Here is a 56,770-nt window from a genome sequence, read left to right as displayed (position 1 = left end):
CTGCGTGACGTAGTCGAGCTCGGCGAGCTGAATGCGCGCGCCGATGGTGCCGGTGTCGGGGAATTTGTGCAGCATCGAGGTCATCCACCAGGAGAAGCGCACCGCCTTCCAGACCCGCGCCAGCGCCGTGGTGGAATAGGCGTCGATCCCGGCGCTGGATTTCTCGTCGTAGAATTCGCGCAGCGCGCTAGACAGGTAGTGCGCATCGCTGGCGGCGAGGTTCAGTCCCTTGGCGCCGGTCGGCGGCACGATATGGGCGGCGTCGCCGCACAGGAACAGCCGGCCGAAGCGCATCGGCTCGGCGACGAAGCTGCGCAGGGGCGCGATGCTTTTCTCGATCGAGGGGCCGGTGACGAGGCTGTCGGCCGCCTCCTGGTCGAGCCGGCGCTTCAATTCGTCCCAGAAGCGGTCGTCCGGCCATTGGTCGACATGGTCGTCGAGCGAACACTGCACATAGTAGCGGCTGCGTTTGGTCGAGCGCATGGTGCAAAGCGCAAAGCCGCGGGCGTGGTTGGAGTAGATGAGCTCATGGCTGACCGGCGGCGTCTCCGACAGGATGCCAAGCCAGCCGAACGGATAGACCCGCTCGAACTCCTCGATCGCCCCGGCCGGGACGCTGGCGCGGCTGACGCCGTGAAAGCCGTCGCAGCCGGCGATGAAGTCGCAATCGAGCGCGTGGGTGACGCCGTCCTTCTCCCAGGTTACGCGCGGGTGACTACCGTCGAAATCATGCGGCTGAACGTCCCTGGCCTCGTAGACCGAGATGAGACCGGCGGCTTTTCGCGCGTTCATGAGATCGAGCGTGACCTCGGTCTGGCCGTAGATCATGACCATCTTGCCGGTCGCCGCCTTCATGTCGATGCGGTGACGGCGGCCGGAAAAGGCCAGCTCGATGCCTTCATGGACCAGGCCCTCGGCATGCGCCCGCGCCCCGGCGCCGATCTGGTCGAGCAGCGCGACGGTTCCCTCCTCGAGCAGACCGGCGCGGATGCGACCGAGCACGTAATCCGGGCTCTGGCGCTCCAGAATGACATTGTCGATGCCGTAAGCGTGCAGCAGTTGCCCAAGCAACAATCCGGCCGGTCCGGCCCCGATGATTGCGACTTTTGTCCGCAATACTTGCTCCTTCCGATCCTGTAGGCTTTGCGCGCGGCTCGCTTGTCGCGTTGCTCCGCGCACGATAATTATATCATATAACGGTTGGGCAAAAGGGGAGGGCCGTCGCCGGGCAGCGACAAATCCATGCAGCATGGCTGACGCAGACGGCGCGGCGAGGTGCGCGCCAGTTCCGGCTTGAACGCGCCGGCCGATTAGATAACATGTTAATTAACGAGACCGGGCCATCGAAGCCCGCCGTCGAAAACAGGGAGAGACGTGTGATGAGGAAAGCCTGTCTGGCGTTGCTGCTGGCCGCAAGCGTGACGCCTGCGTTTGCGCAGGACAAGACCTTCGATTTGAAGATCTCGCACTGGGTGCCGGCTTCGCATCCGCTGCAGAAGTCGCTGGAAGACTGGGCTGCCGCGGTCGAGAAGGATTCCGGCGGCACCATCAAGGGCAAGGTGTTTCCGGCCCAGCAGCTCGGCAAAGCATTCGACCACTACGACATGGCGCGCGACGGCATCGCCGACGTCACCTATGTCAATCCCGGCTACCAACCCGGCCGCTTCCCGATCGTCGGCGCCGGCGAGCTGCCGTTCCTGATCTCGGACGCCAAGGGCGGCTCGATGGGGCTGGACGCCTGGTATCGCAAATTTGCCGAGAAGGAGATGAAGGACGTCAAATACTGCCTCGCCTTCGTCCACTCGCCCTCCTCCTTCCATTCCAAGTCCAAGAAGATCGTGCTGCCCGAGGACGTCAAGGGCATGAAGATCCGCCCGGCGCACGCCACCATGGCGAACTTCGTGACGTCGCTCGGCGGCACCAATGTGCAGTCCTCGGCGCCTGAGGTCCGCGACATCATCGAGCGCGGCGTCGCCGACGGCGTCACCTTCCCCTGGGGCTCCCTGGTGCTGTTCGGCATCGACAAGGTGACCAAGTACGACATGGAGGCGCCGCTCTACACCACGACCTTCGTGTTCGTGATCAACAAGGACAAGTACAACGCGATGTCCGACAAGCAGAAGGCCGCGATCGACAAGAACTGCTCGGTCGAAATGGCGGGCATGGTCGGTGAGCACTGGGGCAAGTTCGAGGATGCCGGCATCGACAAGGTGAAGGCGGAATCCGGTCACGAGGTCTACAAGCTGACATCCGAGCAGACCGCTGCCTGGAAGAAGGCCGCCGAGCCACTGGTGAAGACCTGGTCCGAGGGCGCCAAGAAGGCCGGAGCCGATCCGGACGCCGCACTCGCGGATCTCAAGGCCTCGCTGAAGAAGTACAACGCGCTAGCGGAGTGAGGCCCACACTCGCTCGACCTCTCCCGCTTGCGGGAGAGGTCGGCGCGTCCGGGCGATGCGAAGCATCGTCCCGCGCGGGTGAGGGCTCTCTCCCCTTGGGGAGTCTCTCTGTGGAGACACCCCCACCCCTCCCCCGCAAGCGGGAGAGGGAGCCCAGCACCGTCGTGGATGCAACGCACTCATCTTGAACAGGACCACCCCATGAAGCGCTCCTGGATGGACCGCATCATCGACACGATCGAATGGATCGCGGCCGGCTTCGTCGGCATCGTCGCGCTCGACATCTTCCTGTCGGTGCTGCTGCGCAACACGCTGAATTATTCGATCCCCGATTCGTTCGACATCGGCCGCATGCTGCTCGGCATCCTCATCTTCTGGGGCATCGCCGCGACCTCCTATCGCGGCACCCATATCACCGTGGACCTCGTCTGGGGCAATGTCGGACCGCGCCATCAGCGCTGGATCGACGTGTTCGCAACCCTCGTGCTGCTGTTCGTCGTGACGGTGCAGACCTGGACGCTGTTCGACAAGGTACGCGGCACCTACAACGACAATGTCCTGACCTTCGACATGCACATGCCGACATGGCCGTTCTTCGCGATCGCCTGGGTCGGTGACGTCTGCGCCGTGCTGCTGATCGCGATCCGCACCTACCGCCTGATCTTCCACCCCGAAGACATGCACGATCCCAAATTGAAGGCGACGGAGTAATCATGAGCACCGATGCCGTCGCCGTAATCGGCTTCGTCTCCCTGTTTGTCCTGATGCTGCTGCGCGTGCCCGTCGGCATGGCCATGGGCCTCGTCGGCGTCTCCGGCTTCGCCTATCTCGTCAACGGGACGGCGGCCCTGAAGCTGGTCGGCCAGACCTCGATGCGCACGGTGACCGACTACACCTTCGGCGTCATCCCGATGTTCCTGCTGATGGGCTCGTTCGTGTCCAATTCCGGCATGAGCCGCGAGCTGTTCCGCGCCGCCAACGGGTTCGTCGGACATTTGCGCGGCGGCCTCGGCATCGCCACCGTCGGGGCCTGCGGCGGCTTTGCCGCGATCTGCGGCTCCTCGGTCGCGACCGCCGCGACGTTCTCCGCCGTCGCTTACCCGGAGATGCGCCGTTTCGGCTATCCGCAATCGTTCGCCACCGGCGTGATCGCCGCCGGCGGCACGCTAGGCGCGATGCTGCCGCCCTCCACGGTGCTCGCGGTCTACGGCATCATCACCGAGCAGGACATCGGAAAGCTCTTCATCGCCGGCATCATCCCGGGCCTGCTGGCGATGAGCATGTACATGATCACGATCTTCCTGATCGGCTATTTCCGCCCCGACTTCCTGCCCAAGGGCAAGGTGACACCGTGGCGCGAGCGCTTTGCGGGCCTGAAGGAGATCTGGGCGCCGGTGCTGCTGTTCGTGTTCGTGATCGGCGGCCTCTACGGCCTGCCCTATTTGCCGCGCTTCACGCCGACGGAAGCCGGCGGCGTCGGCGCCGCCGGTGCGTTCATCATCGGCGTGCTGACGGGCCGGCTCGACCGCGAGAAGATCCTGGCCTCGCTGCTGCAGGCGACGCGCACCGCGGCCGCCGTCTTCACCGTGCTGATCGGCGCGCTGATCTTCGGCTATTTCCTCACGGTGACGCAGACGCCGCAGAAAGTGACCGAGTTCCTCACCGGCCTCGGCCTCGGCAGTTACGGCGTGCTGGCGCTGATCATGGTGATGTATCTCGTGCTCGGCTGCCTGATGGACGCCATGGCGATGATCATCCTCACCGTGCCGATCATCTTCCCCGTGATCACGCATCTCGGCTTCGACCCGATCTGGTTCGGCGTCATCATCGTCATGACCGTCGAGCTCGGCCTGATTCACCCGCCGGTCGGGATGAACGTCTTCGTCATCAAGAGCGTGGTGAAGGACGTCTCCTTCTCCACGATCTTCAAGGGCGTGATTCCGTTCGTGGTCACGGACCTGATCCGCCTCGTGATCCTGATCGCCTTCCCGCTGCTCGCGACCTGGCTGCCGACGCGGATGATGGCGCATTGACAGGGTGAAGCATGACGACACCGACGCTCGAGACGAAATACGTCTTCACCATCACCGCGCGCATCGGCGACGTCGTCCTCGCCGGCGAGACCGGCATCGGTGTCCGCCGCATCATCCCGATCATCGGCGGTGAGGTCACGGGCGCGATATCAGGCAAGGTGCTGCCGTTCGGCGCCGACTTCCAGACCATCCGACCCAACGAGCTGATCGACCTGGAGGCGAAATACGCCTTCGAGACCGACGACGGCGCCATTGTCTATGTCGAGAACAAGGGCATGCGTTTCGGACCGGTCGAGCTGCTGCAGAAGCTCAAGCGCGGCGAACCGGTCGATCCCAAGCTGATCTATTTCCGCACCGTGCCGCGGTTCGAGACCGGGCACGACAAGTATCGCTGGCTGATGGAGCACATTTTCGTCGGCTCAGCGGCGCGGCACGCCGACCGCGTCGTGATCGACGTCCATCAGGTGATGTGACCCATACGCTCTGCTGTCGTCCCTGCGAACGCAGGGACCCATACCGCGGAATCTATCGATTGCGGGCGGTGGGAGTACCGAACGGCAAGTCTTCGCCAAATTTCTCCCTGGGGTTATGGGTCCCTGCGTTCGCAGGGACGACATCGAATTTGGGGAAGGATTTTGCCCCTAACCGGTTAACTCCACGCGTCAGCCCAAGCTTGACTCCCCCGAAATTCGTTATACAACATAACTATTCTGACAAGGACGCAAATGACACAGGGAAACGCCGAGACCGCTGACGCGGGTGCCTCCGGGCTACTCCGGATCGAGAGGGCGGACCGGGTTCTGACCGTGGGTCTGAACCGGCCGGCCAAGCGCAATGCGCTCAACGATGGCATCATCCTGGAAATCGGCGAGTGTTTTGCGTCCCTGCCCGAGGATATCGGCGCGGTCGTCATTCACGGCATTGGCGATCATTTCTCCAGCGGCCTCGACCTCTCCGAGCTGACCGAGCATGACGCGACCGGCGGCCTGCTCCATTCCCAGATGTGGCACCGCGTGTTCGACCGCATCCAGTACAGCCGCGTGCCCGTGATCGCGGCGCTGAAGGGCGCCGTGATCGGCGGCGGGCTGGAGCTTGCCTGCTCGGCGCATATCCGCGTCGCCGAGCCCTCGACCTATTTCGCGCTTCCGGAGGGCCAGCGCGGCATCTTCGTCGGCGGCGGCGGCTCGGTGCGTCTGCCGCGATTGATCGGCGTCGCCCGGATGATGGACATGATGCTGACGGGCCGCGTCTACAGCGCCACCGAAGGCGCGTCCTACGGCTTCGCGCAATATGTCACGGAGGCCGGCAACGGGCTCGGCAAGGCGATGGAGCTTGCGACCAAGGTCGCCTCCAACGCTCCGCTGACGAATTTCGCCGTGCTCCAGGCGCTGCCGATGATCGCGGAGGCCAATCCGCAGACCGGCCTGCTGATGGAATCGCTGATGGCGACCGTCGCGCAGAGCGACAAAGAGGCAAAGCGCCGGATCCGCGAATTCCTCGAACACAAGACCGCAAAGGTAAAGCCCAAGTCATGAGCGCGCAGCCGTCCTCTTCCAGCATGGAGCGCGGCGCGAGCACTTTCCCGCTGCGGCCCATTTCGTTCGGCGATCCCGTCGTCGACATCGAACGCCGCGACGACGGCACGATCTACCTCAGGCCGAAGCAGCCGCTCGGCGACTATCCGGTTCGCCTCACCGACCGCCTGCATCACTGGGCCAGCACCACGCCGGACCGCGTCTTCATGGCCGAGCGCGAAGGCGGCCGCGGCTGGCGCAAGATCACTTACGCCGAGCTGCTCGTCGCGAGCCGGCACATCGCATCGGGCCTGATCGCGCGCGGCCTGTCGGCGGAGCGGCCGGTTGTCATCCTCTCCGGCAATTCGATCGACCACGCCTTGCTCGCGTTCGGCGCGTTCTATGCCGGCATTCCGTTCTGCCCGGTGTCGCCGGCCTATTCGCTGGTGTCGAAAGATTACGGCAAGCTTTCTTACCTGATGAAGCTGCTGACGCCCGGCCTCGTCTTCGCCGAGGACGCCGACAAGTTCGCCGATGCGCTTGCCGCCAACGTCTCGCTCGGCACCGAGATCGCCGCGTCCTACGGCCAGGTGCCAGGCCGCGACGTCACCACACTCGCCGACCTCATGGCGACGCCGATCCGCGGCGATCTCGACGAGGTCCATGGCAAGATCGGCCCCGACACGATCGCGAAATTCCTGCTGACGTCGGGCTCGACCGGCAACCCCAAGGCCGTCATCAACACCCAGCGCATGATCTGCGCCAACCAGGTGATGTTGCGCGAGACGCTCGCCTTCCTCAAGGACGAGCCGCCGGTCATCATCGACTGGCTGCCCTGGAATCACACCTTCGGCGGCAACCACAATATCGGCCTGACGCTCTACAATGGCGGCTCGATGTATCTGGACGCCGGCAAGCCGATGCCCGGCGGCATCGAGGAGACCGTGCGCAATCTCCAGGAGATCTCGCCGACGGTCTATTTCAACGTGCCGAAGGGCTATGAATCGCTGCTGCCCTATTTGCGCGACGACCAGGGCCTGCGCGCAAAGTTCTTCGACCGGCTGCATGCGATGTTCTTCTCCGGCGCCGCGCTGTCGCCATTCATCTGGGACAGCCTCGACGAGCTCGCGGTGAAGGAAAAAGGTTATCGGGTGCCGATGCTGACCGGGCTCGGTGCGACCGAGACCGCGCCGTTCTTCATGTCGGTCAATCCGCGCACCAGCCGCTCCGGCCATGTCGGTCTGCCCGTGTCAGGCAACGACGCCAAGCTGGTGCCCAACAACGGCAAGCTGGAAGTGCGCGCCAAGGGGCCGAACGTGATGCCCGGCTATTGGCGCCAACCCGACATCAGCGCGAAATCCTTCGACGAGGAAGGATTTTACAAGATGGGGGATGCGCTCAAGCCCGCCGACCCCGATGATCTCAACGCCGGCTTCGATTTCGACGGCCGTGTCGGTGAAGACTTCAAGCTCGCCAGTGGCACCTGGGTCAGCGTCGGCCCGCTGCGCGCGCGCCTCACTGCGGCCTGCGCCCCGCTGGTGCGCGACGTCGTTATTGCCGGCATCAACCGTGACGAGGTCTCGGCGCTGGTCGTGCTCGACCTCGACGGTTGCCGGCTGATCAATCCGACGCTGCCGACCGACGATCTCGTCGTCGCGACACGCGACCGGCTGGTGCGCGAGGCGTTTCGCGAGCGCCTGGCCGGTTTCCTCAGCCAAGCCACGGGTTCCTCGACCCGGATCACGCGCGCGATCCTGATGGACGCGCCGCTCTCGATCGACAAGGGCGAAGTCACCGACAAGGGCTCGATCAACCAGCGCGCCGTGCTCGAGCACCGCACCGAATTGATCGAGGAGCTCTACGCTGCCAATCCGTCGGACCGTGTGATATCGGTCGGCTAACCCGGACATAAGCTACAGGAGAACGCCATGTTGTTGAAAGATCAGGCAGCCATCGTCACCGGCGGCGCATCGGGACTGGGCGCTGCCACCGCGCGAAAACTGGCGGCGCAGGGCGCCAAGGTCGCAGTGTGCGATCTCAACGCCAAGCTCGCGGAGACTGTCGCCGCCGAGATCAAGGGCGTGGCAATCACTTGCGACGTCTCCGATGCCGCTTCCGCTGAGGCTGCGATCGCGCAGGCGACCAAGGCTCTTGGCGCGCCGCGCGTGCTGGTCAATTGCGCCGGCATCGGCGTGGCCAAGCGCGTGGTCGGCCGCGACGGCCCGATGGCGCTCGCCGATTTCGACAAGGTGATCAAGGTCAATCTGATCGGCACCTTCAACATGCTGCGCCTGGCCGCGACCGAGATGTCCAAGCTGGAGCCGCAGGCGACCGGCGAGCGCGGCGTCATCATCAACACCGCCTCCGTTGCCGCTTATGACGGCCAGATCGGGCAATCAGCCTATTCGGCTTCCAAGGGCGGCATCGTCGGCATGACGCTGCCGATCGCGCGTGAGCTGGCGCAATTCGGCATCCGCGTGCTGACCATCGCGCCCGGCCTGTTCCTGACCCCGCTGCTCGCGAACCTGCCGCAGGAAGCCCAGGACTCGCTCGCGGCCGCGATCCCCTTCCCGCGCCGGCTCGGCCACGCCGACGAATTCGCCGCGCTCGCGCTGCATATGGTCGAGAACTCCTACCTGAACGGCGAAGTGGTGCGCCTCGACGGCTCGCTGCGCATGGCGCCGAAATAGGGCGCGCGACACATGTTCGTGAACCGGCGCGACGTACAGATCCAGTGGGGCGATTGCGACCCCGCCAACATCGTCTACTACCCGCGCTATTTCGCGATGTTCGACGATTCGACCTCGACCCTGTTCGAGGTCGCCGGATTCTCCAAGCAGGATCTGGTCCGCAAATACGGCCTGGTGGGCATCCCCATGGTCGACACGCGATCCAAGTTCTACATCCCCTCGACCTATGGCGACTGGATCACCATCGAGACGAAGATCGAGAGCATCAGGCGCTCGAGCTTCGAGGTGAAGCACAACGTCTACAAGGGTGACGCGCTGGCGATCGAGGGTTTTGAGACCCGCGTCCTCGTCGGTCGCGATCCCGTTAACCCCGACAAGCTGAAATCGGCACCGTTCCCGGCGGAAATGGTAGCCAAATTCACGGGGAGTTAAGTCCGGAGCTAATCGCCGCATCGCCAAAAGAGGGGGCTGAATTACCCCCCGATTTCTGCTTTCAAAGAAACACGTAAAGGGAGGAATAGATGAAACGCTTTTACCTGACCGCCGCCATCACCGCGGCGACGCTTGCCTTGCCGGCGCTGCCCGCGCTGGCCCAGACCAGCGAAATCACCATCGGCATCACCACCACCACGACCGGCCCCGGCGCCGCGCTGGGCATTCCCGAGCGCAACGCGCTGGAATTCGTGCCGAAGGAAATCGGCGGCGTGCCGCTGAAGGTGATCGTGCTCGACGACGGCGGCGATCCCACCACCGCAACCACCAACGCCCGCCGCTTCGTGACCGAATCCAAGGCCGACATCATCATGGGCTCGGCGCTGACGCCGCCGACGATCGCGGTCTCCAACGTCGCCAATGAAGCCGGCATTCCGCATTTCGGCCTGGCACCGTTCCCGATCACGCCCGAGCGCATGAAGTGGTCGGTGGCGATGCCGCAGCCGATCCCGATCGTGGGCAAGGTGCTGTACGAGCACATGAAGAGCAAGGGCGTGAAGACGCTCGGCTATATCGGCTATTCCGACTCCTATGGCGACCTCTGGTTCAACGATTTGAAAGCCCAGGCCGTGCCGATGGGCATGACCATCGTCGACGAGGAGCGCTTCGCCCGTCCCGATACGTCGGTGACCGGACAGGTCCTGAAGCTCGTTGCCGCCAATCCCGACGCGATCCTGGTCGGCGCGTCAGGCACCGCGGCCGCGCTGCCGCAGACCGAGCTGCGCGAACGCGGCTATCAGGGCCTGATCTACCAGACCCACGGCGCGGCCAGCATGGATTTCATCCGCATCGCCGGCAAGGCGGCGGAGGGCGTGCTGATGGCCTCCGGTCCCGTCATGGATCCCGAGGACCAGCCGGACAGCGCGCTCACCAAGAAGCCGGGCCTGGCGCTCAATTCGGCCTATGAAGCCAAATACGGCCCGAACAGCCGCAGCCAGTTCGCCGGCCATTCCTACGACGCGTTCGAGATCCTCAAGCGCATCATTCCCGCGGCGCTGAAAACCGCAAAACCCGGCACGCCGGAATTTCGCGAAGCGATCCGCCAGGCGTTGCTGTCGGAGAAGGAGCTGGCGGCGAGCCAGGGCGTCTACAACTTCACCGAAAAGGACCGCTACGGCCTCGACGACCGCTCGCGCATCCTGCTGACGGTGAAGAACGGCAAGTACTCGCTGGTGAAATAGACGCGGCGAAAGTTGAGAGACGACGAGAGCCGGCCCAATGGGCCGGCTCTTTTTGTTTTGGCCTGTAGAAACGAACTGTTTCCACCGTGTCGCTGCGCTCCCTCTCCCGCTTGCGGGGGAGGGTTGGGGTGGGGGTGCCTCCGCGTTGGGACTGTCTCCGAATTTCCAAGGAAATCCCCAGAGGAGAGAGCCCCCACCCGGCGCTTCGCGCCGACCTCCCCCGCAAGCGGGAGAGGTTGCACCGAGCCCGCGGATACGCCGCGGCCCTAAGCCGCCTGCCGCAGCGGGGTCCAGGCGAACTCCGGATAGTAATTGTCCATCATGCGATCAACATAGGCGGTGAGGTTCGGAAAACCCTCGGCGCGCTCGCGCAGGGCCGATTCGAAGAACGGCGAGAGGATGCCGGCGAGCATACCGAAGGCGGTGGCGTCGACGCCGCAGGGCTTGTTGCCCATCAGATAGGACTTGTCGCCGAGCTGCACCGAGAGCGCGAACAGCGAGCGCACGGCGAGCTCGACATCGTCATCCGGCCCATGGCGGCCGAGCCCAGAGAGCAGATAGTTCTCGGCGACGCGGAATTGCGCATCCTCGCGCAGTTTCTCGCGGTTGTGCTCCGGCGCGCCGTCGAAGAAATGCGCGGGACCCTTGGCGAAATTCACCGGATCGACCCAGCGCGCCCCGACCAGCCCCCAGTAGATGTGGTGCTCGATCATGCGCTCGAACGCCCAGGCCTGCGCACGCTCGGTGAGCGACAGCCCGGCATCGAAATCGAAGCCGTAGCGGCGCTCGATATGGGCGCGAATGAAGGTGGAATCGGCCACCGCCTCGCCGCCGTCGTCGATGAAGGGCAACTGCCCCTTCGGCGAGGCCGGCGGCATCGCCCGCTCCTTCCGGTAGGGCAGTCCCGCCATCTTGAGCTGCACTTCCGTCTTGGTGACGAAGGGGCTGATTTCCGGCAGGCCGAAGCCGGTGCCAAATCCGTAGAGCGTGATCATGAAAGCTTCTCCTGAACCACCGAAAAAGTTGACGGAACCTAGTGCCGGGCTGCTGCCACCATGGTGGCAGCAGCCGTGATATCTTCTGCGAAACGGGCCCCCCGCCAGGCACGGCCCATCACATGGCGGACCAGCGCGTCCGCGGCCTGGATCAGCGGGCGTGCCACCACGCTTGCGAGGGCAAACCGGAGGTCGACGGCCATGAGATCGAGCGAAACGAGGCGACCGAACGCCGACGCGGACCACGCCTGTGCCCGCAACATCGGAATAGCCGGGCCGAAATGGGTCGGAATGATCATGGACAAATCCTCTTCAGTCGATGTGTTGTCCCGGTATAGAACCCCCCTGCTGCCAACATCCTGTCAGCAGCCGCGCGCCGCTTTCTGAAAAGACCACAACAAGAGACCCGTCATGAGACGCGCCGACCGGCTGTTTCAAATCATCCAGGTGCTGAGGCGCACGCGTAAGCCGCTGACGGCGGACGCCATCGCGGCCGAGCTCGAGACCTCGAAGCGCACGATCTATCGCGACATCGCGACGCTGATCGGCCAGCGCGTGCCGATCCGCGGTGAAGCCGGCATGGGCTACATCCTGGAAAAGGGATTTGACCTTCCGCCGCTGATGCTGACGCCCGACGAGATCGAGGCGGCGGTGCTGGGCGCACAGTGGGTCGCCGGCCATGCCGATTCGGCACTGGCGCGCGCGGCCGAGGATCTGATGGCCAAGATCGCGGACACCGTGCCCGAGCGGCTGCGTCCGTTCGTGCTGGAGCCCGCGAGCCGGGCACGGCCGAGCTGGAACAGGGAGCCGGACCGCCTGGACATGGTGCGCACGCGCACCCAGATCCATGAAGGCAAGAAGATCATGCTGCGCTATCGCGACGAGCAGGGCCGCGCCAGCGAGCGCATGATCTGGCCGATCTCGGTCGGCTATCTCGAAGCCGTGCGCCTGCTGGCAGCCTGGTGCGAGCTACGCGGCGACTTCCGCAGCTTCCGCACCGACCGCGTGGTCGACGCCAACTATCTCGACGAGAGATATCCGGAGCGGCGCGACGTGCTGCGCGCGAGATGGCGGCAGAGCCTGGTCTGGGGCCCGCCCAAAGACACCTGACAAGGACATTTGAGGACGATGGAAGAGAGTTCCCCCGTCGATCTGTCGAGCTGTTGCCAGAGTTGCGGCGCCTGCTGCGGCTATTCGGCCAACTGGCCGCGCTTCTCGATCGAGAGCGACGAAGAGCTTGCCGCGATTCCGGAGGCGCTGGTCAACGACCGCCAATCCGGCATGCGTTGCCAGGGCGACCGCTGCTCAGCCTTGCAGGGGGATATTGGAAGAGCGACCGCGTGCGGCATCTATGCGGTACGGCCGGAGGTGTGTCGTACCTGCATGCCGGGCGACGCCGAATGCGCGATGGCGCGGCGGAAGTTCGGGCTTCCGGCTATCGAAGCTAGTTAGGCCGGAACGGCTTCGCCGATTTCGTCGTCGATCTCGTCGTCCAGCGGTGCGAGCACCGAGAGCGGCTTGGTCGAGAGCGTGATCGGCTTGCGCCCGCCCGACAGCGACGGCGAGGATTTCGCCGTGCCTTCGCGCGACAGCGCATAGAGCGTCGAGCCGACGCGGCCGCCGTTTTCGATCAGGTCGCGCTCGTTACAGCTCGCTGCGATCGCGACCGCCAGCGAGTGCAGATGGCTGCGGCGATAGCAGAACAGCGCCAGCCTGGCGCGCGCGTCAGGGGAAACACTCTCAACCAGCCTCGGCAGGCCACTCTCGCTGGCGCGATACATCTCGCCAAGGAGCTCGTCGCGAACCGGGCAGAAATCGCTTTCAAAAGTATCGCGGCTTGAAAACATTGCAGTTCTCCCTCGTGTGCGGAAGATGCAGCGCAATTCTCTAATGAAAGGTTAACCACGCTGCCCGGTAGTCACCCGGGGTGCTTGCGCGCTCGCGGCGAATCGGAAGGCGGCGGTGGGACCGGGAATTACCACGCAGTTTGGAGAACGGGCGCCAGCGCCTCCACGGCGTCATGGCCGGGCTAAACACTTGTCCCGGCCATCCACGAACGGCCAAGACGCAGGAAGAACGTGGATGCCCGGGACAAGCCGGGGCATGACGACCTTTAGTGCCGATGAAGGCTTGCCCACTCAGAGGGCCGCCAGCCCTCAGTTCGCCGCCATGAAGATGGACAGGCCGAAGCCGGTGAGATGGTGCAGCGCCTGGTCGACGCCGATCAGGGTCCAGAACCAGGGATGTGCAAGGTCGACGCCGAAATTGGCCGAGACGAACCCCTTGGCGCGGTCGATGGTGATGTGGATCACGAAGTCGATGAAGGCGACGAACCAGAATTTCGGCGCGACGATCATTATCAACGGTAGCGCAACCGCAAGGTGAATCAGGCAATGCACCAGCAGCGGCAGGGCCCAGCCGTGCTTCTGGTCCTTGCCGTGCGCCATCCAAGCGGTCTGAAGAACGAAATCGGCGATGATGTGCTTGAAGGTGAGCAGCAGCATCCAGCCAATGAGCGCTTCGACCGGAACCGCCGATGACATGGGTGGAAACGACAAAGCCGACGCCCTCATTGAGGTGACAAGAAAAATTGGAGCGTTCAGCGCAACTTCTTCTTGGACCGGTCAAATCGCCGGGACCTTCGATTTATGACATCTCCCGCGGCGGAATGCAGCCGGGGGGAACCGGAAAATCGCCAAGTGTGGCTAACTGGTGATAGGATGACCTTTCGCCGCGGCCACGTCGAGTAAGGTTACCCTCGGCTCGAAATTTGCTTTCCGGTCCCGGCGCGTTATCATTGCCGGCACAGAATATCATTCTTTTTTCAGATGTTTAGGAATTGCAGGGCGCCCGCCGCGATCACGTCCGCGAGCCGCCCATGACCCGGGAATAAGGCCAGAGTGCTGCCATGAGTACTGAAGGCCCCACCACATCCCCGATCGAGCCGCCGCCGCGGCGCCCGAAGGTGATCAAGACCAATCAGCAACAGGTCTTCCTCTACGTCGTGCTGACCCTGCTGCTGTCGCTCGCCACCGTCTGGGGCGGCCGTGCCATGCTGCACAATTCGGAGACGCTGACCTTTGCCGTCGGCGCTCCCAACAGCGACGAGGCGCTGTTCGCGGCCAAGCTTGCTGCCGTTCTGAAGACCAACGCCTCGCGCTTCCGGATCAAGATCGTCAACAACGCAGACAATGCCAAGGCGCTCGCGCAGTTCGACCGCAAGCAGGCCGATCTGGCCGTGCTGCGCACCGACGCCAAGGTGCCACTGCGGGCGCGCACGCTCGCGATCCTCGAGCACGATCTCGTGCTTCTGCTCGGTCCCGGCAACAAGAAGATCAAGTCGATCGCCGAGCTGAGGAAAAAGAAGGTCGCCGTTCTCGCCGAGAACGAATCCTCCCTCGCCTTCGTCCGCAGCATCCTCGATATCCCCGACGGTCCGGACGCGGCCAAGATCCAGATGGCGCCGCAGGGCACGACGCTCGACAAGCTGTTCGCGCCGTCAAACGGCTTTGGCGCGGTGATCGCCATCGTTCATGCCTCCAGGGCAGTGCGCGACAAGGCCTATGAGCAGGTCGCGAAGCGCGGCGGCTTCACGCTCAACGCGATCGACGAGGCCAAGGCGCTGTCGCGCAAGCTCCCGGGCATTTCCAGCGAGACGCTGACGGCGGGCACGCTGTCGACGTCGCCGCAAATCCCCGATGACGATCTCGACACGATCGGGCTCGAATGGTTGCTGGTCGCGCAATCCAGGATGTCGCCATCCACGGCGGGCGAGCTGGCGCGCACCATCTACGAGAACAAGTCCGCGCTCGGGCTCGACAACGGCTTCGCCAGCAGGATCGAGCCGGCCTCCGTCGAGAAGGACGCCTTTGTGATGGCGCACCAGGGGGCGGCCGATTACATCAATGACGACACCAAGTCGTTCATGGATAAGTACAGCGACTTGATGTATCTGGGCGCCGCCGCGCTCAGCGTCATCGGCTCGATCTTCGCGGCGATCTACGCCAAGATCACCCGGATCGCGCCGGAGAAGGCCAGCGAGCTCTCCACCGCCATCCTCGACATCGGCGAGCGGATCGAGCACGCCCACTCTCTGGATCAGCTCGAATGTCTCCAGGACGAACTGGAGGGCATTTTACGCGGGGCGGTCATCGGGCTCAGAGACGGCACGATCAGCACCGACGGCCTCGACACCTTCAAGCTCGGCTACGAATTCGTCCGCGACGAGATCGGCATGCGTCGCGACTATCTGAAACGCCATGCCGGCGAAACCGAGAAGACGGTGCAGGACGGCGGCCCTGCCCAGCACGACGACAGCAATGTCGTGGTGGTGAAGACCGCCCAGAGTGCCTGACGGCCGCCCGATTGGGCCGCCCATCAATCTCTTGTCCCGGACAAGCCGCAATGCCGAAGGCGTTGCGGCGCCGAGCCGGGACCCAGGAACCGCAGCTTGCGCTGCTGGATGGGCCCCGCCTCTGCAGCGCATCACTCGGTGCTGCGCTGCGTCCGGGGCACAAGGGGGAGATCGTGACGGCCGGCCGTCTGGAACCCAGCCCACCTGCAACCGTTGGTTCGCGACTACAACCGGAGACCGCAGCATGCGTGCACTCCTCATCATCCTCCTTCTGGGAATGCTGGCGGCGGCCGGCTACTTCGCCTATTCCGCAATGGCGGTCGAAGGTGAGCCGATCCCGACGGAAGGCTATGTGGCGCTGGCACTGGGCGCAGGGTTTTCCGTCATTGTCGGCGTCGGGTTGATGGTGCTGCTGTTCTTCAGCAGCCGCCGTGGCTACGACGAGCCGCCGCATTTCAGGTAAGGCATTCCGCCAACGATGGCGGCACGGACCGGCCGCCCGGCGCAGCAGCGCCGATCACGCCGCCTGCCTGTCGTTGACGGCCCCCGCCCAGGCGGGCACTTTGACGCCGGCGTCCCGCCGGGACCCGAGGACTTGTCTCAAGACCGAGCCGCCTGCCCGCATGTCCAAGCCGCTGATTTCCGCTCTGGCCCAGTTCGCGGCCGCCACGGCCGGCCGCAACATGACCAAGGCGGCCTATGTGGCTGTGACCGTCGGCGTGCTCAGCATGGTCCTGCTGTCGGACAAGCGCGCCCAGGAGGCGCATGGCTGGATCAACACCCTGCTATGGACCTGCCTCGCCTATTTCGTGTTCGAATGGCTGGTGCGGCTGCGCCACATGACGCAGCAGGGGCGGCTCTCGCTGTACATGTCCTCCTCCGCCGGGCTGGTCGACGCGATCGGGGCGCTGGCGGTGCCGGTCGCGCTTCTCCTCGGTGCCGAGCCGAAGACGGCCTGGCTGCTCAGCGTGCTCTGGGTGTTGAAGGTGGTCCCCGGCATCCCCGGCCTTCGGCAGCTTCGCCGCGTGCTGGTGCTGGAATCGGGCCCGCTGCTCAGCGTGCTCGTGATCTTCCTGATGGTGGTCTTCCTCGCCTCCGTCGCCGAATATTTCCTGGAGCGGGACGTGCAGCCGCAGACTTTTGGCAGCGTCCCCGCTGCGCTGTGGTGGGCCGTCGTCACACTCACGACCACCGGCTACGGCGACGTCGTGCCGGTTACGCCGCTCGGCCGCATCGTGGCGGCCGCGGTGATGATCTCCGGCCTCGGCGTGTTCGGCCTCTGGACCGGTATTTTGGCGACCGGATTTGCCGCCGAGACGCGGCGCGACAATTTCCTCAAGACCTGGGAATCCGTCAGCAAGGTACCGTTCTTCGCGGCGCTCGGCCCCGCCGCGATTGCCGACGTCACCCACATGCTGCGGACCATGGAGCTGCCGGCGCGCACCATGATCATCCGCAAGGGCGCGCAGGGCGACTGCATGTATTTCATCGCCGCCGGCGAGGTCGAGGTCGAGCTGCCCGGCAAGAAGGTGCAGCTCGGCGAAGGCGCCTTCTTCGGCGAGATGGCGCTGCTCGGCAACAACATGCGCGGCGCCAACGTCTCGACCACGAAAGTGTCGCGGCTTCTGGTGCTCGACCTCGTCGACTTCCGCGTGCTGATGGCACGACATCCAGATCTCGCCGAGACCATTGACGCCGAGGCGAAACGGCGCGCACTCGAAAACAGATAAAAGGAGACAAGATGTCGGACATCACCGACGCAGCCACCGGCCCCGTGCTCGAAGGCGACGGCGCCCGCGCCACCATCCGCCTCAATCGGCCGAAGCATCTCAACCGGCTCCAGGCCGAAGACCTCGACGAGCTCGTCAGACTGTTCGATCTGGTCGAAGCCGATCCAGCCATCCGTGTGCTGGTGCTGACCGGCACCGGACGCGCCTTCTCGGCAGGCTATGACCTCAATTCGGTCGCCGAGCGCGCCGTCAGCGCCAACGAGCAGCAGAGCGCGGGCTCTGCATTTGAGGTGGTCGTCAACCGGCTGGAGGATCTGGGCGTGCCGACGATCTGCCGGCTCAACGGCGGCGTCTATGGCGGCTCGACCGACCTCGCGCTCGCCTGCGATTTCCGCATCGGCGTCGACACCGCCGAGATGTTCATGCCGGCAGCGCGGCTCGGGCTGCATTATTACAGGAGTGGCATCAAACGCTACGTCACCCGGCTTGGCGTCGACAACGCGAAGAAGCTGTTCCTGACGGCGCAGAAGATCAGCGCGCCGGAGATGCTGCGCATCGGCTATCTCACCGCGATGGTACCGGTGGAATTCCTCGACGAGGAGGTCGACAAGCTCGCCGGAATCCTCGCCGGCAACGCGCCGGAGGCGATGCGCGGCATGAAGCGCGCGATCAACGAATTCGCCCGCGGTGAGCTCGATGACCGCGCCGCCGACCAGCGCCACCGCGACAGCATGCGCGGCGACGAGATCAAGGAAGGCATCAAGGCGTTCGCGGAGAAGCGAGCGCCGAGGTTTTGAGGGGATTGGTCAGGGAGTACGAGCGCGCGGCAAGCGCAACTGTCGTCCCGGACAAGCGAAGCGCAGATCCGGGAGCCATAACCACAGGGAGTGGTTATGGAGCAAAGCTGATCACTCCGGGTCTTCGCAAAATATCTCCCTGTGGTTATGGGTCCCGGGTTCGCGCTACGCGCGCCCCGGGACGACAGTGGAGATTGAGGCGCCTGCTCAGCCTCCAACCGCCTTCGCATGCAGCGCCGCCATCTCGTCGTCCGCCGCATTGATGCGCTGGAACGCAGGCCGCGCGGTCATGCGCTCGGCATAGCGGACGAAGACGTCCTTCTTCGGCACGATGCCGAACATCATGGTCCAGCTGAACGCCACGCCCCACAACACGTCGGCAGCCGTCATCCGCTCGCCGAGCAGATAAGGTCCCTTCGACAGTTGCGCTTCGAGCGCACCTAACATGGTGTCGTAGTCGGCATAGGGCGACTGCGTGATCGGCGCCGGCTCGCGCTGCAGGAACTTGTCGATCAGCGCCGGCTCGAAGGATGAGCCGTAATAGGCGATCCAGCGCAGATAAGGACCACGCAGCGGATCGTTCAGCGCGGGCGTCAAACCGGCCTGCGGGAAGAGATCGGCGAGATGGATGGTGATCGCGACCTGCTCGGTCACCAGGGCATCGCCGTGGCGGATCGCCGGGACCTTGCCGAGCGGATTGATGGCGAGATAGGCGGGTTGACGCTGCTCGCCGGCCTTCATGTTGAGCACGTGCAGATCGTAGGGGGCACCCAGCTCCTCCAGCAGCACCCGCGTGCCGGTGGCGCGGCTTTGCGGCGAGTAATACAGCGTGATGCGGTTCGGATCGGTCATGGCAGGTCTCCATCGGGCCAGCGGGCGGTGGCGCAGCTTGTAGCGGGCCATACCTGACATCCTGTGTCAGGTATGGTTTAAGCAATCATGCGCGCGAGCCGAATGTTGTCGATCCTCACCACCCTCCAGGCCAGGGGGCAAGTCACCGCGCCCGAGCTCGCGGAGGCCTGCGAGGTCTCGGTCCGCACGATCTATCGCGACATCGACGCGCTCGCGGCATCAGGCGTTCCCGTTTACGCCGACCGTGGCGCGGAGGGCGGCTATCGGCTGCTCGACGGCTATCGCGTGCGGCTGAACGGCCTGTCGCAGAGCGAGGCCGAGACGCTGTTCCTGGCGGGCTTGCCGGGCCCGGCGGCGGCGCTGGGGCTGGATGCGGCAATGATCGCCGCGCAGAACAAGCTGATGGCGGCGCTGCCCGTCCATCTGCGCCGGGACGCCAGCCGGATGCAGGAACGCTTTCATCTGGACGCGCCGGGCTGGTTCGGCGAGGCCGAAGAGCCGAAGCATCTGCGCACGATTGCCGGCGCCGTGCTGCGCGGGACACTGATCAAGATCCGCTACCAGAGCTGGCGCGCGGAAAAGCAGCGTCGCCTCGCGCCGCTAGGTCTCGTGCTGAAGGGCGGGAGCTGGTATTTCGCCGGCCAGGTCGACGCCAGCGTGCGCACCTATCGCGTCGCGCGCGTGCTCGACTGCACAGCGCTCGACGACGGCTTCGATCGGCCGGCCGATTTCGATCTCGCCGCCTATTGGCAGGCCGCGACGCTGCGTCTCGAGGCCGAGATGCATCCCAATGTCGCGATCGTCCGGTTGTCGCCGTTCGGCGTCAAGCTGCTCGATGCGCTGAGCCAGCCCTACATCAAGGCGCGTACGGAGATTGAAGAGACCAGCGATGCAGACGGCTGGCGCATTGCGCGCGTGCCTGTCGGCAAGACGTCCTGGCACGCCGCGGCCGAATTGTTGCGGCTCGGCCCCGAGGCCGAGGTGCTGGAGCCCGCCGACCTCCGCGACAAGATGGCGGAGTTGACGCAGGCGATGGCCGCGCGCTATCGCGCGGCGCGGAAAACATAATGCCGGCATATTTCGCCGCAGCCCACGAAACACTCCTGAAACACGATTCTCCTCCTCACGGGTGAACGCATTCGCGTCTCGGCCCGACCGAGATGCAGGGACACAACAACGGCCTTAGCGCCACACTGGAGAATGAAGATGTTTCGTAAGCTTGCTCTCGGTCTGATCGCCGCCGGTTCGCTCGGCGTTGCCGCTCTCGCGCCCACCGCCGCCTCGGCTGGCGGTTTCCACCATCACCATTGGGGTCATGGCTGGGGTCCGGGCTGGGGCTTCGGCGGCGTCTACGTCAACACCGGCGTCAGCAACTGCTACCAGGAGCGCCTCGTTCAGACCCGTCACGGCATGCGCGTCCGCATCGTGAATGTCTGTGCGTACGGGATCTACTGATACCCCGCCTTCCAAACAAAGCTCCGGTCGCGCCGCGGCCGGAGTTTTGCGTTGAGTTAGCCGGCCTGCCGCTGCCGGCGAAACCAGGCCCAGGTTTCGCGCGTCGTCTGGATGTAGCCGCGGCCGCGATAAACGATCTCACCGTCGACGATCTCGTTCAGCTTCGGTAGCGCGTGAAACGGTATCGAGGGATAGGCGTGGTGCTCGACATGGTAGGGCATGTTCCACGCGAACCATTTGACCACCGTGGCGGTATAGGTGGTGCGGGTGTTCTGAAAAGCGCTGCGGGTCCGCTCGCAGCCGGTATGCTCGGCATAGAGATAGGGCCGCAGGAAGAACTGCCCGATGACGAGCGGGACGAGCCAGACCCAGAGCAGCAGCGCTGACGAGAACCACAGCGAGAGCGCGAGCAGCAGGACGTAGACCGCGACATAGGCACGCGCCTCTCTCACGATGACGGCGCGTTTGTTTTCGGGGATCCAGGGCACGGTGACCTTTCCGGTGACCGCATGGCCAAGCATCAGCCGGAGACGACCGGCGACCTGGAGCAGGCCGCTATAGGCGAGTGCGAGCTGCGTGTCGGATGTCGGTTTCACGCCGACGATCAGCTCGGGATCCTTGTTCGGATCCTGGGTGTAGCGGTGATGGTCCCAGTGAAACAGGCAGTAATATTCGTAAGGCAATCCGATGAGGAAGGCCGAGAGATAACCGACGACGAGGTTGAGGCTGCGGCTTTTGAACGCGGTCTTGTGCGCGGTCTCGTGCACGGCCATGAACAGGAAGGCGACGACATAGCCCTGCACCGCCATCAGCGGCAGCGCCCAGAGCACGCCCCACGTCGACGAGACCTTCCAGATCAGCGCGCCCACCAGCATGATCACGCCGTAATGGCCAAGGCTCTGCGCCGCGCCTCTGAGATTGGAGCGGGCCGACAATTCGCGCAGCAGGGCCGGCGTCAGCGGTTTCAGGCGGTGGCCGGACTCTGAAACGGTCGCGTCGGTCATGATCAAAATGCCTGCCTTACTTGCCGAGAAGCGCCGCGACCTCGGCCTTGAGAAAAGCCTGGTCGCGCGGATTGCCAACGGGATTGCCGGCGCGATGGCCATGCAGCGACGGGATCGGATGCAGCACGGCCGATTTCGCGTTGACCAGCCGGCCGAGCTCATCCTCGTTGTCGCGGACGTCGAAATAGCGGTCGGTCGCGCCCGGCATCAGCAGCATGTGCGCCTTGATCGCCGCCAGTGCGCGATTGAGATCGCCGCCGAATGCCTCACAGCGGCTGATGTCGCCCCGCTGCCAGATGCCGACCTGCGCCAAGAGATCATTGGCGTCGCGCCGGGCGAACGTCGCGTCCCAGACGCGGACGAGATAATCTTCCAGCGAGGTGAAGCCGGCCTCGCGCCAGAGCTCGTCGCGATAGAAGCCGTGCGACATCGCCCAGCCGGCATAGACCCGCCCCATGGCGCGATAGCCGGCGACGGGTTTCTCGGCGAAGCGGCCGTCGCGGAAGGCGGGATCGGCGGTCAGCGCGGCTTTCACGCTCTCCAGGAAGACATGGTTATAGGGCGCGCAGCGGGCACTGCCGCAGACCACGGCTGCACGCTCGACCATATCAGGGTGCAGCGCCGCCCAGTGATAGGCCTGCATGCCGCCCATCGACCACCCATAGACGAGGGCCAGCTTTGAAATGCCGAAGCGCTCGGCAAGCAGCCGATGCTGGACCGCAATCGCATCGTGATAGGTCACCGCGGGGAACGGCGCTGCGCTATTCGACGGCGAGGACGACAGGCCGTTGCCCAGGAGGTTCGGGATGATGATGAAGTAGCGCGTGGGATCGAGCACGCCGTCGGGCCCGATCAGCCACTCGGTGTCAAAATGCTGCGCGCTGAACGAGGTCGGATAGAGGATGACGTTGTCCTTTGCAGCGCTCAGCGTGCCATAGGTCTTGTAGGCAAGCTTCAGCGAAGGAAAAACGGTCCCGGACTGGAGGACAACGTCGCCAGCCTCGAAGATCTCGTAGTGCGCCGTCATGAACCGAACTCCGTTTACGCGGCCGCACAGCGCCGCAGCTTCCACGATGCATCGATCATGCCGGGCTCGCAGCTGCGTCATGGCAGCAGATTTAATAACTGTACTTATAGTACAGTTATTCGAGGCCGGCAAGATAAATCAGATCCGCTCGCCGGCTCAGCTGATGGCCGCGATGTAGCGCTCCACCGACGCCGCAAAGGCGGCCTTGGCGCCGCCAGCGATGTTGCGGCCCCACCAGGCGCCATAGATGCGATCGAAGGCAAGCGGCTCGACAGCGGCCGCAATCCGCCGCACCGCGGCGGCGTTGAGCGGCATGTAGTTGGGGTAGGAATACATGAAGCTGACGAAGCGGCGGTCCATCGTCACCTGGGCGATGTCGCCGGCGAGCAGCGCGCCCCTGCCCTCGGCACCGCGTTGCCAATGCAGCATGGTGGCGCCGGCGAAATGACCGCCGGTGCGTAGCAGCAGCACATCGTCTGAGATGCGGTGGCTCTCGCCGGTCCAGTGCACGATCGAGGGATGCGGCCGCGTGACGAAAGCGCGATCGTCGGCATGCAGATAGACCGGCACGCCGCCAAAGGTATCGCTCCAGTCGGCGACCGCGCCGTAGTAATGCGGATGCGAGATCGCGATCGCCTTCAGTCCGCCGAGCGCTGCGACGTATTCGATGGCCTCATCGGTTGCGAGCGGAATGCAATCCCACATCACGCAGCCGTCGCCCTGAGGCACCAGCAGCGCGCGCTGTCCGATGGCGAAGCTCGGCTCCAGGGCGATCCCGGTGAGGCCAAGATCGTCGCGTCCCACCAGTCGGTGCCCCCGCGCGAGCTCCTCGCGCGTGAGAAAGGTCTGCCCTTTCCAGTTCACGAACTGCCGCTCGTCCTCGCAGATCACGCAGGAGGCGGGCGGATTTCCGCCGTTCGGGAATTGCGCACCGCAGGTTTCGCAGGTCCAGAGAGGCATGACCAGAGCTCCGTGGGAAGATCGCAGGATGACATTGCGACCGCGCTTTCGGCAAGATCGATGAGCGCAAGGACAGACTGGAACCAACGCGGCGAGCGCCCGTTACGTTCAGGTCCACGCCGGAAGGCTTGGTCAAGAGGATCGCGACACACGAAGAGCATGTTTGGGTATCGATGACATCGCGGCCTCCCTCCTCGTCCCGTATCTGGCCTCTGTTCGCGCTCAACTTCTTCATGGCCGACATGCAGTCGGGCATTGGGCCGTTCGTCGGGGTCTTCCTCCAGGAGCGCGGCTGGGCGACCGGGCTGATCGGCACCGCGATGACGATCGGCAATGTCGCGGGCATGCTGGTCACGACGCCGATCGGCGGCTTCATCGATTCCAGCCGCAACAAACGCCTGTGGGTCGTCATTCCCGGCATCTGCGTCGTTCTCGCCTCCGCGATCATCCTGATCTCGCAGAACTTCTGGGCGGTGACGTTCTCGCAAGTGGCGCAATCGCTGGCGAGCGCCGCCATCGTACCGGCGGTAACAGGCATCACGCTCGGCATCGCCAAGCAGAAGGGATTCAACGCGCTGAACGGCCGCAACCAGGCGTTCAACCACGCCGGCAACATGGTCGGCGCGGCATTGTCTGGCTATCTCGGCTACAGGTTCGGCTATGTCGCTGTGTTCGTGCTGGCGGCCGTGTTCGGCGCCATCGCGATCGCCTGTGTGATGATGATCCCCGCCAAGGCGATCGACGACCGTGCCGCACGCGGCAGCAAGGAAGACGACTCCAAGGCTCCGCCGGATGCGATGACGATGCTGCTCAAGCACAAGCCGCTGCTCGTGTTGGCACTTGCGCTCGCCCTTTTCCATCTCGGCAATGCCGCCATCGTTCCGCTCTACGGACTTGCGGCGGTGGCCGAGGGACAGGCCAACGGCCCGAGCTTCGTCGCGACCACCGTGGTGATCGCGCAAGGCGTCATGATCGTGACCTCGCTGATCGCGATGAAGGCCGCGAGCAAGCGCAACTACTGGCCCGTGATCCTGGTGTCCTTCATGTTCCTGCCGATCCGCGGCGTGCTGGCCTTCTTCGTCACGGGATGGTGGGGCGTCGTACCGATGCAGGTGCTCGACGGTATCGGCACCGGCCTGCAGACGGTTGCCGTCCCCGGCATGGTCGCGCGCGCGCTGAACGGCAGCGGCCGCATCAATCTCGGCCAGGGCGCCGTGATTACGGTGCAGGGCATCGGCGCCAGCCTCAGTCCGGCGCTCGGCGGCTGGATCGCGCAATGGATCGGCTACGGGCCGACCTTCCTGCTGCTCGGCGGCTTCGGCCTCGCCTCAATGGTGCTGTGGCTGGCGTTCGGGGCGGCAGTGAAGAAGTACTGAAGCTCACCGCCACCCGAACGCCACGGCGCAAAGTGCTTTTGCACTCCACGCACACGGGGACTGCGGCACCTGGTCGCGGTCTCTGCGCGCCATTGCGAGTGGCTTATCACGCAATCGGCCGCTTTTGCCGTTGCGGGCCACCGGCCTGACGATACAACCTGCCGTAAACCGCCAACAAACCTGCCCTTCCGATCGATGATCCAGCCACAACTCTCATTCGATGGCGACCCGAATGGCCCGGCCTATGAAAGATGGCGCGAGCAGTTTTGCCGTCAGGTGGCTAACGTCGATTTCGTGCCGGTCGGCGACGGGCGTGTCCACCGGACCATAGCGCCGGCAATTCTTCCTCGTGTCAGGCTCTCGGCCTCTTTCGGCACGCCAATGTCTTTCGTGTCATTGGGCACGAACGACGAATTGATCATTACGATGTCGCCCAATTCGGCGCTGTCCGGGGCCATGGGAAGGCGCCCGCTGGAGATCGCCGCGGGCGACGTCACCATCGGCGACCCCTCGATCAAGGGCGCATGCATCACCCAGATCGAGCACGGCAATTTCCAGACCGCACTGCTGCCCCGCAAGGCGCTGCTGCGCGCGTGCCCGAATGCCGAGGATTTGATTGCACGCTCGATCCCCGGCGCCAATCCGATCACATCGATGTTCCTGCGCTATTATGATCTCGCGCATGAGTATGCCGACAAGCTCGGCCCCGCCGAGCTGGACGCGGTCTCGCAGCACCTGTTCGATCTTTCGGTGCTGATGATCGGAGCGCGCGGCGATGTCGCCGAGCAGGCTCGCATGCGCGGCCTGGCGGCAGCGCGTCTCGAAACCCTCAAGTCCGACATCCTGGCGCAGCTCGACAGCCCTGCACTGTCTCTCACCCTGCTTTCAGCCGCGCACCGGGTCAGCCCGCGCACGATCCAGCTGCTGTTCGAGCAGGCCGGCATCACCTATAGCGGCTTCGTGTTGGAGCAGCGTTTGCTGCGCGCCGAACGCCTGCTGCGAAATCCCGCCATGCGCATGCGCAAGATCATCGAGATCGCGCATCTCGCCGGTTTCCACGACGTATCCTACTTCCATCGCGCATTCCGCCGCCGCTTCGGGCAGACGCCCGACGACGTCAGGAAGCTGGCCGGCGGCGCCGGCTAGCGAACTCGATCACGACGCAGCCAGTAGCCGCCCGGCCTTACGCGCCAAAATTCTTCTGGATCGCCTTGTCGAGCGTCTCGCCGCCGACGAAGCGCTGGCGCAGCTCGCGCTTGAGCAGCTTGCCGCTCGGATTCTTCGGCAAGGCATCCACGAAGATGACGCGCTTGGGCACCTTGAAATGCGCCATCTGGCCGGCGCAGTGCTTGATGACGGCGTCCTCGTCCAGCTTTTCGCCGCTCTTGACCACGACGATGGCGGTGACCGCCTCGATCCAGCGCGGATCGGGCAGGCCGACGACGGCGACCTCGGAAACCGCCGGGATACGATACACCATCTCCTCGACCTCGCGGCTGGCGACGTTCTCGCCGCCGGTCTTGATCATATCCTTGACCCGGTCGACCACGGTGATGTGGCCCTCTTCGTCGACGGTGGCGAGATCGCCGGAGTGAAACCAGCCGCCGGCAAACGCTGCCGCAGTCTTCACGGGATCGTTGTAATAGCCGGACAACAGATGCGGCGAACGGTGCACGATCTCGCCGACCTCGCCGACCTCAACGTCTTCCATCGACGTATTGACGACGCGCGTCTCGACATTGAGCACCGGCTTGCCCGCCGAGCCTGCCTTGCGCAGCTGGTCCTCCGGCCGCAGCACGGTCGCGAGCGGCGCGATCTCGGTCTGGCCGTAGAAGTTCCAGAATTTTACGGCGGGCAGGCGGCGCTGAAGCTCGAGCAAAACTTCCACCGGCATGATCGAGGCGCCGTAATAGCCCTTCTGCAGGGACGACAGGTCCGACTTGTCGAAATTCGGCGAGCGCAGCATCGCGATCCAGATCGTCGGCGGCGCGAAGAACGAGGTGATCTTGTGGGCCTGGATCAGGGCCAGGATGTTGTCGGCCGTCGGCTTGCCCGTGATGACGCCGGAGGCACCGAGATAGACTTGTGGCCCGAGGAACACGTCCAACTGGGCGCAGTGATACAGCGGCAGCGCGTGCAGGAACTTGTCGTCCACGCTCATGCCGCCGTCGATGATACAGCTGACATACTGCCACATCACGGCTTCGTGGGTCAGCATCGCACCCTTGGGCAGCGATTCGGTACCTGAGGTGTAGACGATCTGCGCGAGATCGCGGCTATCGACCGAGGCATCCAGGAACGAGCCTTCGGAATGAAGCAGATCGTCGAAGGTGGTGAGGCCCGCCGGCGCCGACGCGGGATCCTCGCCCGGCAGCCAGATCATTTTTTCGACCGCACAGTCTTTCGCGCTGGCGGCCTTCGCCGGCTCGACGAAATCGGGACCGGTCGCGAGCAACTTTGCGCCGGAGCTTTTCAGGATGAAATTGATCTCGTCCGGATTGAGCATGAAGTTGATCGGCACCAGAACCGCGCCAATCCGCGCCACTGCGAAGCGCAGCGCGGCGAAGGCGTGCGAATTGCGCGACAGCACCGCGAGGCGGTCGCCCTTCTTCACGCCGAGCCCGAGCAGACCGCGGCCGAGCCGGTTGCAGATCGCGTCCATCTCGGCAAAGGTCCAGCTCACATCCCCGCAACTCACTGCGAGCTTGTTCGGTTCGCGCCCTGCCGAGCGGCGCAGGAGATCGCCGATGGAATGTTCGCGGGCCTTCGCGATGGTGGCTGCGGTCTCGGTCATGTGTCCCTCCGGGTGATGTCTTTGTTTGTTGGATTTCTTGTTTGAGATCTTGCGCCTTCTCTTTTGCGCATGATCTTGCCGGAAAACCGCTTCACACTTTTCCGGATCATGCGGCGCTATCTTCGCCGGGCCGCCTGCGCGTGCTCCATGTACATGTGCTCGACCGAGCGATCGAGCGAAGCAATCTTCTCGAAGCCGCGGCGCCAGTCCTGCAAATGCCGGCGCGTCCAAAGCACGCCGGCCTCGCGGTCGCGGTCGCGGATCGCGTCGATGAGATGGCGGTGCGCCGCGACGAGACGCGGACCGCCTTCGGCGACACCGGTCACGATCATCTCGGTGGTTGGATAGAACAATTGCGCCGCGGGCTCGCGCGCGAGCTGGAGCACGCGGTTCTGCGAGGCTTTTGCGACCAGCACGTGGAATTCGGCATCACATTCGGCCAGCATCGCGGGATCGCCGACCACGGCCTCGCTGCGCAGCAGATTGGCGTCGAGCTCGGCGAGGTTCTCGTCCGTCGCGCGCTCCACGGCGCCCTCGATGCTGGCGACCTCCAGCGTCATCGAGGCCTCATAGAGCTCGCGGAAGGTGACCTCATGCAGCACCAGCGCGCGGCTGAGACGGCTTGCGAGCTTGCTGTAGCGCGGCAGGCAAGCGTGCAGGCGGCGCGAGGAATCGCGCCGGATCAGCCCGCCCTCCTCCAGCACACGAATGCCTTCGCGAATGGTCGAGCGATTGACGCCGAACTGGCGGACCAGGTCGTGCTCGGTGCCAATGGGATCGCCGGGCTTGATGCGGCCATTGACGATCTCGCGTTCGATGGCGTCGGCGACCTTCTGATAGGCCGGCGCGACATCGATCGGTCGAAACAGCGGCGCGATGGGCAAACCGGCCTCCAATGGCGATTGTCCGACAAACTATAAGCACTGACGTCAGGTGCGTCAAACTACATCATTCATAACATCCGCGGAGGAAATTGACTCCGCCGGAACCCGGCTCTAGCTTTGTCGGACAAATGGACAGAATAGTCCCGCTCAACAGGAAACGTATCCATGAGACCCATCGCAGCACTCGTGTCTGCGGCCAGCTTGCTGTCGGCTGCCCTGATCACCCCTGCCTCGGCCCAGCAGGCGCCGCTCAAGATCGGCGTGCTCTCCGACTTCTCCTCCGTCTATTCCGACATCGGCGGCATGGGGAATGTCGAGGCCACCAAAATGGCGATCGAGGATTTCGGCGGTCAGATGTTCGGCAAGCCGATCGACATGGTCTCGGCCGACGTGCTCAACAAGCCCGACGTCGCCTCCACCATCGCCCGCAAATGGTGGGAGACCGAAGGCGTCGACATGATCATCGACCTGCCGACGTCGGCGACCGCGCTCGCGGTGATGGAGCTGTCGAAGCAGTATGAGAAGATCATGATCGTGACGGATGCGGCCAGCTCCGACATCACGGGAAAATCCTGCTCGCCCTACACCGCGCACTGGACCTACGACACCTATGCCAACGCGCACACCGTCGGCAGCGCCATCGTCAAGAACGGCGGCGACACCTGGTTCTTCCTCACCGCCGACTACGTGTTCGGCCATTCGGTCGAGCGCGATACCGGCGATGTCGTGAAGGCCGCGGGCGGCAAGGTGCCGGGTAGCGTCAAGCATCCGCTCAATACCGCCGATTTCTCCTCGTTCCTGCTCCAGGCCCAGGCTTCCAAGGCCAAGATCATCGGCCTCGCCAACGGCGGCGGCGACACCATCAACGCGATCAAGCAGGCCGGCGAGTTCGGCATCGTCGCCGGCGGCCAGAACCTGGCCGCGATCGTGATGTTCATCTCCGACGTGCACAGCCTGGGCTTGAAGCTCGCGCAAGGCCTGATCATCACCGAGGCCTATTACTGGGATCTCAACGACAAGACCCGTGCCTTCGGCAAGCGCTTCCTCGAGCGCGTCAAGCGCATGCCGACGATGAACCAGGCGGCGACCTACAGCGCGACGCTGCATTACCTCAAGGCGGTGCAGGCCGCCGGCATCAGGGACACCAAGACGGTGATGGCGAAGATGCGCGAGCTACCGGTGAAGGACGCCTTCACCGACAACGGCGTGCTGCGCGAGGACGGCCGCATGGTGCACAGCATGTATCTATTCCAGGTGAAGAAGCCGGAGGAATCCAAGGGGCCGTGGGATTACTACAAGCTGCTCGCCGAGGTGCCCGCCGATCAGGCGTTTCGGCCCCTGAAGGATGGCGGTTGCCCGCTGGTGAAGTGAAGCGGCCTGGATCGCGGATGGTCATCTGTTCAGCAAGCCTGGCTCGTCCGCTTGAGCAATCTGCGCGGACGAGCGGCGACGATGGCGCGCCGCCCAAACATGAGGCACGGGTGCAGCGCGCCGCCGTCTGATCTGCATCAAGCTGCGATGCAAAATTCGCTGCAATGTTGGGCTCGCCCTTCCGCACCTTCGGCGGCCGGGCGTTCGTGTCTCAACAGTGGGCGCCGCCTCACGGCGTTTTGAACAGATGAACTTCACCCCGGGTCGCGTCATCGCCGCGATCGCCGTGCTCGTTGCTGGCGGCGGCTATTACTATTGGCAGCACCGCGATACCAACACACTGCCGGCAGGCTTCGCCCGCGGCAACGGCCGCATCGAGGCGGTCGAGATCGACATCGCGACCAAGACGCCGGGCCGGATTCGCGAGATCCTGGTCAACGAAGGTGACTTCGTGCGCGCGGGCCAGGTTCTGGCGCGCATGGACACCGAGCAATTGCAGGCCCAGCGCCGCCAGGCCGACGCGCAGCTCAAGCGCGCGACGATCAATGTCGAGACCGCGAAGAGCCTGGTGAACCAGCGTGAAGCCGAACGCAGGGCCGCCGAGGCCGTGGTCGACCAGCGCATCGCTCAGCTCGACACCACGAGCCGCAAGCTCGATCGTTCCGAGCAACTGATCAGAACCAGTGCGGTATCGCAGCAGGTGCTGGACGACGACCGTTCCGCCAACGCCACGGCCAAGGCGGCGCTCGCCGCGTCCCACGCTCAGGTCGCCGCATCCGAGGCCGCGATCAGCTCCGCCCGTGCCATGGTGATCGATGCCGGCGCCTCGGTCGACGCCGCGAAGGCCGCGATCGAAAGCATCAATGCCGACCTCAACGACAGCGTGCTGAAGGCGCCGCGCGACGGCCGCGTGCAGTATCGCGTGTCGCAGCCCGGCGAAGTGCTCGCCGCCGGCGGCCGCGTCCTCAACATGGTCGATCTCGGCGACGTCTACATGACGTTCTTCCTGCCGACGGCCGATGCCGGGCGCGTCGCGATGGGCGCCGAGGTTCGCCTCGTGCTCGACGCCATCCCGCAATACGTGATCCCTGCCAAGGCCACCTTCGTCGCCGACGTCGCACAGTTCACGCCCAAGACCGTCGAGACCGAGGAGGAACGCCAGAAGCTGATGTTCCGCATCAAGGCGCATATCGCGCCGGAGCTGCTGCGCCAGCACATCGAGCATGTGAAGACCGGCCTGCCCGGCATGGCGTATGTGCAGCTCGATCCGGCCGCGCAATGGCCCGGCAATCTCAACATCAAGCTGACGAGATGAGCACGACGGCCGCAGCCGAGCTGCCTGCCGGGCGCGGCAGCGTGGTGCATCTGGAAGGCGTTGGCCTGAGCTACGGCAAGACTCGCGCGCTGGATGCGATCACGCTCGACCTGCCGTCCGGCTGCATGGTCGGACTGATCGGCCCCGACGGCGTCGGCAAATCGAGCCTGCTCTCGCTGATCGCCGGGGCCCGCGCGATCCAGCAGGGGCGCATCAACGTCCTCGGCGGCGATATGGCGAGTTCGCGCCATCGCCGCAACGTGTGCCCCGACATCGCCTACATGCCGCAGGGCCTCGGTAAGAATCTGTATCCGACGCTGTCGGTGTTCGAGAACATCGACTTCTTCGGCCGCCTGTTCGGACACGACAAGGCCGAGCGGCACCGGCGGATCGCCGGCCTGCTGCGCGACACCGGGCTCACGGCTTTCGCTGACCGGCCCGCAGCAAAACTCTCCGGCGGCATGAAGCAGAAGGTCGGCCTGTGCTGCGCCCTGATCCACGATCCCGAGCTCTTGATCCTGGACGAGCCGACCACCGGCGTCGATCCGCTGTCGCGCCGCCAGTTCTGGGAATTAATCAGCTCGATCCGCGACAGCCGGCCCGGCATGAGCGTGATCGTATCGACCGCCTACATGGAAGAGGCCGCGCAGTTCGATGTCCTGATCGCGATGAACGCTGGCCGCGTGCTGGCGACCGGAACGCCTGCCGAGCTCAAGCGGCAGACCGGGGCCGACACGCTCGATGACGCCTTCATCCGCCTCTTGCCCGAAGCGGATCGCGGCGACCATACCGATGTCGTGATCCCGCCGCGGAGTGAAGACCACGACGAGATAGCGATCGAGGCCAACCACCTGACCCGACGGTTCAACGGCTTCGTCGCCGTCGACGACGTCAGCTTCCGCATCAGGAAGGGCGAGATCTTCGGCTTCCTCGGCTCGAACGGGTGCGGCAAGACCACGACCATGAAGATGCTCACCGGCCTCCTGCCCGTAAGCGAAGGCACCGCGCGGCTGTTCGGCAAGACCATCGATGCCGGCGACATGTCGGTGCGGCGGCGCATCGGCTACATGTCGCAGGGCTTCTCGCTCTATTCGGAGCTCACGGTCGCGCAAAATCTCGACCTGCATGCGCGGCTGTTCGAGCTGCCGGCGGACACCGTCGCCCCGCGCATCAAAGAGATGATCGGCCGGTTCGACCTCGCCGACGTCGCCGACGCCCTGCCCGATGCGTTGCCGCTCGGGCTGCGGCAGCGATTGTCGCTGGCGGTGGCCATGATCCATGCGCCCGACATCCTCATCCTCGACGAGCCAACCTCCGGCGTCGATCCGGTCGCCCGCGACCGCTTCTGGCAGATCCTCGCCGAGCTCTCCCGCAAGGACAACGTCACCATCTTCGTCTCGACCCATTTCATGAACGAGGCCGAGCGCTGCGACCGGGTCTCGCTGATGCATGCGGGCAAGGTGCTGACGTCGGACACCCCCGCCGCGATCGTGGCCGCGCGCGGCACCGCGACGCTGGAGCAGGCCTTCATCGCCTGCCTGGAGGAGGCGATCGCGGATACGGCGGAGCCGGCCGGCCAGCCTGCGATCGCATCGCCCCTACCGGCCGCGACAGCGGAACCGCCGCGCAAGCGCGGTGCGACGTTCAATCCGACGCGCATGCTCGCCTATTCCCGGCGCGAGGCACTCGAACTGCGGCGCGACCCGATCCGCGCCACGCTCGCAATCCTCGGCAGCGTGCTGCTGCTGTTCGTGCTGGGCTATGGCATCAGCATGGACGTCGAGAACCTGACCTTCGCCGTGCTCGACCGCGACGACAGCGCGATCAGCCGCGACTACAGCCTCCAGATCGCGGGCTCGCGCTATTTTACCGAAAAATCCCCTATCACCGATTACGCCGATCTCGACCGCCGCATGCGCGCCGGCGAGATCGGGCTCGCCATCGAGCTGCCGGCGGGCTTCGGCCGCGACGTCAGCCGCGGCCGCCATGTCGAGATCGGCGCCTGGGTCGACGGCGCCAATCCGACCAGGGCCGAAACGCTGCGCTCCTATGCCCAGGCGATCCACGCCACCTGGCTCGCGCAGATGGGCCGTGAGCTCTATGGCGAGGCGGCAATCGCCGGCTCCTATCAGCTCCAGCTGCGCTATCGCTACAATCCCGATGTCATCAGCGTCGTCGCCATGGCGCCGGGCATTATTCCGCTGCTGCTGGTGATGATCCCGGCGGTGCTCGCGGCGCTCGCGGTCGTGCGCGAGAAGGAGCTCGGCTCGATCGTCAATTTCTACGTGACGCCGGTGACGCGGCTGGAATTCCTGCTCGGCACGCAGCTGCCCTATGTCGTGCTGGCGTTCGGAAACTTCCTCCTCCTGGTTGGCTTTGCCCTCGTCGTCTTCCGCGTGCCCTTCACTGGGAGCTTTCCGACCTACGCGCTCGCCGCGCTGCTTTACGTCACGGCGACGACCGGCATGGGGCTGGTGATCTCGGCCTTCATGAACAGCCAGATCGCGGCCCTGTTCGGCACGGTGCTGATCACGCTGATTCCGGCCATCCAGTATTCCGGGCTGATCGACCCGGTGTCGTCGCTGCAGGGGGCCGGCGCGCTGATTGGACGGCTCTATCCCGCCACCTATTTCGTCACGATCTCGCGCGGCACCTTCTCCAAGGGCCTGGCGTTCGACACCCTCCACAACGATCTCCTGGCGCTCGCAGTCATGGTGCCTGTCCTGGTGATCGCCGGCGCGATGCTGCTGAAGAAACAGGCCCGCTGACCATGCGCTTCGACAACGTATTCCAGCTCGGCATCAAGGAATTGCGCGGCCTGGTGCGTGACCCCACTCTGCTCGTGCTCATCGTCTATTCCTTCACGCTGGCGGTTTATGCCGGCGCAAAGGCGCTGCCGGAAACGTTGAACCGCGCCGCGATCGCGGTCGTCGACGAGGACCATTCGCCGATCTCGACCCGCATCGAGATGGCGTTCACCGCGCCCTATTTCTCCGCGCCGCGCCTGATCTCGCAATATGAGATGGACCGGAGGATGGACGCCGGCCTCGACACTTTCGCACTCGACATCCCGCCCGACTTCCAACGCGACCTGCTGGCGCGCAAATCGCCCACGATCCAGCTCAACGTCGATGCGACACGCATCTCGCAGGCGTTCAACGGCGGCGGCTATGTCGAGCAGATCGTCAGCGCGGAAGTCGCAGAGTTTTTGGCGCATACGCGCGATGCCCAGGCCGCGCCGATCGAGCTGGCGCTGCGGGCGCGGTTCAATCCGGAGCTGAAGAAATCCTGGTTCGGCGCCATCGACCACGTGATCACCTCGATCACGATGCTCTCGATCATCCTGACGGGTGCGGCGCTGATCCGCGAGCGCGAGCACGGCACCATCGAGCACCTCCTGGTGATGCCGGTCACGCCGCTGGAGATCATGGTGAGCAAGGTCTGGTCGATGGGGGCCGTGGTGCTGGTCGCCTCTGGGCTGTCGATCGCCTTCGTCGTCAAGGGATGGCTGGAGGTGACGATCGACGGCTCGCTGGCGCTGTTCCTCGTCGGCGCCGCGCTGCAGCTGTTTGCCACCACCAGCATGGGCATCTTCCTCGCCACCGTCGCCGGCTCGATGCCGCAGTTCGGGCTGCTGCTGATCATGATCCTGCTGCCGCTGCAGACCCTGTCGGGCAGCATGACGCCGCGGGAGAGCATGCCGCAATTCGTCCAGGACATCATGCTGGCGGCGCCCAACACGCATTTCGTGATGCTCGCCCAGGCGATCCTGTTCCGCGGCGCGGGCCTGGAGGCGGTGTGGCCGCAGCTGGTCGCGCTCGCCGTGATCGGCGGCATCTTCTTCCTGATCGCGCTGCGGCGGTTCCGCGCATTCCTGGCTTAGCGCGCGGCTCTACAGCTTGTGCCCCTTCTGGCGCAGCGCCTCGATCAGGCGCTGCTTCAGTTCGTCGGCGGCCTTCTGGCTGACGTCCTGGCCGATTTGCGCACTCGCCTGCGCCAGCGCGTCCGACTTCTCCAAAAACTTCTTCCCGGCCGGCTGGGCATAGAACGCCTCGATCTGGCGCAGCTCGTCCACCGTGAAGCTCTGGGCATAGAACGCCGCGATCTGCTCGACCATGGACGCTACGAACGGAGCATAGATCTCTGAGCCGGGTGCCGTCACCGCATCGTAGTCGCGCTCAATCTCCGGCCTGTCCTGCGCAACCACGGGCCGAAGCTTGAGCAGGAGCTGCGGCAGCAATGCGCGGTATTGATCGGCGATCTTCAAGGTGACGACGAGCTTGCGTGCCGCGCTCATCGCCTCCGGCGACGGCGCCTGCGCCGATGCACCGCAGACGAGAAACAGCAGAGTGCCGGCGATCGTCAACAAACCTTTGGGCATTGGGCTCTCCAGGACATGCGGACGGTGCTTCAGCGGCTCGCGGGGGCCGCGCCGGCGGTCGCGGCCTGCGCGCTCTCGACCATCTCCGGCTCCTCGACCTCCGTCACCTTCACGAACAGGTTCGGCACGCGCTCGGCGCGGTTGAGCAGCCAGGCCGCGCCGACCATGATGACGATGCCGACGATGGAGACGGCGAACTGCTCCCAGACGCCCTTGGTGTATTGCGTCAGGATCCAGTGCGCCGAGAACGACAGGAACACACCGAGACAGAAGATCGGCAGCGAGTGCTGGCCGCAGAGGATCACGGGGCGCAGCCAGACCCCATGCAGCGCCCGCCATTTGCGCGAGAGGAAGTGGGTGACCCAGATTGCCAATGCCAGGAAATGCGTGAAGCGCAGCATGTCGAGGTCGGTCTTGTCGATCGGGTAGATCGCCTTGATCATCCATTTCGGGATCAGCGCCTCGAGCGCGGGAACGTGCCAGGTCATCACGATCAGCAGCGCGAACACCAGCCAGGCCGCGGCCAGACCCATCGCCGCCCTCGACCACACCCATCTGGCGATCTTGTCGATCTGGCCGACGCCGCACCAGGCCGCGAACACGAACATCAACTGCCAGCAGAACGGATTGAAGTACCAGGTCGTGCCGGGCGGGTAGGAGGCGATGTTCCAGTTGAACCAGCGCGCCAGCACGTAGAGCACGACCGAGGCGGCGAGCGTCAGGTTCGGCCGGCGCACCAGGCACCAGACGATGAAAGGTGAGGCGAGCACCAGCGTGATGTAGAGCGGCAGCACGTCGAGATTGACCGGCTTGTATTTCAGCACGATCGCCTGCCCGATCAGCTCGTCCGGATGCGCCAGGAAGTTGAACACGTTGAACTCATGCTGGTACATCGGATTGTCGAAGCGGCGCGCGGTGCGGGCGATCTGCGCGGTGAACAGCAGGAACAGCATGATGTGCGCGACATACAGCTCGGCCGCACGCCGCCACAGCCGCTTCATCGCGGCGAGAAACCAGCCCCCGGCGACGATCGGGCCGTAGATCCAGCCGACCAGATAGCCGGAGATGAAGACGAAGAATTCGGCCGCATCGCTGAAGCCGTAATTGCGCAGCGTCAGCCAGGCCACGACGTCGTGCGGGATGTGATCGAGGAAGATCATCCACAAGCCGATGCCGCGGAAGAGATCGAGCCTGAGGTCGCGCTCGACCGGCGCCAACAAAGCTGACTGGTCCCGTGTGATCATGGCCCCGCCTCATCCGGTAGGCGTCGCGCCATGGCGGCGCCGGCAAAATGCGATGCTAAAAAATCGAGATCAAAAGTCACCTGGCCCTGCGGCTAGTCACCAACGGTAGCCCACCTTGGCGTTGGTGCAAGGGGCTCGTCACTGCGGTGAGCGAGGCTGCCTCTCGCAGCCGTCTGGAGGCGGCGCCCGACCAATTATGTCGAAAACAACCCCATGCACAGTAGCTAACCCTTTGTGCTGCCTACGAGATTCGTTCGGCATTTTGGGCCGGCGGTTTGGTGAGGCGCAGACCTTGCCGGGCGCGGCGTCAGATCAGCTCACTGCCCTGGGCGAGCACCTCGGTCAGCATCGCCTCGGCCTTGCGCTGGAGCGGCCCCGCGCCGCTTTCGGAGGCGATCGCGATGGCGGCACGCAGCGCGGTAAGGATGGCCGCCCTGCTCTCGGTACTCGAGGCGGGCGTCACAACGGCTTCGCCGAACAGGGCCTCGGCCTCGAGGCCCGAAAACCCCTGCTGGCGGGCGGTGTTGCGCGCCTCGCGCAGCATGTTCTGCGCGGTCCTGACATCGCCGAGGCGGCAGGTCGCGAGCGCAAGGTAGATCGAGCTGCGCAGCACCGCCGAGGTGTAGCCGACCGCCTTGGCCTCCTCGCGCGCCTCGGTCAGCATGCCGCGCGCCCGGTCGAACAGCCCCTGCTCCAGATAGGCCATGCCGAGGTGGCAGGCGAGCACCGGCACGAACAGGCGGATGCCGTGCTTCTGCGCCAGCACAAACCCGTCTTCGAGAATGGCGGCGGCCGCCGCCGGGTCGCCCCGGCCGAGCATCAGGCAGCCGCCGCTATAGGCGGCGGCGACGCGGTCGTAGGGACGTCCGGTCTCCTCCGCGATCGCAGCCGCCTGTTGCTGAAGCTGCTCGGCAGTGTCGCGCTCGCCCATGACGGTGTGGGTGATGGCGTTCATCATGCAGCAGAGGAGGAGCAAGGATCGTGGAGTCGTGCCGATCGGGGCACTCGATGCCGAGCCCACGAGACCGGCACGTGCCGCGGCCAGCATCTTCTCGGCGCTATGATAGCGGCCGCAGAGAAAATAGGCCTGCCCAAGACCATATTGTGCGAGATTACGCCAGCCGGGATTGCCTGAGCTTTCCGCCAGACGCACGACCTCTTCCCCGATCGCGACAGCTTCGACCGGCGTTCCGTAGAAGTTCTGCGCGCCTGCTCTCACGGTCATGGCCGCGATCTTGCGCCCGATGTCGCCGATTGCATCGGCGCGCCGTTCGGCTTCGCGTCCCAGATCCAGGGCTTCGGCGACGCGCCCCGATCCGGCAAAGGCCAAACGCGCCTCCATCCGGAGATCGATGGCGTCTGCTTCTCGCGCTTGCGTCACCGGGGTCTTGTCGAGAGACCCCATCGCGATCTCGAAATAGTCGACCGCGTCGGCATAGGCTGAGCGCACCAGACATTTTCGAGCGGCGCTTCTGCCATGGTGAAACGCCTTCTGCCAATCCTTCGCCCTCGTCGCGTGATAGCAGAGCGCGTCCGGCCCGTCGTTCGATGCCTCGTCGTCCTCGAGCGCTGCGAGGATGCTGGCATGGATGCTTTCGCGCACCTTTTCGACCATGGAATCGTAGGTCACCTGCCGGACCATCTCGTGCCGAAATTCGAGCGAGTCCTCCAACTCGCTATCGATCCTGACGAGCAGTTCGGCCCGGTCGAGCGCGGTGAGGCAATCCTGCAGCACGCCTTCCGGCAAGGCCGCGATCTTCCGAAGCAGGGCCTGGTTTGTCCGGGGACCAAACGCCGCGGCGATCTGCAGGAGCGACCGTTCCTGTCGTGACACGCGATCGAGCCGCGCCGCGATCACACCTTGAATGCTGGTGGGAATGCCGAGCTCTTCCACGGGACGCGCAAGAGACAGGTCGCCCCACTGACCGAGGAGCAAGCCGCTATCCTTCAGACTGCGGCAGACTTCCTCGATGAACAGCGGGACGTTGGCGGTGTGGGAGATGATCCGGTTCTTCAGGTCCGCGTTGGTGGTGGCGGGGCCGAGCATTTCCGCGAGCATGGCCAGGCCCGAATCGTCGTCGAGGGGCCGCATCGCCACGATCTCTGCGTGACAGCGCGCAATCCACACCGGCATCCCGTTGGGCCGCGTGGTCAGCAGCACGAGCAAATCGGGACATTGCAGCGCGGAGAGAGTGGCCATGACCGTATCGCTGGCCCGATCGATCCAATGCAGGTCTTCGATCAGAAGGATCGTGCGCTGACGACGGGCGATGCTCTCGACGATCGCGCAGCTCGCATCTGAAATCGCGCGACCGCGCGCGTGCGGCTCCAGTTCGTCCCATTGCGGATCGGAGATCGGCAGGTCCAGGACCGCGTCGATGGCTCGCTGCTGCACGGCCGGCAACGCCCCTCTGGGATCATCCGCCCTGACCTGATCCCTTGCGGCCAAGTCGAAGATCGACAGCAACAATCGCTTGAGGGCGCTGTACGGCGCGCCCTGGAGATTCGGGCTGCACTCGGCATCGATCAGCCGCCAGCCGCTGGCGCGAAGATCCTGCGCGAACTCGTGCGCAAGCCGCGACTTTCCGATGCCGGCGTCACCCATGAGCAGAACGGTCTGGCGGCTGGCGCTGACCCTTTCGGCCGCACGCCACAGCAAGGCCCGCTCCGTCGTGCGGTCGACAAATCGGGAAACACTGCGCGCACGCCGGACCCGCCAGCTCGAAAGATCGCTCGCGCCCATGACCCGGTACACGGGCATCGGCTCGCCGAAACCGCGGAGCGTCTTGCGACCCAGGAATTCGAAGCGGACATGCCCGTCCGCCAGCTTCTGACAGGCCTCAGAGACGTAGACCTGGTTCGCCTCGGCCGCCGCTTCCAGCCGCGCGGCCAGATGCTGGGCGGCCCCGCCGATCTCATAAACCTTGGAAAATTCGCTGGCGACCATGTAGGCGACCACATGGCCCGAGTGGAGCCCGACCCGGACCTGAAGGCCGGGATCGCCCAGGCTGCCAACACGCCGGACGAGCTCGATGGCCGCGTGGCAGGCGAGCGGCGCGTGGTTGTCGTCGGCGATCGGGGCACCGAACACCGCGGCCAGCCCGTCCCCGAGCTCCTTGCTGACGATGCCGCCAAACTGGCGCACCGCGCCTCTCATCGCCGCGAGAGCCGGTTCAAGGCGCGACACCGCCGCCTCCGGCTCCAGCTCGGCAACAAGTCCAGTGGAATCGACGACGTCGGCGCGCAAAATGGTCACGAACCGCCGTTCGCTGTCGGGCTCAGCGCGCTCGCGGACCGCCGCTCCGCATTTGGAGCACCAGCTATCGCCCGGACCGATCGCCGACTGACACGCGAAGCAATGCATTCCAGCGCCTTCAAACGACTGCCTCAGCAGTCTTCGCTACCCGCGCCCGCGAGACCTTCGGCTTACATTACCAATAGAGGACTACATGGCAATTAGGCTTGCGGGATACGCGACCTTACCGGATGGTAGCTCGCTGGACGAAGTGCAGTCGTGGATGGTAGCGTGCCTGCACACAACAAATTGTGTGATCGGCCGCCGCGTGACGCGAAGTTGCGGCCAGACGCTACGGTTTTTGACAAACAGACATATCGAGGAAAGAGGCGATGGCCGGACTGGTATATAGCGGCAAGGCATTTCGAGACTTGATGAACGCCAATTACTATCCCCTCGCGAACATGAAAAAGAGCGTCGCCAAGCTCAAGGCATCCGATGACATCGACCTGCCGACCCTGGAATACGGCCAGTACCATTTGATCTTGAACCCGCCGTCGATATGGCCGCAGGGCAGCGCCAAGTACTGGCACAAGGAGAAGGGCCGGGCTCGGGTCGACCTCAGCACCCAGCCGAACACGGTCCCGCTCTCCAAGGACGAGCCCGGCGTCATCCCGCTGACACGATGTGACCTGCTCGATGCCTGCGTGCGGAAATGCTTCAACTCGGAGCCGCCGATCCCGATGAAGACGAAGATCATCAGCCACGCGGCAAGCGATGCCTATGCCCATCGGCACGAGATCCGGTTGGAGTGGGAATACAAGAAGGGCTCGGACAAGCCGACGCTGCTGAATCTGACGATGGTCTGTCCGCACAGGTCTTGATCTGCAGACCCAACCGGCTTCGATCGTCGCCCGCGCACTTGAGGTGCGCGGGCGTTTTGTTTGCCAGGGCCGCGCGCGGGTCGCCGCCTCAAGGGGAGCGACCGCGCCGGTTTAAGAGGAGCGGCCGATGCCCGTTGGACTCTTGGAGGTCGAAGGCACCATCAAGGTCGGCCAGTTCTGGCCGGAGGGGCGGTCGCATGCCGACAGCACCAAGATCGTGGTGGGCATCGCGCCGGATGCGAGCGAGCCATCTTCGCAGGTTGCGGACGCGCAACTAGCTATCGCTCCCGAAGAATCGATTCAGCTCAAGGGCCGTCTGCTGCGGAATATCCTCCGGAAAGAAATGTCCTCCATCGAGCGGCTTTCCTTGCACGTCATCGGCCCAGGACCGCCATAGCCCCAAGGGGCCGCCCTCGCTCGCATACCAGGAATTCAACGGGCCGCGGCGGCTCCAGAGGATCAGGACAGGGCAATCAATCCGGCGGCCGGAATTGCGATCCGCCAGATCGTGCTCATGATCGATCGTCGCCGCCGCTCGATATTCCTCGCAGATCGCGTGAACATGCGCCTCATCGCGCAATGCCTCGACATAGGACGTCCGGACGGCCTGACTGAAACTGTCTGCTCGCGACCCCCAGCCATGGAGCGCATTGTCGATGACGGCATCGGGAGCTGCGGACAATAGCCGCTCAGGGAGAGGTTCAGGCTGCGCGAGCAACGACCAGGGCCAATAGCCGACCGCCAGTTCTTTGTCGGCACGCTCCCAGGCATCGGCGATCGGAACGACGTCGAGGACGGCGAGCCGCTCCACGCGGTTGCCATGGTCGAGCGCGAGCCGGTAAGCGACACGGCCACCGCGATCATGGCCCGCAACCGAAAAGCGGTCGAAGCCAAGCCTTGCCATGACGGACACCATGTCCTTTGCCATCGCCCGTTTCGAATATGGCGCGTGGTCCGGGCTGGAGGGCGGACAAGCGCTGCGACCATATCCGCGAAGATCGGCGCAAACGACCGTGAAGTCTTGCGCGAGCAACGGCGCAACGTCTCGCCACATCAGATGCGTCTGGGGAAATCCGTGCAGCAGGAGAATCGCCGGTCCCGAACCGGCCCGACGGATGAAAATCCGCGCTTCCTCCGCCTGAACATCGGCGGCCTCGAAATCCTCGAACTTCATTGGACCAGCCCTTCCGAATGACAGACAGCCGGAAAGCAAGTGCCTGATGGGCCCGGCGACAAAGATGACGCGCGGATCGAGACCGTGTTCCTTCAATCATGCAGTGCTGTTGCGCGCGGCATGCACGCCAATGGAGCGGCGGCCCGTCATGTCCCTGTCCGAACCAGCACCAAAGAATCGCGGCTTCGCGCGGTCGTCCCCCAAACAAAAATGGCCCGCGTGATGCGGGCCCTTTTCATATTGGATCCGGTAAAATCCGCGGTGGCGCCCTTTGCTTCCTGAACGCTCGCATCACCAGGAGTACCGCAGCGCCACTGTGCCGGCGTAGAGGTCCGAGCGCTTGGCAAATTCACCATCGAATTTGGCAAGCAGTTTCCAGTTCTGGTTCAGATACCAATCCGCACCGATCGAGGCGAGGCCGGAGTCGTGCGGGATCGGCGCGCCGAACACCGTGAAATTCGAGAGCGGCAACGCCTGAAACGCCGCATTGAGCGAAGGCGTGTCGACGAAATCGTGTGCCCAGGCCAGCCGCGCGCGCACGATCAGCGGCGTGCCACCGAGCAATGTCGGATGATCAAAACGGGCCCCGAGCTCGGTGCGAACATCGGTGGCTTGTTTGGCTGTATAGGTCAGGCCGAAGCCCAGATTATTCACGTCGGTCTCGCTGTAGGCGCCGGAGCGAAATGCCTGCGCCTGCGCCGCCGCATAGGGCGTGATCCCGAAGTTGGGCGTCACGGCAAGACGGTAACCTCCTTCGATGCGTGCGCCGATGCTCTGGCCGGTGAAGGTCGCACGCAGATTGCCGCCGAGCGCGGTTCGGTCGGTCGTGAACCAGTGATTGGCAAAGGCGATCGACTCGGCGATGTAGGCCGGGCCGATCACGGTCCTTGCATAAGCGCCGATTTGCGCGGACTCGCTGCGGCCGCTGCCGAGACTGTTCGACAATCCCCAATTGGTGCCGCCGCCGGCCGCGGCCAGGCCGATCACCGTCGAGGGCGAGAGGCGATAATCGATACCGCCGGCGAAACCGTAGGTGCTGAGGCGGGTGTCGGTCGAGCCGATCACGGGATCGCCGCTGGTCTTGCCGCTGCCGCCGAACGCCGCATTCCACAGGCTCCAGCGCTGCTCGAAGCTTGCAGGTGGCGGCGCCTTGAACATCGATGCGTAGGCCTGCGCCAATTCCGGCGGCAGATTGGCCTGCTCCTCCGGCGCAAAGCCGGTGACACCACCGCCCGTGACGGCGCCGAAATGGCCGTCGACAAAGGGATTGAGCATCAAATTGAGAAACTGGTCCATGAAGCGGAAGGAGGCGCGCTGCGCCCCTGTCGCCGCTTCGCCATCAAGGACCGTGAACGCGGCGCGCGCCTGCGCGGCGGAAAGACCCACAAGGGCGTTGAAGAGCGGCCCGCTGAAGCCATTGGCGTTGCCAGCGGCGTTCAGCGCGGACGCGACGTTGAACTGGTTGACCGTCTGCGTCACCGTCGTGAAGTCCACAGTGCCGTCTGCGCCGTTGCCGGTAATGTTCAGGTAGACGTGCGTCGCATCGTACGACAGCGATTCCTGCAGGAAGGCTGACGTCGATGACGCGGAGAGCGAGGCAAACGTGCCGCTGATGGCGCTGGCCGTGATGATGGCGTGCTGGCCGAGCGGACTGCCCGAACCGCCGGCGATCGTCGCCGACACCGTCGCGCCGGACACCGTCGCAACGCCGGTGGCGGTGATGGAATCGTTGGCCGCGCCGCCAACGCGGATGGTGTAGGCCGAACCTGGCGCCAGGAACATCGGACCGTTGACGTTCAGCGTTGCGCCAACCGTCGAGCCGGGCAGCGCCGGCATCAGCGAACCAGCCTGCAATTGGATTCCGCCGGTGATGGTGCCGCCCGGACTGATGGCATTGGAGCCACCGGTCAGCTCGATCGCAAATTGCCTGACGGTTCCGCCGCCATCGAGACCGCCGCTGATCGTGCCGCTGTTGCTGATTGTGAGGCCGGAGCCAATGACGCCGGCACCGCCGGCACCTTTATTGGGACCGAATGAGGCACCGCCATCGCCGCCGGAAATCTGGCCGGAATTGACGAGCCTCGCTCCGGACGCCGCGAATTGCACCCCGGCCCCGCCTTGCCCCCCGGCTATCAACCCAATGCTTGCACCTCCCGCGCCGCCGGCGACAGATCCTGCGTTGTTGAAAAACGAGTTGGCTCCGCCAAACAGAACACCTGTACCGCCGGCGCCACCCATGGCCGCGTCGCCTACGTTCGACGTGATGGATTGGAGCAAACCACTTATCGTATGCGCGGCACTGCCGCCGGTTCCGCCGCCACCACCGCTTCCGGCCTGCACTGCGCCGAGATTGGTGAAGCTGACACCCGAACCGATAAACACTGCACCGGCACCGCCGATGCCTCCTTTGCCACCGTTCCCGCCGGTTGAGACAACCGTGGCGAATTCGCCCGATGCAGTGGCGTTGGCGGCACCGCCGTGACCTCCAGCGCCGCCGTTGCCGCCGGTTGACGTTGCTGCGTTGATCACGGTCACGTTCGAGCCCGTGACTTCAAGCCCTGCACCGCCGTTGCCTCCGGTGCCGCCGGTCCCACCAGTCGCCGTCGCGCTTGCAGCACCGTCGACCGCGTTGCCAGTTGCTTTTGCGATACCCTGGCCGCCAGCCCCGCCCGCACCACCCGCGCCGCCGATGCTGTTGGCATTGAAGGTAAACGACCCGACTTGCAAATTTCCGACGCCGCCATTGCTGCCGTTGCCGCCGTTGCCTCCAGTTCCGGTCGCATTCGCAGTTGCTCCCGAACCGGTCGCCGTAACATCAGCGTTGCCCTCGCCCCCTATTCCGCCCGCGCCTCCAGCGCCGCCGACGCCGCTGGTGCTGAACGATCCGCCTTGCAGGTTGCCCACGCCGCCATCGCCACCGTTTCCGCCACCGCCGCCACTGATAATCGCCGTGACAATATCCCCTGCGCCTGACGATGAGGCGCTCATTATCGGTGTCCCTCCGCCGCCACCCGCGCCGCCAGATCCGCCGGTGCCAATGCCAGAGCCACCGCCGCCGCCGCCACCGCCGCCGGCCCCATCGACAGCAAAGGTTCCAGCGACAAAAACGCCGCCCGTAACGCTTTGCCCACTGCCTCCGTTGCCGCCGTTGCCCCCCACAACGCCGTTGAATCCACCACCGCCGCCGCCACCGCTGTTACCTATCGCTCCGTTTGGAGAACCCGCCGTGCCGCCCGCGCCACCCGGACCGCCGAGAATGCCGCCGCCCGCGCCCCCGCTTCCGCCTCCGCCGGCACCACCACCGCCGCCGCTGCCGAAACTGTTAGCGCCGTTTACGTTGGAAGTACCGTCACTTCCCGCCGCGCCGGAATCGCCGATACCCCCCGCACCGCCAGCGACCAAGCCGGACGCACCGCCGGTTCCGCCGTCGGCATGTCCCGCCGTCGTGAGGCCGCTTGCCAGAATCAAGCCCAGAGCCGCGCTGGTCAGCAATGCGTTTCGCCTGCGATCGAACAACGTGCTGAACTTCATGACCCCTCCAAGGGAAACGCTTTGGCGTCCCATTCCCTGCTGTCAGCGCGGCGCGCTGCGCTGCCGACAAACCCGTAACCAGCGGCGCGCTCGGCGTTGAATCGAGCGCTCGGGACAATCTGGCATGGTTGGCGCGGGAGGGCTGTCGTCGAGGCGCAACAACGCTTTCCGCGCGCTTGATCTAAGGCGCGACGGGCTTTGCAAATTGCGAGTCGGCGAGGAACGGGCGGCGCCGTTTCAACAGCATTGCAACGCATGAGACGAGGTTGTCCACGCTTGTGCACGCGCGTCGCATGAGGAATCGGGCGTTCGGCGCGATGGCTGGTCGTTGATCTATTGCGAACTCGCTCTTTTCTTTTTGCGAACACTTCCCCGCGCCAGCGCCGAAAAAAGCAGCATAACACCGTCGCTATGCACGTTGCCGTACTTAAGCCGAATGGTTACGGTTGCCGAAACTTCCCGGTGCCAATCGCCATGCATGTCGATGACATTGACCCAAAGCCGACGCGGTTTACGACGGACGAGCTTCCCGAACGTGACAGGCTGACCCGCTGGCGGGAGGAGTTCGGCAGGACCATCGTCAATGTCGATATTGCGCCGCTGGCGCCGGAGGTCCCGTTCCGCGCCGAGGCCATGTTGCAGAGATTGCCGGGCGTGCGAATGGCGCTGTGTGACGGCACGGCGGCGGCGCTCGAGCGGACGCGCGCGCAGGCGGCGGCCAGTGACGACTCCGTCGGAATGATCGTCAATCTCGGTGCGTCGGCACTGGCGTTTCAGCGTGGTACCGAGGTGACGCTGAACCTCGGCGACGCGGTGCTCGTACGTCCGGACGAGCCCGGCCGGCTGTGCGGAACAACTCACCTCGCGCTGCTCTTTCCGCGAACGCCGCTCGCCGAGCGCCTGCATGATGTCAGCAGCGTGTTCATGAAGCCGGTGTCCGGCCGCCAGCAGGCGCTGCAGCTGTTTCTGCGCTACCTCCGGATGATCCAGGCCGATATGGAGCCGACCGAGCCTGCCTTGCAGCAGGTGATCGTCAATCACATCCACGACCTTGCCGCGCTCGCCATTGGCGCGAACCGCGGCACGCTCGAGCAAGGCAAGGGCGCCGTTGCCGCGGCGCGGCTTGCATCGGCCATCGAGCATATCGGCAAGCACTTCGCCGATCCCGCGCTTTCGGTCGCAAGCGTTGCGCGCCAACAGGACATTTCGCCGCGCTACCTGCAGGAATTGCTCGAGCAGTCCGGCGCATCATTCGTCGCGCGCGTCAACGAGCTGCGGTTGAAGCGCGCCTTCGCGCTGCTCACACGGTTTCCGAACCGGCCCATCGCCGAGATCGCCGCGCAAGTCGGATTCTCCAGCGTGTCGCATTTCAACCGCCTGTTCCGGCTGCGGTTCGGCGACAGTCCGAGCGGAGTGCGCAGCCGGGACTAAAGCGCGATGAGCCTGGAATGAATCGTCATTGCGCTGACGGCCCGAGACAGTTCGACGATCCGTCGCCCAAAACAAAAATGGCCCGCTTTTCGCGGGCCATTTTCGTATCGGATCCGGTAAAATCCGAATTTGGTTGCGGGGATAGGATTTGAACCTATGACCTTCAGGTTATGAGCCTGACGAGCTACCGGGCTGCTCCACCCCGCGTTAAACACTTGCTTTGCCTTCAGTTGGATCCCGGGGACGGTCGGTTGAGGCCTGCGCTGTTCGCGTGGCTTTTCTCGTCCGTCCCAAAGGCTTCCTTGGAAGGCAACCCGGGGCAAAGCCCGTCGGGTGCGGGGCGTATGTATCAAGGCGAGCTGCCTTTGGAAAGGGCTGCGGGAACGTTTTTTTCGACTCTATGACAGGGGAAGCGACCGATTTCGGCTGCGTTCCCTGTGCTCTTGCCAGAAGTTCCACAAAGGGCCAGCTTGCGGCAACAAGATTAAGGCTGAAACGCCGGTGAGGGAGGATCGCCGTGGACAAATCCCTGACGAGCGCCCCGGTCGGAGCGCTGGAGGAGGCCTTCCACGCCATGGTCGTGCCGTCGCGGGACCAGCCGCCGGCCGGCCTTGCCGAGCGGCTTGACCGGCTGGCGCGGCTGCGCAGCGTGGTCGCCGACAATGAGGAGCGTTTCCGGCAGGCGATCTCGGCCGATTTCGGCCACCGCTCGGCGGTCGAGACCACCATCGCCGAGACGATGCTGCTGTTCTCCGAGATCCGGCACGCCACAAAGTACCTCAAGAGCTGGATGGCGCCGCAGCGGGTCGCGACCGCGCTGCAATTCCTGCCGGCGCGCAACCGGCTGATGCCGCAGCCGCTCGGCGTCGTCGGCATCATCGCGCCCTGGAATTATCCGCTCCAGCTCACGCTCGCGCCCGCGATCGGCGCGCTAGCGGCCGGCAACCGCGTCCTGATCAAGCCGAGCGAGCTCACGCCGCACTTCGCAGGCCTACTGAAGGAGACGGTCGCCGCGCGATTCGATGCGACCGAGCTGCTCGTCACCGGCATCGAGGGCGAGATCGCAGAGGCGTTTGCGCGCCTGCCGTTCGATCACCTCGTGTTCACCGGCTCGACCCGGGTCGGGCGGCTGGTCGCGGAGGCCGCGGGGCGTAACCTGACGCCGGTTACCCTCGAGCTCGGCGGCAAGTCGCCTGCGATCATCGACGCCTCGGCCGACCTCGATGAAGCGGCCGAGCGCATCGCCTACGGCAAGTTGCTCAATGCAGGGCAGACCTGCATCGCGCCGGACTATGTGCTGGTGCCGGAGCGCTCGTTGCAGGCTTTCGCCGAGAACGTGCGCGCCCAGATGCGGCGGATGTTCGGCACCGATCCGGCGAACAAGGACTACACCTCGATCATCTCGGACCGGCATTACACCCGGCTCGAAGGCCTCGTCGCGGACGCGGCGGAGCGCGGCGCCAAAATCCTGCAGCCGGCGAAAGCGGACGATCCGAACTGGAAGGCGCACCGCAAATTCCCGCCGACGCTGATCGTCGGGGCGACCGACGCGATGGCGGCGATGCAGGAGGAGATTTTTGGGCCGGTGCTCCCGATTCTCGGCTATCGCGATCCCACTGACGCCATCGCCTTCATCAACCATCGCGACCGGCCGCTGGCGCTGTACTGGTTCGGCAAGGACGGCACCGCGCGCGACGAGGTGCTGGCCCGCACCATCTCCGGCGGCGCCACCATCAACGACTGCCTGTTTCACTTCACGCAAATCAACCAGCCGATGGGCGGCGTCGGCGCATCCGGCACCGGCGCCTATCACGGCGAATGGGGCTTTCGCACGTTCAGCAAGTTGAAGCCGGTATTCTATCGCTCCAAGTTCAACCGCCTCGCCGATCTCTATCCGCCCTATGGCGGCAAGATCGCGCGGTTGGAGAAGTTGATGCGGTTCATGTCGTAGGGGGCAGTCGTTCCGGGGCGCGAAGCGAACCCGGAACCTCGAGATTCCGGGTTCGATGCTCCGCATCGCCCCGGAATGACAATGACGGGGGAACAAGTGACCGATACATTCGATTTCGTCGTCGTGGGCGCGGGCTCCGGCGGCTGCACAATTGCTGGGCGGCTGTCGGAGGATGCGGCGACGTCCGTGGCGTTGCTCGATGCGGGCGGGACGAACGACAATTGGCGCATCACCACACCGTTTGGGCTCGCCCTGCCCTACAAAACGGCCAACTGGGCCTTCGACACGGTGCCGCAGAAGGGACTGAACGGCCGCATCGGCTATCAGCCGCGCGGCAAGGGCCTCGGCGGCTCCTCGGCGATCAACGCCATGGTCTACATCCGCGGCCACAAATGGGACTACGACCACTGGGCTTCGCTCGGCAATGCCGGCTGGTCGTATGCGGACGTGCTGCCCTATTTCAAGCGCTCGGAGAACAATTCCGATTTCGACGGCGAGTATCACGGCAAGGGCGGCCCACTGCATGTCAACCGGCTCCGCGCGGACAATCCGATCCATGATATCTTCCATCAGGCCGCACGCGAGGCGCAGTTCCGCATTCGCGAGGACTTCAACGGTGAGGATCACGAAGGGCTCGGCAGCTATCAGGTGACGCAGCACAATGGCGAACGCTGGAGCGCGGCGCGCGCCTATGTGCACCCCCACATCGACAAGCGCACAAATCTGCGCGTCGAGACGGGGGCACACGCCACGAAAATCCTGTTCGAAGGGGCGCGCGCCGTCGGCATCGAATATGTGCAGGGCAAGCAGACCAAGCAGCTGCGCGCGCGCCGCGAGGTGATCCTTGCCGGCGGCGCCTTCCAGTCACCGCAATTGCTGATGCTGTCGGGCATCGGCGATGGCGATGCGCTTCGAACGCACGGCATTGGCGTGCTCCATCATCTGCCCGGCGTCGGGCGCAATCTGCAGGACCACCCGGATTTCGTGTTCGTCTACGCCTCCGACTATCCGCACTTCGTTCATGCCTCGCTCGGCCGGTTGCCGTCCCTGCTCCGTGCCATCCAGCGCTATCGCCGTGAACGGCGCGGCCTGATGACCACCAATTTCGCCGAGTGCGGCGGCTTTTTGAAAACCCGGCCTGACCTTGACGTACCGGACATCCAACTTCACTTCGTCATCGCGATGCTCGACGACCACGGCCGCAAGAAGCACAAGGAGGCGGGCTTCTCGTGCCATGTCTGCCTGCTGCGGCCGAAGAGCCGCGGCAGCGTGTCGCTGAAGAGCGCCGATCCGCTCGCAGCGCCCATGATCGATCCGATTTTTTTGGGCGAAGCGGAGGATCTCGATACGATGGTCGCGGGCTTCAAGACCACGCGGCGGCTGATGGAGACGCCGGCGCTGCGCGCGCTGCAGAAGAAGGACATGTTCACGTCCGACGTGCGAACCGACGACGACATCCGCAACATTTTGCGCAATCGCGTCGATACCGTCTATCACCCCGTCGGCACCTGCAAGATGGGGACGGATGCGTTGGCCGTGGTCGATCCGGCACTGAAGGTACACGGCGTCGAGGCCTTGCGCGTCGTCGACGCCTCGATCATGCCGACGCTGATCGGCGGCAACACCAATGCGCCGACCATCATGATCGGGGAGAAGGCGGCGGATATGATCCGAACGGGTTAGTCGGCAGCTGCGGTTATGTATCCCGGATCTGCGCGCGCTTGAGACGCGCTTGTCCGGGACGACGGTGGGACTTAGTTCAACAGGAAACCACCGTCGACGGTAATCACACTCCCCGTCATGTACCGCGACGCCTGTGACGCCAGCAGCAGAATCGCGCCGTCGAGATCGGACTCGGCGCCGACACGGCGCTGCGGGATGCGCTTGGCCAGGCGCTCGCCTGCGGGGGTCGACCAGAAGGCGTGGTTCATCTCGGTGTCGATATAGCCGGGCGCGAGCGCGTTGATGCGGATGTTCTGGCCGGCGAGCTCCAGCGCCATCGCCTTGGTGGCCTGGATGATGCCGGCCTTGGAGATCGCGTAAGGCGACACCGCCTTCAGGACGCCGGTGCCGAGCACGGAGGCGATGTTGACGATGTTGCCTGACTGCTTGCGCGCGATCATGCGCCGCGCGACTTCCGTCGCGAGGAAATAGGCGCCCTTGAGATTTGCGCCAATCACCGCGTCCCAATCCGCTTCGGTCTGCTCGGTGGCGAGCTTCTCGATGGCGATGCCGGCATTGTTGATCAGCACCGTGACGGGACCGAGCGCAGCCTCTGCCGCATCGACGGCCCGCGCGATCGAGGCGGTGTCGGTGACGTCGAGCGCGACCGCGGCGGCGCGGCCGCCCTTGCCGCGGATTTCCTCCTCCAGGCTCTTCAGCTTGTCGGCCTGACGCGCCGCGAGCGCGACGGCCGCCCCGTGAGCGGCGAGCACCCGGGCAAATTGCCGCCCCAGCCCCTGGCTCGCGCCCGTGACGAGGATGGTTTCTTTACTGACGTCGAATAGGCCTGACATTGGCGTAACCCTCGAGCTTTTGGAGCCATCAATACAGACGATTTTAGCGATCTGAAACCGGAATGATCGGTCCGGCGTTCATTCGTTCCATTGAGGCAGGTTTGCTCATGAACAATTTCGATCTCGCCGTCTATGCCGCGCTCGCCATCGCGGCCGGCTTCGGCTTCAGGACCGGCCTGCTCCGCAGCGCCATGACCATCCTCGCCTATCTCCTCGCTGCGCCGATCGCGGTCGCGCTGATGCCGCTGATCGCGCCGCAAATCGCCGGCAATCCGAATGCGCCTCTGCTGCAGAACTGGATCTGGCTGTTCGGCATCTTCGTGGTGGTCGGCGTGCTGTTCGGCTATATCGGCCGCCTGGTGCTGAACGACACCATCCGCGACGCCGGTATCGGCGACCGGCTCGGCGGCGCCGCGCTCGGCGCCATCAGGGTCGGTCTCGTCGCCACCACGCTGGTCCTGGTGTTCGACCAGATCGTGCCGGCCAACAAACAGCCGCCGTTTCTCGCCGGCTCGCATCTGCGGCCGCTGTTCTCGACGGCGGGTCAGATGGGCTTCAAATCGCTGCCCCCGGAAGCGAGCTCCGCGATCGACCGCCTCAAGCAGGAGCGGCGCATCTGACGCGCGAGAAGATCGCGCCTTTGTTGTTTGGGCATGATCTTTTCGGAAAATCGATACGCACTTTTCCGGATCATGCCTGCGCATTTGCATCGCCGCGCGGACGCGCTATGCATTTTGATGCGAGCCCATGCCTTATCAGCGGCACCGATGTTGGCTAGAATAGCGGCATCCAAAACCTGCCTGACATTACGGGAGTGAAACAGTGGATCTTGGGATCAAAGGTCGCCGCGCCATCGTCTGCGCATCCAGCAAGGGTCTCGGGCGCGCCTGCGCCATCTCGCTGGCTGATGCCGGCGTTGACGTCACGCTGACCGCGCGCGGCGCGGAAGCTTTGAAGAAAACGGCGGACGAGATCCGAAAAGCCTATCCTGATGTGAAGGTCACCGAGATCGTCGGCGACATCACGACGCCGGCTGGGCGCGAAGCCGTGCTGAAGGCCTGCCCCGAGCCCGACATCCTGATCAACAATGCCGGCGGCCCACCGCCCGGCGATTTCCGCAACTGGACCCGCGACGACTGGATCAAGGCGATCGACGCCAACATGCTGACGCCGATCGAGCTGATCAAGGCGACCGTGGACGGCATGATGGCGCGCAAGTTCGGCCGCATCGTCAACATCACCTCGGCCGCGGTGAAGGCGCCGATCGACATCCTCGGCCTCTCCAACGGCGCGCGCGCCGGCCTCACCGGCTTCATCGCCGGCCTGTCGCGCAAGACCGTGATCAACAACGTCACCATCAATGGCCTGCTGCCCGGCCCGTTCGAGACGGATCGCCTGACCGGTACCGCAAAGGCCGAGGCCGACAAGCGCGGCGTCTCGGCCGAGCAGATCCTGACCGAGCGCGCCAAGCTCAACCCCGCCGGCCGCTTCGGCCAGCCCGACGAATTCGGCTATGCCTGCGCCTTCCTGTGCGGCGCCAAGGCCGGCTTCATTACGGGGCAGAACATCCTCCTGGATGGCGGCGCGTTTCCGGGGACGTTGTAACTTATCATCGCATCCGCAGCGGCGCATTCCACGAAAGATCGTCGTGCCCGGGCTTGTCCCGGGCATCCACGTTCTTTGTTCGGCAAAGTAAGACGTGGATGGCCGGGTCAAGCCCGGCCATGACGATGTGGAGGCGTCAGAGCCCGATCATCACCGCTGCTTCGTCGGCTCGTCTTCGTCCTGCTGGCTCGGACCAGACGAGTCGGCCGTCGTGCGCTCGTTGGTCCAGTCGATGCCGAATTCGTCGAGACCATCGGCGAGCAGATCGCCCAGCATCGGCTCGCCAAGCAGATAATGCACGGTTTCGCGGCGCGGGCTGCGATATTCGGTGCGCGCCTCCACCGCGCGGGCGCGCAAATCGTCCCACTCGTCAATCGTGCCGTCACCGCGACCGAGCCATGTCAGCGCGACGAGATCGAGCTGTTCGTCCTCGTTCAGGGCGATCATGAAGCTTCCAAGTTCTTGGACGACCGGATCGGAGCCGTCATCCTCGAGAACATCGAGCGCGTCGTCATCGCTCGCGTTCGAGCCGGAATCCGGATCGGAATCGCCCTCCTTGACGTCGAATTCACGCGCCTTCTCGATGATGAAGGCGACCTTCTCCGCGGAAATCGCAAGCTCTGGCATGGCTTCCTCTTCGGCTTTTTCCTGGGGTTCCCGCGATAACGCCGCACCGCGTCAGATGATCCATTGCGCTTGATGGCGGAAACGGCGCATCTTTCGGCATCAAGGCAAGAACATGGGAAGGCGCCGGATGCAGTGGAAGGTCGGCCAAGTCAAAATCACCAAGATTGTGGAGCTGGAGACGGTCGGCTCGACCCGCTTCATCCTGCCGCTCGCGAGCAACGCAGAGGTTCAGAAGCTGCCCTGGCTGATCCCGCATTTTGCCACCGAAGAGGGCCGGCTGAAAATGTCGATCCATTCGCTGGTGGTGGAGACGCCTTCGCGCCGCATCGTTGTCGATACGGGCCTCGGCAACGACAAGCAGGGCCGCAATGTTCCGACCTGGAACAACCGCACCACGCCGTTCCTGGCGACGATGATGGCGGCGGGCTTTGCGCCCGACAGCATCGACACGGTGCTATGCACGCATCTTCATGTCGATCATGTCGGCTGGAATACGCGGCTGGTCGACGGCCGGTGGGTGCCGACATTTGCCAAGGCACGCTACGTCTTCGGCAAGACCGAATACGAGCATTGGCTGGAACATTCGACCGAGCCGGACAAGCGGGCCGTGTTCGAGGATTCCGTGAAGCCGATCGTCGATGCCGGCCGGGCCGATCTGATCCCGAGCGATCACCAGCTGTGCGAGGAGATCAGCATGATCCCGACCCCCGGCCACAGTCCCGGCCATATGAGCATTCTCATCCGATCGGATGGCGAACAGGGTCTGCTCACGGGTGACGTCGCCCATCACCCTTGCCAGATGGCACATCTCGACTGGTCCTCGACGGCCGATTCCGACCAGAGCCAATCCGCAAAGACACGGCGCGAATTGTTCGGCCGCTTTGCCGACACGCCGACGCTGATGATCGGCGGGCACTTTTCGGCCGGGCATATCAGGCGGGATGGAGAGGCATTCAGGTTTTTGGCGCTAGCCTAAGTCTCGTGCCCCGGATGCTGCGCAGCACGAAGTGATGCGCTGCTAAGCCCGGGCCCATGTATCTGGGTCCCGGCTCTGCGTCGCGTCATTTCATGCCGCGCCGCGTCCGGGACACAAGAGCGCCGTCCGCCCATCGAATCCAGAGGGCTGCAATGCGCCCCGCTCTGGGCGGTTGAATTTCCCGCCGCCCTGTTCCATGAAGCTGTTTAACCGATCGGTCCATTCCTAGGGAGAAACGAGAATGAAGCTTGTTCGTTATGGCGAAAAGGGTGCGGAAAAGCCCGGCCTGATCGACAAATCCGGCCAGTTGCGCGACTTGTCGGCGCATCTGAAGGACCTCACCGGCGAGGCCTATTCGCCCGAGAGCCTGAAGAAGCTGGCGGCGCTCGACCCCACCTCGCTGCCCGCGGTCTCCGGCAAGCCGCGGTTCGGCGCGCCCGTCACCGGCATCTCGAAATTCGTCGCGATCGGCCTCAACTACTCCGACCATGCCAAGGAGACCGGCGCCGATATCCCGAGCGAGCCGATCATCTTCATGAAGGCAAACACATCGCTGTCCGGCCCGAACGATGCGGTCGAAAAGCCGCGCGGCTCGACCAAGCTCGACTGGGAGGTCGAGATCGCCGCGATCATCGGCACCCGTGCGAAATATGTCTCGGAAGCCGACGCGCTAAATTATGTCGCCGGCTACTGCGTCTGCAACGACGTCTCCGAGCGCGCCTTCCAGATCGAGCGCCTCGGACAGTGGACCAAGGGCAAGTCGCACGACACGTTCGGCCCGCTCGGTCCGTGGCTCGCAACCAAGGACGAGATCAAGGACGTTCAGAACCTGTCGATGTGGCTGGATGTCAACGGCCAGCGCCGCCAGACCGGCTCGACCAAGACCATGATCTTCTCCATGGCCAAGTGCATCTCCTATGTCTCGCAGTTCATGACGCTGCTGCCCGGCGACGTCATCACGACCGGCACCCCGCCCGGCGTCGGCCTCGGCATGAAGCCGCCGACCTTCCTCAATGTCGGCGACGTCGTCAGCCTCGGCATCGAGGGTCTCGGCGAGCAGAGGCAGGAGATTATCGCGGCGTAAGCCGCCGCCCTCATCCTGAGGAGCGCGCAACGCGCGCGTCTCGAAGGATGCGCCACAAGCACGGTTGCCCGGCGTTCGCGCGCCGGGCAACGAGAGAGCGTCCCTCGTTGTCCACCTTCGAGACGCGCGCCAAGAGGCGCGCTCCTCAGGGTGAGGACTGTGTGCCTGGATAGAGGTTATTTCCAATGAAGCTCACCTTCTCCCCCGCCTCGCCCTTCGCCCGCAAGGTGCGCATCGCTGCGATCGAGCTCGGGTTGATCGACAAGATCGAGCTCGTGCCCGCAAGCGTCGCACCGGGCACGGCCAATGAGGACTATTCGAAGATCACGCCGCTGAAGAAGCTGCCGGTGCTGATCACCAATGATGGCGACGTCATCCTGGATTCCTACGTCATCGTCGAATATCTCAACGAGATAGCCGGCGGCAGCCTGATCCCGGATTATGGCCCGCGGCGCTGGAAGGCCAAGACCAATCACTCGCTGATCAACGGCATGCTCGATTCCATGCTGCTGTGCCGCTACGAGAAGATGGTGCGGCCGCAGGGCCTGCAATGGCAGGCGTGGTCGGACGACCATTGGAACCGCGCCTGGACCGGCATGGCGCGCTTCGAGAACATGCCCGAAGTCCTCAATGGTCCCTTCGACATCTCGCAGATCGGCCTCGTTTGCGTGCTCGGCTATGCCGATTTCCGCTTCGCCGATTGCGGCTGGCGCAAGGCCTATCCGAAGCTCGACGCCTTCCACCAGAAGATGTTGGAGCGGCCCTCCGTGAAGATCTCGGTGCCGCCGGCCAGCTAAAGCGCGATGATCGTCATCGCGCTTTAGCTTGATTGTCTGGGCATGATCCTGTCGGAAAACCGCTGCACACTTTTCCGGAATCATGCTGTACAACCGGAGTTCTCATGAGCCTGA

Annotated in this window: 51 protein-coding genes and 1 tRNA gene (2 of these 52 only partly in view); 33 read left to right on the top strand and 19 right to left on the bottom strand. The window is 64.6% G+C overall.

The annotated features are described in order from the left end of the window. A protein-coding gene (gene pobA / locus GGD65_RS34465) for a 4-hydroxybenzoate 3-monooxygenase (RefSeq protein WP_183238135.1) crosses the window boundary here: on the bottom strand, positions 1–1,116 show its 5' portion. 54 nt of this gene lie to the left of the window's left edge; only the first 1,116 of its 1,170 coding nucleotides appear in the window; its start codon is at positions 1,114–1,116; its stop codon lies beyond the left edge, outside the window. 263 nt (positions 1,117–1,379) lie between these two features. Between pobA and GGD65_RS34460 the strand changes: the two genes are divergently transcribed. The 9 genes from GGD65_RS34460 (at position 1,380) to GGD65_RS34420 (ending at position 10,306) form a co-directional block, all read left to right on the top strand. Further along, positions 1,380–2,396 carry a TRAP transporter substrate-binding protein gene (locus GGD65_RS34460; protein WP_183238134.1) on the top strand — a complete coding sequence of 339 codons (1,017 nt, stop codon included), beginning with the start codon at positions 1,380–1,382 and terminating at the stop codon, positions 2,394–2,396. A 201-nt stretch (positions 2,397–2,597) separates the two neighbouring features. Next, the gene (locus GGD65_RS34455; protein WP_018321429.1) at positions 2,598–3,107 is read left to right on the top strand and encodes a TRAP transporter small permease; all 510 of its coding nucleotides are present in this window, start codon (positions 2,598–2,600) and stop codon (positions 3,105–3,107) included. 2 nt (positions 3,108–3,109) lie between these two features. Next, positions 3,110–4,429 (top strand): TRAP transporter large permease, encoded by a 1,320-nt coding sequence (locus GGD65_RS34450; RefSeq protein WP_018321428.1) that lies wholly within the window; start codon positions 3,110–3,112, stop codon positions 4,427–4,429. A gap of 11 nt (positions 4,430–4,440) precedes the next feature. Next, positions 4,441–4,902: a DUF3237 domain-containing protein gene (locus tag GGD65_RS34445; RefSeq protein ID WP_183238133.1), complete on the top strand. Its 462-nt coding sequence runs from the start codon at positions 4,441–4,443 to the stop codon at positions 4,900–4,902. Between the two features lie 252 nt (positions 4,903–5,154). Next, on the top strand, positions 5,155–5,964 hold the full coding sequence (locus GGD65_RS34440) for a crotonase/enoyl-CoA hydratase family protein (RefSeq protein WP_028142148.1): 810 nt from the start codon (positions 5,155–5,157) through the stop codon (positions 5,962–5,964). After that, entirely contained in the window at positions 5,961–7,844 is a 1,884-nt protein-coding gene (locus tag GGD65_RS34435; RefSeq protein WP_183238132.1) for a feruloyl-CoA synthase, read from the top strand. The genes GGD65_RS34440 and GGD65_RS34435 overlap by 4 nt, the downstream gene beginning before the upstream one ends. Positions 7,845–7,871: 27 nt before the next feature. Continuing rightward, positions 7,872–8,633: an SDR family NAD(P)-dependent oxidoreductase gene (locus tag GGD65_RS34430; RefSeq protein WP_018321424.1), complete on the top strand. Its 762-nt coding sequence runs from the start codon at positions 7,872–7,874 to the stop codon at positions 8,631–8,633. A gap of 12 nt (positions 8,634–8,645) precedes the next feature. Further along, positions 8,646–9,065, top strand: a complete 420-nt coding sequence (locus tag GGD65_RS34425; protein ID WP_018321423.1) for a thioesterase family protein — start codon at positions 8,646–8,648, stop codon at positions 9,063–9,065. 89 nt (positions 9,066–9,154) lie between these two features. Further along, positions 9,155–10,306 (top strand): ABC transporter substrate-binding protein, encoded by a 1,152-nt coding sequence (locus tag GGD65_RS34420; protein WP_018321422.1) that lies wholly within the window; start codon positions 9,155–9,157, stop codon positions 10,304–10,306. Between the two features lie 266 nt (positions 10,307–10,572). On the opposite strand, the gene GGD65_RS34415 is transcribed toward GGD65_RS34420, so the two are convergent. Both GGD65_RS34415 and GGD65_RS34410 read right to left on the bottom strand, forming a co-directional pair. Next, positions 10,573–11,301 carry a glutathione S-transferase family protein gene (locus GGD65_RS34415; RefSeq protein WP_018321421.1) on the bottom strand — a complete coding sequence of 243 codons (729 nt, stop codon included), beginning with the start codon at positions 11,299–11,301 and terminating at the stop codon, positions 10,573–10,575. Between the two features lie 38 nt (positions 11,302–11,339). Then, a complete protein-coding gene (locus GGD65_RS34410; protein WP_018321420.1) occupies positions 11,340–11,600 on the bottom strand; it encodes a hypothetical protein in 261 nt (86 codons plus the stop codon). Between the two features lie 112 nt (positions 11,601–11,712). Here GGD65_RS34410 and GGD65_RS34405 point away from each other — a divergent pair, with 112 nt between their 5' ends. Further along, on the top strand, positions 11,713–12,411 hold the full coding sequence (locus GGD65_RS34405; RefSeq protein WP_026202551.1) for a YafY family protein: 699 nt from the start codon (positions 11,713–11,715) through the stop codon (positions 12,409–12,411). A gap of 18 nt (positions 12,412–12,429) precedes the next feature. Next, entirely contained in the window at positions 12,430–12,753 is a 324-nt protein-coding gene (locus GGD65_RS34400; protein WP_026202550.1) for a YkgJ family cysteine cluster protein, read from the top strand. On the opposite strand, the gene GGD65_RS34395 is transcribed toward GGD65_RS34400, so the two are convergent. Both GGD65_RS34395 and GGD65_RS34390 read right to left on the bottom strand, forming a co-directional pair. After that, positions 12,750–13,148: a hypothetical protein gene (locus GGD65_RS34395; protein WP_026202549.1), complete on the bottom strand. Its 399-nt coding sequence runs from the start codon at positions 13,146–13,148 to the stop codon at positions 12,750–12,752. The two genes, GGD65_RS34400 and GGD65_RS34395, sit on opposite strands and share 4 nt — an antisense overlap. 309 nt (positions 13,149–13,457) lie before the next feature. After that, positions 13,458–13,805, bottom strand: coding sequence for a DUF3307 domain-containing protein (locus GGD65_RS34390; RefSeq protein WP_049815038.1), 348 nt, complete (start codon positions 13,803–13,805; stop codon positions 13,458–13,460). A gap of 404 nt (positions 13,806–14,209) precedes the next feature. Here GGD65_RS34390 and GGD65_RS34385 point away from each other — a divergent pair, with 404 nt between their 5' ends. The 4 genes from GGD65_RS34385 (at position 14,210) to GGD65_RS34370 (ending at position 18,182) form a co-directional block, all read left to right on the top strand. Continuing rightward, entirely contained in the window at positions 14,210–15,655 is a 1,446-nt protein-coding gene (locus GGD65_RS34385; RefSeq protein ID WP_183238131.1) for a TAXI family TRAP transporter solute-binding subunit, read from the top strand. Between the two features lie 244 nt (positions 15,656–15,899). Next, positions 15,900–16,118, top strand: a complete 219-nt coding sequence (locus tag GGD65_RS34380; protein WP_018321417.1) for a hypothetical protein — start codon at positions 15,900–15,902, stop codon at positions 16,116–16,118. Between the two features lie 160 nt (positions 16,119–16,278). After that, on the top strand, positions 16,279–17,385 hold the full coding sequence (locus GGD65_RS34375) for a cyclic nucleotide-gated ion channel (protein WP_018321416.1): 1,107 nt from the start codon (positions 16,279–16,281) through the stop codon (positions 17,383–17,385). Between the two features lie 11 nt (positions 17,386–17,396). After that, positions 17,397–18,182 carry an enoyl-CoA hydratase/isomerase family protein gene (locus tag GGD65_RS34370; RefSeq protein WP_183238130.1) on the top strand — a complete coding sequence of 262 codons (786 nt, stop codon included), beginning with the start codon at positions 17,397–17,399 and terminating at the stop codon, positions 18,180–18,182. A 207-nt stretch (positions 18,183–18,389) separates the two neighbouring features. On the opposite strand, the gene GGD65_RS34365 is transcribed toward GGD65_RS34370, so the two are convergent. After that, a complete protein-coding gene (locus GGD65_RS34365) occupies positions 18,390–19,034 on the bottom strand; it encodes a glutathione S-transferase family protein (protein WP_183238129.1) in 645 nt (214 codons plus the stop codon). A gap of 87 nt (positions 19,035–19,121) precedes the next feature. Between GGD65_RS34365 and GGD65_RS34360 the strand changes: the two genes are divergently transcribed. Then, positions 19,122–20,102, top strand: a complete 981-nt coding sequence (locus tag GGD65_RS34360; protein WP_183238128.1) for a YafY family protein — start codon at positions 19,122–19,124, stop codon at positions 20,100–20,102. A gap of 138 nt (positions 20,103–20,240) precedes the next feature. Beyond that, positions 20,241–20,489: a hypothetical protein gene (locus GGD65_RS34355; RefSeq protein ID WP_026202545.1), complete on the top strand. Its 249-nt coding sequence runs from the start codon at positions 20,241–20,243 to the stop codon at positions 20,487–20,489. Positions 20,490–20,545: 56 nt separating this feature from the next. Here GGD65_RS34355 and GGD65_RS34350 read toward each other — a convergent pair whose 3' ends face one another. The 3 genes from GGD65_RS34350 to GGD65_RS34340 all read right to left on the bottom strand — a co-directional run bounded on the left by GGD65_RS34350 (position 20,546) and on the right by GGD65_RS34340 (position 23,480). Then, positions 20,546–21,493 (bottom strand): fatty acid desaturase, encoded by a 948-nt coding sequence (locus GGD65_RS34350; protein ID WP_183238127.1) that lies wholly within the window; start codon positions 21,491–21,493, stop codon positions 20,546–20,548. Positions 21,494–21,509: 16 nt separating this feature from the next. Next, positions 21,510–22,520 carry an alpha/beta fold hydrolase gene (locus GGD65_RS34345; RefSeq protein ID WP_183238126.1) on the bottom strand — a complete coding sequence of 337 codons (1,011 nt, stop codon included), beginning with the start codon at positions 22,518–22,520 and terminating at the stop codon, positions 21,510–21,512. A 156-nt stretch (positions 22,521–22,676) separates the two neighbouring features. Continuing rightward, positions 22,677–23,480: an MBL fold metallo-hydrolase gene (locus GGD65_RS34340; RefSeq protein WP_183238125.1), complete on the bottom strand. Its 804-nt coding sequence runs from the start codon at positions 23,478–23,480 to the stop codon at positions 22,677–22,679. Positions 23,481–23,653: 173 nt separating this feature from the next. Between GGD65_RS34340 and GGD65_RS34335 the strand changes: the two genes are divergently transcribed. Continuing rightward, complete coding sequence (locus tag GGD65_RS34335; protein ID WP_183238124.1) at positions 23,654–24,856, top strand: MFS transporter; 1,203 nt, start codon at positions 23,654–23,656, stop codon at positions 24,854–24,856. Positions 24,857–25,282: 426 nt separating this feature from the next. Then, complete coding sequence (locus GGD65_RS34330; RefSeq protein WP_246783508.1) at positions 25,283–26,002, top strand: AraC family transcriptional regulator; 720 nt, start codon at positions 25,283–25,285, stop codon at positions 26,000–26,002. 37 nt (positions 26,003–26,039) lie between these two features. Here GGD65_RS34330 and GGD65_RS34325 read toward each other — a convergent pair whose 3' ends face one another. Beyond that, complete coding sequence (locus GGD65_RS34325) at positions 26,040–27,650, bottom strand: acyl-CoA synthetase (protein ID WP_183238122.1); 1,611 nt, start codon at positions 27,648–27,650, stop codon at positions 26,040–26,042. 116 nt (positions 27,651–27,766) lie between these two features. Further along, positions 27,767–28,534 (bottom strand): FadR/GntR family transcriptional regulator, encoded by a 768-nt coding sequence (locus tag GGD65_RS34320; protein ID WP_049815037.1) that lies wholly within the window; start codon positions 28,532–28,534, stop codon positions 27,767–27,769. Positions 28,535–28,699: 165 nt separating this feature from the next. Between GGD65_RS34320 and GGD65_RS34315 the strand changes: the two genes are divergently transcribed. The 4 genes from GGD65_RS34315 (at position 28,700) to GGD65_RS34300 (ending at position 35,103) form a co-directional block, all read left to right on the top strand. Continuing rightward, positions 28,700–29,905 (top strand): ABC transporter substrate-binding protein, encoded by a 1,206-nt coding sequence (locus GGD65_RS34315; protein WP_183238121.1) that lies wholly within the window; start codon positions 28,700–28,702, stop codon positions 29,903–29,905. Between the two features lie 247 nt (positions 29,906–30,152). Beyond that, entirely contained in the window at positions 30,153–31,220 is a 1,068-nt protein-coding gene (locus tag GGD65_RS34310) for an HlyD family secretion protein (protein ID WP_183238120.1), read from the top strand. Next, entirely contained in the window at positions 31,217–33,988 is a 2,772-nt protein-coding gene (gene rbbA / locus GGD65_RS34305; protein WP_183238119.1) for a ribosome-associated ATPase/putative transporter RbbA, read from the top strand. Before GGD65_RS34310 ends, rbbA begins: the two co-directional genes overlap by 4 nt. Before the next feature lie 2 nt (positions 33,989–33,990). Further along, positions 33,991–35,103: an ABC transporter permease gene (locus GGD65_RS34300; RefSeq protein WP_018321401.1), complete on the top strand. Its 1,113-nt coding sequence runs from the start codon at positions 33,991–33,993 to the stop codon at positions 35,101–35,103. Positions 35,104–35,112: 9 nt separating this feature from the next. On the opposite strand, the gene GGD65_RS34295 is transcribed toward GGD65_RS34300, so the two are convergent. From GGD65_RS34295 to GGD65_RS34285, 3 genes are all read right to left on the bottom strand, one after another. Then, positions 35,113–35,601: a DUF2059 domain-containing protein gene (locus tag GGD65_RS34295; RefSeq protein ID WP_183238118.1), complete on the bottom strand. Its 489-nt coding sequence runs from the start codon at positions 35,599–35,601 to the stop codon at positions 35,113–35,115. A 29-nt stretch (positions 35,602–35,630) separates the two neighbouring features. Beyond that, complete coding sequence (locus GGD65_RS34290) at positions 35,631–36,845, bottom strand: OpgC domain-containing protein (RefSeq protein WP_179737964.1); 1,215 nt, start codon at positions 36,843–36,845, stop codon at positions 35,631–35,633. Positions 36,846–37,152: 307 nt separating this feature from the next. After that, on the bottom strand, positions 37,153–40,209 hold the full coding sequence (locus GGD65_RS34285; RefSeq protein WP_183238117.1) for an AAA family ATPase: 3,057 nt from the start codon (positions 40,207–40,209) through the stop codon (positions 37,153–37,155). Between the two features lie 263 nt (positions 40,210–40,472). On the opposite strand from GGD65_RS34285, the gene GGD65_RS34280 reads away from it, so the two are divergent. Beyond that, entirely contained in the window at positions 40,473–40,964 is a 492-nt protein-coding gene (locus tag GGD65_RS34280) for a hypothetical protein (protein WP_018321397.1), read from the top strand. A 274-nt stretch (positions 40,965–41,238) separates the two neighbouring features. On the opposite strand, the gene GGD65_RS34275 is transcribed toward GGD65_RS34280, so the two are convergent. Both GGD65_RS34275 and GGD65_RS40885 read right to left on the bottom strand, forming a co-directional pair. Further along, the gene (locus GGD65_RS34275; protein ID WP_183238116.1) at positions 41,239–42,138 is read right to left on the bottom strand and encodes an alpha/beta fold hydrolase; all 900 of its coding nucleotides are present in this window, start codon (positions 42,136–42,138) and stop codon (positions 41,239–41,241) included. Between the two features lie 291 nt (positions 42,139–42,429). Continuing rightward, the gene (locus GGD65_RS40885; protein WP_210317468.1) at positions 42,430–45,669 is read right to left on the bottom strand and encodes an autotransporter outer membrane beta-barrel domain-containing protein; all 3,240 of its coding nucleotides are present in this window, start codon (positions 45,667–45,669) and stop codon (positions 42,430–42,432) included. A gap of 474 nt (positions 45,670–46,143) precedes the next feature. Between GGD65_RS40885 and GGD65_RS34265 the strand changes: the two genes are divergently transcribed. Next, positions 46,144–47,100, top strand: coding sequence for an AraC family transcriptional regulator (locus GGD65_RS34265; protein WP_183238114.1), 957 nt, complete (start codon positions 46,144–46,146; stop codon positions 47,098–47,100). A 130-nt stretch (positions 47,101–47,230) separates the two neighbouring features. On the opposite strand, the gene GGD65_RS34260 is transcribed toward GGD65_RS34265, so the two are convergent. Further along, positions 47,231–47,307: transfer RNA gene (locus GGD65_RS34260), tRNA-Met, on the bottom strand. A 367-nt stretch (positions 47,308–47,674) separates the two neighbouring features. On the opposite strand from GGD65_RS34260, the gene GGD65_RS34255 reads away from it, so the two are divergent. Together GGD65_RS34255 and GGD65_RS34250 are read left to right on the top strand one after the other, a co-directional pair. After that, a complete protein-coding gene (locus GGD65_RS34255; RefSeq protein ID WP_246783511.1) occupies positions 47,675–49,051 on the top strand; it encodes a coniferyl aldehyde dehydrogenase in 1,377 nt (458 codons plus the stop codon). A gap of 96 nt (positions 49,052–49,147) precedes the next feature. Beyond that, the gene (locus GGD65_RS34250; protein ID WP_183238112.1) at positions 49,148–50,734 is read left to right on the top strand and encodes a GMC family oxidoreductase; all 1,587 of its coding nucleotides are present in this window, start codon (positions 49,148–49,150) and stop codon (positions 50,732–50,734) included. A 71-nt stretch (positions 50,735–50,805) separates the two neighbouring features. Here GGD65_RS34250 and GGD65_RS34245 read toward each other — a convergent pair whose 3' ends face one another. After that, positions 50,806–51,567, bottom strand: coding sequence for an SDR family oxidoreductase (locus tag GGD65_RS34245; protein ID WP_028140629.1), 762 nt, complete (start codon positions 51,565–51,567; stop codon positions 50,806–50,808). A gap of 107 nt (positions 51,568–51,674) precedes the next feature. Between GGD65_RS34245 and GGD65_RS34240 the strand changes: the two genes are divergently transcribed. Beyond that, complete coding sequence (locus GGD65_RS34240; protein WP_183238111.1) at positions 51,675–52,187, top strand: CvpA family protein; 513 nt, start codon at positions 51,675–51,677, stop codon at positions 52,185–52,187. A 202-nt stretch (positions 52,188–52,389) separates the two neighbouring features. After that, positions 52,390–53,172: an SDR family oxidoreductase gene (locus tag GGD65_RS34235; RefSeq protein WP_018321389.1), complete on the top strand. Its 783-nt coding sequence runs from the start codon at positions 52,390–52,392 to the stop codon at positions 53,170–53,172. 150 nt (positions 53,173–53,322) lie between these two features. Here the strand turns inward: GGD65_RS34235 and GGD65_RS34230 are convergent, their stop codons facing one another. Further along, entirely contained in the window at positions 53,323–53,799 is a 477-nt protein-coding gene (locus tag GGD65_RS34230) for a DUF3775 domain-containing protein (RefSeq protein WP_183238110.1), read from the bottom strand. Positions 53,800–53,926: 127 nt separating this feature from the next. Here GGD65_RS34230 and GGD65_RS34225 point away from each other — a divergent pair, with 127 nt between their 5' ends. The 4 genes from GGD65_RS34225 to GGD65_RS34210 form a co-directional block, all read left to right on the top strand. Beyond that, a complete protein-coding gene (locus GGD65_RS34225) occupies positions 53,927–54,775 on the top strand; it encodes an MBL fold metallo-hydrolase (RefSeq protein WP_183238109.1) in 849 nt (282 codons plus the stop codon). A gap of 241 nt (positions 54,776–55,016) precedes the next feature. Beyond that, complete coding sequence (locus GGD65_RS34220; RefSeq protein WP_183238108.1) at positions 55,017–55,859, top strand: fumarylacetoacetate hydrolase family protein; 843 nt, start codon at positions 55,017–55,019, stop codon at positions 55,857–55,859. Between the two features lie 185 nt (positions 55,860–56,044). Next, complete coding sequence (locus GGD65_RS34215) at positions 56,045–56,656, top strand: glutathione S-transferase family protein (RefSeq protein WP_092254243.1); 612 nt, start codon at positions 56,045–56,047, stop codon at positions 56,654–56,656. 104 nt (positions 56,657–56,760) lie between these two features. After that, on the top strand, positions 56,761–56,770 hold the start of the coding sequence (locus tag GGD65_RS34210; RefSeq protein ID WP_183238107.1) for an MBL fold metallo-hydrolase. The gene runs 857 nt beyond the window's last position; only the first 10 of its 867 coding nucleotides appear in the window; its start codon is at positions 56,761–56,763; the stop codon falls past the right edge of the window.

This window comes from Bradyrhizobium sp. CIR18 (genome assembly GCF_014198295.1).
In the GTDB taxonomy this organism is placed as follows: Bacteria; Pseudomonadota; Alphaproteobacteria; order Rhizobiales; family Xanthobacteraceae; genus Bradyrhizobium.
The sequence above is the reverse complement of the archived record's forward strand: the minus strand, read 5'-3'. Positions and strand labels throughout refer to the sequence as shown.

Coding starts and splice junctions, on each gene's coding strand:
- GGD65_RS34460 (WP_183238134.1), top strand. CDS start 1,380: ATGAGGAAAGCCTGTCTGGCGTTGCTGCTGGCCGCAAGCGTGACGCCT.
- GGD65_RS34455 (WP_018321429.1), top strand. CDS start 2,598: ATGAAGCGCTCCTGGATGGACCGCATCATCGACACGATCGAATGGATC.
- GGD65_RS34450 (WP_018321428.1), top strand. CDS start 3,110: ATGAGCACCGATGCCGTCGCCGTAATCGGCTTCGTCTCCCTGTTTGTC.
- GGD65_RS34445 (WP_183238133.1), top strand. CDS start 4,441: ATGACGACACCGACGCTCGAGACGAAATACGTCTTCACCATCACCGCG.
- GGD65_RS34440 (WP_028142148.1), top strand. CDS start 5,155: ATGACACAGGGAAACGCCGAGACCGCTGACGCGGGTGCCTCCGGGCTA.
- GGD65_RS34435 (WP_183238132.1), top strand. CDS start 5,961: ATGAGCGCGCAGCCGTCCTCTTCCAGCATGGAGCGCGGCGCGAGCACT.
- GGD65_RS34430 (WP_018321424.1), top strand. CDS start 7,872: ATGTTGTTGAAAGATCAGGCAGCCATCGTCACCGGCGGCGCATCGGGA.
- GGD65_RS34425 (WP_018321423.1), top strand. CDS start 8,646: ATGTTCGTGAACCGGCGCGACGTACAGATCCAGTGGGGCGATTGCGAC.
- GGD65_RS34420 (WP_018321422.1), top strand. CDS start 9,155: ATGAAACGCTTTTACCTGACCGCCGCCATCACCGCGGCGACGCTTGCC.
- GGD65_RS34415 (WP_018321421.1), bottom strand. CDS start 11,301: ATGATCACGCTCTACGGATTTGGCACCGGCTTCGGCCTGCCGGAAATC.
- GGD65_RS34410 (WP_018321420.1), bottom strand. CDS start 11,600: ATGATCATTCCGACCCATTTCGGCCCGGCTATTCCGATGTTGCGGGCA.
- GGD65_RS34405 (WP_026202551.1), top strand. CDS start 11,713: ATGAGACGCGCCGACCGGCTGTTTCAAATCATCCAGGTGCTGAGGCGC.
- GGD65_RS34400 (WP_026202550.1), top strand. CDS start 12,430: ATGGAAGAGAGTTCCCCCGTCGATCTGTCGAGCTGTTGCCAGAGTTGC.
- GGD65_RS34395 (WP_026202549.1), bottom strand. CDS start 13,148: ATGTTTTCAAGCCGCGATACTTTTGAAAGCGATTTCTGCCCGGTTCGC.
- GGD65_RS34390 (WP_049815038.1), bottom strand. CDS start 13,805: ATGCTGCTGCTCACCTTCAAGCACATCATCGCCGATTTCGTTCTTCAG.
- GGD65_RS34385 (WP_183238131.1), top strand. CDS start 14,210: ATGAGTACTGAAGGCCCCACCACATCCCCGATCGAGCCGCCGCCGCGG.
- GGD65_RS34380 (WP_018321417.1), top strand. CDS start 15,900: ATGCGTGCACTCCTCATCATCCTCCTTCTGGGAATGCTGGCGGCGGCC.
- GGD65_RS34375 (WP_018321416.1), top strand. CDS start 16,279: ATGTCCAAGCCGCTGATTTCCGCTCTGGCCCAGTTCGCGGCCGCCACG.
- GGD65_RS34370 (WP_183238130.1), top strand. CDS start 17,397: ATGTCGGACATCACCGACGCAGCCACCGGCCCCGTGCTCGAAGGCGAC.
- GGD65_RS34365 (WP_183238129.1), bottom strand. CDS start 19,034: ATGACCGATCCGAACCGCATCACGCTGTATTACTCGCCGCAAAGCCGC.
- GGD65_RS34360 (WP_183238128.1), top strand. CDS start 19,122: ATGCGCGCGAGCCGAATGTTGTCGATCCTCACCACCCTCCAGGCCAGG.
- GGD65_RS34355 (WP_026202545.1), top strand. CDS start 20,241: ATGTTTCGTAAGCTTGCTCTCGGTCTGATCGCCGCCGGTTCGCTCGGC.
- GGD65_RS34350 (WP_183238127.1), bottom strand. CDS start 21,493: ATGACCGACGCGACCGTTTCAGAGTCCGGCCACCGCCTGAAACCGCTG.
- GGD65_RS34345 (WP_183238126.1), bottom strand. CDS start 22,520: ATGACGGCGCACTACGAGATCTTCGAGGCTGGCGACGTTGTCCTCCAG.
- GGD65_RS34340 (WP_183238125.1), bottom strand. CDS start 23,480: ATGCCTCTCTGGACCTGCGAAACCTGCGGTGCGCAATTCCCGAACGGC.
- GGD65_RS34335 (WP_183238124.1), top strand. CDS start 23,654: ATGACATCGCGGCCTCCCTCCTCGTCCCGTATCTGGCCTCTGTTCGCG.
- GGD65_RS34330 (WP_246783508.1), top strand. CDS start 25,283: ATGTCGCCCAATTCGGCGCTGTCCGGGGCCATGGGAAGGCGCCCGCTG.
- GGD65_RS34325 (WP_183238122.1), bottom strand. CDS start 27,650: ATGACCGAGACCGCAGCCACCATCGCGAAGGCCCGCGAACATTCCATC.
- GGD65_RS34315 (WP_183238121.1), top strand. CDS start 28,700: ATGAGACCCATCGCAGCACTCGTGTCTGCGGCCAGCTTGCTGTCGGCT.
- GGD65_RS34310 (WP_183238120.1), top strand. CDS start 30,153: ATGAACTTCACCCCGGGTCGCGTCATCGCCGCGATCGCCGTGCTCGTT.
- rbbA (WP_183238119.1), top strand. CDS start 31,217: ATGAGCACGACGGCCGCAGCCGAGCTGCCTGCCGGGCGCGGCAGCGTG.
- GGD65_RS34300 (WP_018321401.1), top strand. CDS start 33,991: ATGCGCTTCGACAACGTATTCCAGCTCGGCATCAAGGAATTGCGCGGC.
- GGD65_RS34295 (WP_183238118.1), bottom strand. CDS start 35,601: ATGCCCAAAGGTTTGTTGACGATCGCCGGCACTCTGCTGTTTCTCGTC.
- GGD65_RS34290 (WP_179737964.1), bottom strand. CDS start 36,845: ATGATCACACGGGACCAGTCAGCTTTGTTGGCGCCGGTCGAGCGCGAC.
- GGD65_RS34285 (WP_183238117.1), bottom strand. CDS start 40,209: ATGCATTGCTTCGCGTGTCAGTCGGCGATCGGTCCGGGCGATAGCTGG.
- GGD65_RS34280 (WP_018321397.1), top strand. CDS start 40,473: ATGGCCGGACTGGTATATAGCGGCAAGGCATTTCGAGACTTGATGAAC.
- GGD65_RS34275 (WP_183238116.1), bottom strand. CDS start 42,138: ATGAAGTTCGAGGATTTCGAGGCCGCCGATGTTCAGGCGGAGGAAGCG.
- GGD65_RS40885 (WP_210317468.1), bottom strand. CDS start 45,669: ATGAAGTTCAGCACGTTGTTCGATCGCAGGCGAAACGCATTGCTGACC.
- GGD65_RS34265 (WP_183238114.1), top strand. CDS start 46,144: ATGCATGTCGATGACATTGACCCAAAGCCGACGCGGTTTACGACGGAC.
- GGD65_RS34255 (WP_246783511.1), top strand. CDS start 47,675: ATGGTCGTGCCGTCGCGGGACCAGCCGCCGGCCGGCCTTGCCGAGCGG.
- GGD65_RS34245 (WP_028140629.1), bottom strand. CDS start 51,567: ATGTCAGGCCTATTCGACGTCAGTAAAGAAACCATCCTCGTCACGGGC.
- GGD65_RS34240 (WP_183238111.1), top strand. CDS start 51,675: ATGAACAATTTCGATCTCGCCGTCTATGCCGCGCTCGCCATCGCGGCC.
- GGD65_RS34230 (WP_183238110.1), bottom strand. CDS start 53,799: ATGCCAGAGCTTGCGATTTCCGCGGAGAAGGTCGCCTTCATCATCGAG.
- GGD65_RS34225 (WP_183238109.1), top strand. CDS start 53,927: ATGCAGTGGAAGGTCGGCCAAGTCAAAATCACCAAGATTGTGGAGCTG.
- GGD65_RS34220 (WP_183238108.1), top strand. CDS start 55,017: ATGAAGCTTGTTCGTTATGGCGAAAAGGGTGCGGAAAAGCCCGGCCTG.
- GGD65_RS34215 (WP_092254243.1), top strand. CDS start 56,045: ATGAAGCTCACCTTCTCCCCCGCCTCGCCCTTCGCCCGCAAGGTGCGC.